Annotated in this window: 49 protein-coding genes and 1 tRNA gene (1 of these 50 running past the window's edge); 12 read left to right on the forward strand and 38 right to left on the reverse strand. The window is 67.7% G+C overall.

Going from position 1 to position 57,671, the window contains the following annotated elements; all coding sequences use genetic code 11:
• Nucleotides 1–133 precede the first annotated feature (133 nt).
• A complete protein-coding gene (locus AZH51_RS08755; protein ID WP_291523319.1) occupies nt 134–814 on the reverse strand; it encodes a response regulator in 681 nt (226 codons plus the stop codon).
• The gene (locus AZH51_RS08760; RefSeq protein ID WP_291523321.1) at nt 811–2,451 is read right to left on the reverse strand and encodes a sensor histidine kinase; all 1,641 of its coding nucleotides are present in this window, start codon (nt 2,449–2,451) and stop codon (nt 811–813) included. The genes AZH51_RS08755 and AZH51_RS08760 overlap by 4 nt, the downstream gene beginning before the upstream one ends.
• A gap of 101 nt (nt 2,452–2,552) precedes the next feature.
• Here AZH51_RS08760 and AZH51_RS08765 point away from each other — a divergent pair, with 101 nt between their 5' ends.
• Nucleotides 2,553–3,938, forward strand: a complete 1,386-nt coding sequence (locus tag AZH51_RS08765) for a cation:dicarboxylase symporter family transporter (protein ID WP_291523322.1) — start codon at nt 2,553–2,555, stop codon at nt 3,936–3,938.
• Nucleotides 3,939–4,003: 65 nt separating this feature from the next.
• Here AZH51_RS08765 and AZH51_RS08770 read toward each other — a convergent pair whose 3' ends face one another.
• From AZH51_RS08770 to AZH51_RS08785, 4 genes are read right to left on the reverse strand one after another with little or no spacing between them, the layout of a single operon-like run.
• A complete protein-coding gene (locus tag AZH51_RS08770; protein WP_291523323.1) occupies nt 4,004–5,533 on the reverse strand; it encodes a carboxylesterase/lipase family protein in 1,530 nt (509 codons plus the stop codon).
• Between the two features lie 35 nt (nt 5,534–5,568).
• A complete protein-coding gene (locus AZH51_RS08775) occupies nt 5,569–6,252 on the reverse strand; it encodes a GAP family protein (protein WP_291523324.1) in 684 nt (227 codons plus the stop codon).
• A 49-nt stretch (nt 6,253–6,301) separates the two neighbouring features.
• Nucleotides 6,302–7,990, reverse strand: a complete 1,689-nt coding sequence (locus AZH51_RS08780) for a hypothetical protein (protein ID WP_291523326.1) — start codon at nt 7,988–7,990, stop codon at nt 6,302–6,304.
• The gene (locus AZH51_RS08785; RefSeq protein ID WP_291523328.1) at nt 7,987–8,631 is read right to left on the reverse strand and encodes a response regulator; all 645 of its coding nucleotides are present in this window, start codon (nt 8,629–8,631) and stop codon (nt 7,987–7,989) included. The genes AZH51_RS08780 and AZH51_RS08785 overlap by 4 nt, the downstream gene beginning before the upstream one ends.
• Nucleotides 8,632–8,735: 104 nt before the next feature.
• Between AZH51_RS08785 and AZH51_RS08790 the strand changes: the two genes are divergently transcribed.
• The 3 genes from AZH51_RS08790 (at nt 8,736) to AZH51_RS08800 (ending at nt 12,825) form a co-directional block, all read left to right on the forward strand.
• On the forward strand, nt 8,736–10,454 hold the full coding sequence (locus tag AZH51_RS08790; protein ID WP_291523330.1) for an amidohydrolase: 1,719 nt from the start codon (nt 8,736–8,738) through the stop codon (nt 10,452–10,454).
• Nucleotides 10,455–10,538: 84 nt separating this feature from the next.
• Nucleotides 10,539–11,303 (forward strand): class I SAM-dependent methyltransferase, encoded by a 765-nt coding sequence (locus AZH51_RS08795; protein WP_291523332.1) that lies wholly within the window; start codon nt 10,539–10,541, stop codon nt 11,301–11,303.
• Between the two features lie 160 nt (nt 11,304–11,463).
• Nucleotides 11,464–12,825, forward strand: a complete 1,362-nt coding sequence (locus AZH51_RS08800; RefSeq protein ID WP_291523333.1) for a lipase family protein — start codon at nt 11,464–11,466, stop codon at nt 12,823–12,825.
• A gap of 61 nt (nt 12,826–12,886) precedes the next feature.
• On the opposite strand, the gene AZH51_RS08805 is transcribed toward AZH51_RS08800, so the two are convergent.
• From AZH51_RS08805 to AZH51_RS08815, 3 genes are all read right to left on the reverse strand, one after another.
• On the reverse strand, nt 12,887–13,387 hold the full coding sequence (locus AZH51_RS08805; RefSeq protein WP_291523334.1) for a DUF2505 domain-containing protein: 501 nt from the start codon (nt 13,385–13,387) through the stop codon (nt 12,887–12,889).
• A 123-nt stretch (nt 13,388–13,510) separates the two neighbouring features.
• Complete coding sequence (locus AZH51_RS08810) at nt 13,511–15,355, reverse strand: phosphoenolpyruvate carboxykinase (GTP) (protein ID WP_291523337.1); 1,845 nt, start codon at nt 15,353–15,355, stop codon at nt 13,511–13,513.
• A 226-nt stretch (nt 15,356–15,581) separates the two neighbouring features.
• A complete protein-coding gene (locus tag AZH51_RS08815) occupies nt 15,582–16,559 on the reverse strand; it encodes a trypsin-like peptidase domain-containing protein (RefSeq protein ID WP_291523338.1) in 978 nt (325 codons plus the stop codon).
• Between the two features lie 117 nt (nt 16,560–16,676).
• On the opposite strand from AZH51_RS08815, the gene AZH51_RS08820 reads away from it, so the two are divergent.
• The gene (locus AZH51_RS08820; protein WP_291523340.1) at nt 16,677–18,317 is read left to right on the forward strand and encodes a DHA2 family efflux MFS transporter permease subunit; all 1,641 of its coding nucleotides are present in this window, start codon (nt 16,677–16,679) and stop codon (nt 18,315–18,317) included.
• A 3-nt stretch (nt 18,318–18,320) separates the two neighbouring features.
• On the opposite strand, the gene AZH51_RS08825 is transcribed toward AZH51_RS08820, so the two are convergent.
• Together AZH51_RS08825 and AZH51_RS08830 are read right to left on the reverse strand one after the other, a co-directional pair.
• Nucleotides 18,321–18,962: a cyclopropane-fatty-acyl-phospholipid synthase family protein gene (locus tag AZH51_RS08825; RefSeq protein WP_291523342.1), complete on the reverse strand. Its 642-nt coding sequence runs from the start codon at nt 18,960–18,962 to the stop codon at nt 18,321–18,323.
• Between the two features lie 49 nt (nt 18,963–19,011).
• Nucleotides 19,012–19,731, reverse strand: a complete 720-nt coding sequence (locus AZH51_RS08830) for an alpha/beta hydrolase (protein ID WP_291523344.1) — start codon at nt 19,729–19,731, stop codon at nt 19,012–19,014.
• Nucleotides 19,732–19,800: 69 nt separating this feature from the next.
• Between AZH51_RS08830 and AZH51_RS08835 the strand changes: the two genes are divergently transcribed.
• Entirely contained in the window at nt 19,801–20,685 is an 885-nt protein-coding gene (locus tag AZH51_RS08835; RefSeq protein WP_291523345.1) for an aldo/keto reductase, read from the forward strand.
• Between the two features lie 380 nt (nt 20,686–21,065).
• Nucleotides 21,066–21,785 carry a hypothetical protein gene (locus tag AZH51_RS08840; RefSeq protein ID WP_291523347.1) on the forward strand — a complete coding sequence of 240 codons (720 nt, stop codon included), beginning with the start codon at nt 21,066–21,068 and terminating at the stop codon, nt 21,783–21,785.
• 122 nt (nt 21,786–21,907) lie between these two features.
• Here AZH51_RS08840 and AZH51_RS08845 read toward each other — a convergent pair.
• A tRNA-Pro gene (locus tag AZH51_RS08845) sits at nt 21,908–21,981 on the reverse strand.
• A gap of 96 nt (nt 21,982–22,077) precedes the next feature.
• Here AZH51_RS08845 and AZH51_RS08850 point away from each other — a divergent pair.
• Nucleotides 22,078–23,088, forward strand: a complete 1,011-nt coding sequence (locus AZH51_RS08850) for an FUSC family protein (RefSeq protein WP_291523349.1) — start codon at nt 22,078–22,080, stop codon at nt 23,086–23,088.
• Here AZH51_RS08850 and der read toward each other — a convergent pair.
• The 8 genes from der to xerD form a co-directional block, all read right to left on the reverse strand.
• Nucleotides 23,085–24,551, reverse strand: a complete 1,467-nt coding sequence (gene der / locus AZH51_RS08855) for a ribosome biogenesis GTPase Der (RefSeq protein ID WP_367188037.1) — start codon at nt 24,549–24,551, stop codon at nt 23,085–23,087. The genes AZH51_RS08850 and der overlap by 4 nt on opposite strands.
• 31 nt (nt 24,552–24,582) lie before the next feature.
• Complete coding sequence (gene cmk / locus AZH51_RS08860; RefSeq protein WP_291523353.1) at nt 24,583–25,272, reverse strand: (d)CMP kinase; 690 nt, start codon at nt 25,270–25,272, stop codon at nt 24,583–24,585.
• A complete protein-coding gene (locus AZH51_RS08865; protein WP_291523355.1) occupies nt 25,265–26,329 on the reverse strand; it encodes a prephenate dehydrogenase in 1,065 nt (354 codons plus the stop codon). The genes cmk and AZH51_RS08865 overlap by 8 nt, the downstream gene beginning before the upstream one ends.
• A gap of 8 nt (nt 26,330–26,337) precedes the next feature.
• Nucleotides 26,338–27,219 (reverse strand): pseudouridine synthase, encoded by an 882-nt coding sequence (locus AZH51_RS08870; protein WP_291523357.1) that lies wholly within the window; start codon nt 27,217–27,219, stop codon nt 26,338–26,340.
• Entirely contained in the window at nt 27,216–27,812 is a 597-nt protein-coding gene (gene scpB / locus AZH51_RS08875) for an SMC-Scp complex subunit ScpB (protein ID WP_291523359.1), read from the reverse strand. Before scpB ends, AZH51_RS08870 begins: the two co-directional genes overlap by 4 nt.
• A complete protein-coding gene (locus tag AZH51_RS08880; RefSeq protein WP_291523438.1) occupies nt 27,805–28,728 on the reverse strand; it encodes a ScpA family protein in 924 nt (307 codons plus the stop codon). Before AZH51_RS08880 ends, scpB begins: the two co-directional genes overlap by 8 nt.
• 14 nt (nt 28,729–28,742) lie before the next feature.
• Nucleotides 28,743–29,597 (reverse strand): ParA family protein, encoded by an 855-nt coding sequence (locus tag AZH51_RS08885; protein ID WP_367188038.1) that lies wholly within the window; start codon nt 29,595–29,597, stop codon nt 28,743–28,745.
• Between the two features lie 69 nt (nt 29,598–29,666).
• On the reverse strand, nt 29,667–30,587 hold the full coding sequence (gene xerD / locus AZH51_RS08890; protein WP_291523441.1) for a site-specific tyrosine recombinase XerD: 921 nt from the start codon (nt 30,585–30,587) through the stop codon (nt 29,667–29,669).
• 85 nt (nt 30,588–30,672) lie between these two features.
• Between xerD and AZH51_RS08895 the strand changes: the two genes are divergently transcribed.
• A complete protein-coding gene (locus tag AZH51_RS08895; protein ID WP_291523361.1) occupies nt 30,673–31,296 on the forward strand; it encodes a hypothetical protein in 624 nt (207 codons plus the stop codon).
• On the opposite strand, the gene hisS is transcribed toward AZH51_RS08895, so the two are convergent.
• Together hisS and AZH51_RS08905 are read right to left on the reverse strand one after the other, a co-directional pair.
• Nucleotides 31,285–32,628: a histidine--tRNA ligase gene (gene hisS / locus AZH51_RS08900; protein WP_291523363.1), complete on the reverse strand. Its 1,344-nt coding sequence runs from the start codon at nt 32,626–32,628 to the stop codon at nt 31,285–31,287. The genes AZH51_RS08895 and hisS overlap by 12 nt on opposite strands.
• Before the next feature lie 13 nt (nt 32,629–32,641).
• Nucleotides 32,642–33,334, reverse strand: a complete 693-nt coding sequence (locus tag AZH51_RS08905) for an MBL fold metallo-hydrolase (RefSeq protein ID WP_291523366.1) — start codon at nt 33,332–33,334, stop codon at nt 32,642–32,644.
• Nucleotides 33,335–33,455: 121 nt separating this feature from the next.
• Between AZH51_RS08905 and AZH51_RS08910 the strand changes: the two genes are divergently transcribed.
• Together AZH51_RS08910 and AZH51_RS08915 are read left to right on the forward strand one after the other, a co-directional pair.
• Nucleotides 33,456–34,826, forward strand: coding sequence for a DUF349 domain-containing protein (locus tag AZH51_RS08910; protein WP_291523368.1), 1,371 nt, complete (start codon nt 33,456–33,458; stop codon nt 34,824–34,826).
• 2 nt (nt 34,827–34,828) lie between these two features.
• Complete coding sequence (locus AZH51_RS08915) at nt 34,829–36,100, forward strand: M18 family aminopeptidase (RefSeq protein ID WP_291523370.1); 1,272 nt, start codon at nt 34,829–34,831, stop codon at nt 36,098–36,100.
• Here AZH51_RS08915 and AZH51_RS08920 read toward each other — a convergent pair.
• The 14 genes from AZH51_RS08920 to nirB all read right to left on the reverse strand — a co-directional run bounded on the left by AZH51_RS08920 (nt 36,097) and on the right by nirB (nt 54,401).
• The gene (locus tag AZH51_RS08920) at nt 36,097–36,345 is read right to left on the reverse strand and encodes a hypothetical protein (protein WP_291523371.1); all 249 of its coding nucleotides are present in this window, start codon (nt 36,343–36,345) and stop codon (nt 36,097–36,099) included. The genes AZH51_RS08915 and AZH51_RS08920 overlap by 4 nt on opposite strands.
• Before the next feature lie 161 nt (nt 36,346–36,506).
• The gene (locus AZH51_RS08925) at nt 36,507–38,903 is read right to left on the reverse strand and encodes a bifunctional (p)ppGpp synthetase/guanosine-3',5'-bis(diphosphate) 3'-pyrophosphohydrolase (protein WP_291523372.1); all 2,397 of its coding nucleotides are present in this window, start codon (nt 38,901–38,903) and stop codon (nt 36,507–36,509) included.
• Nucleotides 38,904–38,951: 48 nt separating this feature from the next.
• On the reverse strand, nt 38,952–39,470 hold the full coding sequence (locus tag AZH51_RS08930; protein ID WP_291523374.1) for an adenine phosphoribosyltransferase: 519 nt from the start codon (nt 39,468–39,470) through the stop codon (nt 38,952–38,954).
• Between the two features lie 6 nt (nt 39,471–39,476).
• Nucleotides 39,477–40,628, reverse strand: a complete 1,152-nt coding sequence (gene secF / locus AZH51_RS08935) for a protein translocase subunit SecF (protein WP_291523376.1) — start codon at nt 40,626–40,628, stop codon at nt 39,477–39,479.
• Entirely contained in the window at nt 40,628–42,592 is a 1,965-nt protein-coding gene (gene secD, locus AZH51_RS08940; RefSeq protein ID WP_291523378.1) for a protein translocase subunit SecD, read from the reverse strand. Before secD ends, secF begins: the two co-directional genes overlap by 1 nt.
• Nucleotides 42,593–42,595: 3 nt before the next feature.
• The gene (gene yajC, locus AZH51_RS08945) at nt 42,596–43,051 is read right to left on the reverse strand and encodes a preprotein translocase subunit YajC (protein ID WP_291523380.1); all 456 of its coding nucleotides are present in this window, start codon (nt 43,049–43,051) and stop codon (nt 42,596–42,598) included.
• A gap of 132 nt (nt 43,052–43,183) precedes the next feature.
• A complete protein-coding gene (ruvB, locus tag AZH51_RS08950; RefSeq protein WP_291523382.1) occupies nt 43,184–44,290 on the reverse strand; it encodes a Holliday junction branch migration DNA helicase RuvB in 1,107 nt (368 codons plus the stop codon).
• Nucleotides 44,291–44,887 carry a Holliday junction branch migration protein RuvA gene (gene ruvA, locus AZH51_RS08955; protein ID WP_291523384.1) on the reverse strand — a complete coding sequence of 199 codons (597 nt, stop codon included), beginning with the start codon at nt 44,885–44,887 and terminating at the stop codon, nt 44,291–44,293.
• Nucleotides 44,884–45,405 (reverse strand): crossover junction endodeoxyribonuclease RuvC, encoded by a 522-nt coding sequence (gene ruvC, locus AZH51_RS08960; protein WP_291523386.1) that lies wholly within the window; start codon nt 45,403–45,405, stop codon nt 44,884–44,886. The genes ruvA and ruvC overlap by 4 nt, the downstream gene beginning before the upstream one ends.
• 172 nt (nt 45,406–45,577) lie before the next feature.
• Nucleotides 45,578–46,333 carry a YebC/PmpR family DNA-binding transcriptional regulator gene (locus AZH51_RS08965; protein WP_291523388.1) on the reverse strand — a complete coding sequence of 252 codons (756 nt, stop codon included), beginning with the start codon at nt 46,331–46,333 and terminating at the stop codon, nt 45,578–45,580.
• 97 nt (nt 46,334–46,430) lie between these two features.
• Entirely contained in the window at nt 46,431–50,258 is a 3,828-nt protein-coding gene (locus tag AZH51_RS08970; RefSeq protein WP_291523390.1) for a bifunctional nitrate reductase/sulfite reductase flavoprotein subunit alpha, read from the reverse strand.
• Entirely contained in the window at nt 50,255–51,376 is a 1,122-nt protein-coding gene (locus AZH51_RS08975; protein WP_291523392.1) for a uroporphyrinogen-III synthase, read from the reverse strand. The genes AZH51_RS08970 and AZH51_RS08975 overlap by 4 nt, the downstream gene beginning before the upstream one ends.
• Nucleotides 51,373–51,750, reverse strand: coding sequence for a nitrite reductase small subunit NirD (gene nirD, locus AZH51_RS08980; RefSeq protein ID WP_291523394.1), 378 nt, complete (start codon nt 51,748–51,750; stop codon nt 51,373–51,375). The genes AZH51_RS08975 and nirD overlap by 4 nt, the downstream gene beginning before the upstream one ends.
• Entirely contained in the window at nt 51,747–54,401 is a 2,655-nt protein-coding gene (gene nirB, locus AZH51_RS08985; RefSeq protein WP_291523396.1) for a nitrite reductase large subunit NirB, read from the reverse strand. Before nirB ends, nirD begins: the two co-directional genes overlap by 4 nt.
• A 301-nt stretch (nt 54,402–54,702) precedes the next feature.
• On the opposite strand from nirB, the gene AZH51_RS08990 reads away from it, so the two are divergent.
• Nucleotides 54,703–56,052: an MFS transporter gene (locus AZH51_RS08990; protein ID WP_291523398.1), complete on the forward strand. Its 1,350-nt coding sequence runs from the start codon at nt 54,703–54,705 to the stop codon at nt 56,050–56,052.
• Here AZH51_RS08990 and pdxT read toward each other — a convergent pair.
• Together pdxT and AZH51_RS09000 are read right to left on the reverse strand one after the other, a co-directional pair.
• A complete protein-coding gene (gene pdxT / locus AZH51_RS08995) occupies nt 56,049–56,660 on the reverse strand; it encodes a pyridoxal 5'-phosphate synthase glutaminase subunit PdxT (protein ID WP_291523399.1) in 612 nt (203 codons plus the stop codon). The two genes, AZH51_RS08990 and pdxT, sit on opposite strands and share 4 nt — an antisense overlap.
• Before the next feature lie 115 nt (nt 56,661–56,775).
• A protein-coding gene (locus AZH51_RS09000) for a VWA domain-containing protein (RefSeq protein WP_291523401.1) crosses the window boundary here: on the reverse strand, nt 56,776–57,671 show its final stretch. It continues 1,066 nt past the right edge of the window; 896 of the gene's 1,962 nt are visible here — the last part of the coding sequence; the start codon falls outside the window, past its right edge; the stop codon is at nt 56,776–56,778.

Genomic DNA, 57,671 nt, shown 5'->3' on the forward strand with positions numbered 1-57,671 from the left:
CACCGTCTCCTTGCCCTCGGCGATCTGCCGCCAAAATCGGCGCTGGTCACCACGCAACGGTCCAAGCCGGGACATCCACATCACCCATTTCAAATCAGGGTGTTGCGCTGACCCTTTGAAGCTGCCGCAGGTCCTAGCCTGCTGACCACCGATACTCGACCTCCGGTCGACCTGGTCCGCTGTAGCGCTGGCCACGGGCGGCCTGCCGGATGCTGACCAGGTGCTCGGCGTACCGACGGGCGGTGACCCGACTGACGCCGAGTTGGTCGGCGAGTTCCCCTGCGGACCAGGATTGATCGCCGGCGCTCAACGTCCGGATCACCCGGCCAAGAAGTTCTGCCGACATGCCCTTGGGCAACGGCACGTCGCCGTGCGCGCGTACGCCGGCCAATAGGTCGTCGACGTCGGACTGGGTCGCCAGGTCAGCTCCGCCGGCAAGGCTCTGGCGGTATTGCCGGTAGGCAATGAGACGGTCGCGCAAGGTAGCGAACACGAAGGGTTTCAGCACGTGCTGCACGACGCCGAGCGAGACCGCGCTACGTACGACCTCCAGATCGCGGGCTGCGCTGATCGCGATGACGTCGGCGGGATGCCCGGCTGCGCGCATCGAACGGACCACATCGAGACCGTGCCGGTCGGGCAGGTTCATATCCAGCAGCACGACGTCGATCTGCTGCTCCTGGAGGGCACGAAGCGCCTCACGGCTGGTCCCGGCGACCGCGACGCACCGGAAGCCGTCGACGCGGTCGACGTAGGCCGAATGTGCCCGCGCCGCAATGACTTCGTCCTCCACGACGAGCACCGACAGGGTCATGGCGCCGTCACTTCCGCCGGCGTCGTCACAGGCCGGACCGCGCCGGGGAGAGTGACGGTGAACCGGGCTCCGGGCGGTCCGTCCACCTCCAGCGTGCCACCCAGGCGCGTCACGGTCTGCGAGACCAGGGCGAGACCGATGCCGCGCCTGCCCGCGCTGCCCTCATCCTTGGTCGACCAGCCGCGTTCGAAGACTCGCTGTTCGGCGCCCTCCGGCAGGCCAGGACCGTTGTCCCACACCTCAAGGACCACCGCGTCACCGTCCACCTCGGCATCGAAACCGACGATCCGCTCGCCCGTGTGTTCGGCTGAGCCCACCGCGTCGAGCGCGTTGTCGATCAGATTCCCGACGATCGTGACCAGGTCCCGCGCCGACGCGATGTCTCTGGGCACGAAGACATTCTCACCTACCTGCAGGGTGATCCCGCGTTCGTTGGCCTCGGCCGCCTTGCCCAGCAGCAGAGCGCTGAGTGCGGGTTCGTGCACCCCTGCCACCACCGAGTCGGTCAGTCGCTGGGATACCTGCAGCTCCTCGGTCGCGAACGTCAGGGCCTGATCGGTCTCTCCCAGCTCGATCAGGCTGACGATGGTGTGCAACCGGTTGGCCGACTCGTGGGCTTGCGATCGCAGTGCCTCGGTCAGTCCGCGGGCCGAATCCAGTTCTCCCGTCAGGGATTCCAGATCGGTGCGGTCCCGCAGTGTGGCCACATAACCCAGGGTGCGCCCGTTCCACCGGGCGGGTGCGCTGGACAGGACCACGACCCTGGCCGCCGTCACGAAGAGCTCATCCTCGCGAGTCCCTTCGCCGCTCAGCGCTTCGGCGAGGGGCGCGGGTAGTCCCAGTCGCCGTACGTCCCGATCTCGCGCAGCGGCAGGCAGGTCAAGCAGCTGCGCCGCCTGGTCGTTGTAGATCCGGACGCGGTGATCCAGGTCGGTGATCAGCAGTCCCTCGCTGATCGCGTGCAGGACCGCGTCGTAGTACTCGTACATCTCGCGCAACTGCCGCTCACCCAGACCGTGGGTCTGGCGCCGCAGCCGACGGGTCAGCCAGCCCACCACCAACCCGCACACCAACGTCATCCCCAGCCCGGCCAGCAGGATCGCCGGCAGCTGCTCACGCACCCGCTCCCCCGCCGCCGCCCGGCCGATGCCGACTGCGACCAGCGCCCGCACCTGGCCGTCGACCTTGACCGGTACGACGGCGCGCACCGACGGCCCGAGGGTGCCGCTGTAGTCCTCCAGCACCACACCGCCCTGCGCCGCAGCCTCGATGTGACCAAGGAACGGTTTGCCGATGCGGGTGGGGTCGGGGTGGGTGTAACGGATTCCGGTGGGGCTCATGATCACCACGAAGTCGGTGTCGCTGCTGCGCCGCACGTCCTCGGCGTAGGGCTGCAGGGTGGCGCGGGGGTCATCCCCGACGACGGCCTGCTGCACCGCGGGTGTCGCCGCGATGGTCCGCGCCACCGCCAGTGCCCGCGCGGACGCTTCGTGCTCGGCGTCCCGTGACGCGAGGAGGTAGGCCCCTGCAAGCCCAGCGGCCAGCACGAGCGCAGCGAAAAGCGCTGTGACCGTGAAGACCTGCGCGGCCACACTCCACTCGCGCGGGCGGCGCCACACTCCCGGCGTGCCGCTCATCAGCGACCCGCGAACTCAATGTTCACAAACGTGACCCTAGTCACTGCGTGGCCCAACCTGGCATACACACCGGCCATGAGGCCCAGATCACAGGAGGCACCGTGAGCAGCACCGCCGACACCGAGGTCGCGCCGCCTACGCGCAAGCGCGACAAGACTCACTATCTCTACATCGCGGTCATCGTCGCGATGATCGCCGGCATCGTCGTCGGTGCCGTCTTCCCCGACTTCGGCAAGGAACTGAAGCCGCTGGGCACGGGGTTCGTGAACCTCATCAAGATGATGATCGTCCCGATCATCTTCTGCACCATTGTGATCGGCGTCGGCTCGGTCCGGAAGGCCGCGCAGGTCGGCAAGGTGGGTGGTCTGGCCCTTGGCTACTTCCTGACCATGTCGACGGTCGCCCTGGCCATCGGACTCATCGTCGGCAACATCATCCATCCCGGGGCCACGCTGCACCTGGACGCCGCGACGGCCAAGGCCGGCCAATCACAGGCGAGCGGTGGTGCGGAAAGCACCGTGGACTTCCTGCTCGGTCTGATCCCGGACACCATGGTGTCCGCCCTCACTGCGGGGTCGGTGCTGCAGGCGCTGTTCATCGCGCTCCTGGTCGGATTCGCCCTTCAGGGAATGGGCACATCCGGGGAGCGGATCCTGGGCGGTATCAAGCTCATGGAGAAACTGGTCTTCAAGGTGATGGCCATGATCATGTGGCTGGCCCCGATCGGTGCCTTCGGCGCGATGGCGGCCGTGGTCGGCGCCACCGGACTGGGCGCCCTGAAGAGCATGGCCATCCTGATGGTCGCGTTCTACCTGACCTGCTTCATCTTCGTCTTCGGTGTGTTGGGCACGCTGCTGAAGGTGGTCACTGGGTTCAACGTCTTCAAGTTGTTGAAGTACCTGGCCCGGGAGTTCCTGCTGATCTTGTCGACGTCCTCCTCGGAATCCGCCCTCCCCCGGCTGATCGCCAAGATGGAGCACCTCGGTGTCGACCGCTCGACGGTCGGAATCACTGTGCCAGTGGGCTATTCGTTCAACCTGGACGGCACCGCGATCTACCTGACCATGTCCAGCCTGTTCATCGCCGAGGCTCTGAACCAGCCGTTCACCATCGGTCAGCAGGTCTCGCTGCTGGTCTTCATGATGATCGCCAGCAAGGGCGCCGCCGGCGTGACCGGTGCGGGTCTGGCGACCCTCGCCGGTGGCCTGCAGGCGCACCGTCCCGACCTGGTCGACGGCGTCGGGTTCATCGTCGGCATCGACCGGATGATGAGTGAGGCCCGCGCGCTGACCAACTTCGCGGGCAACGCGATCGCGACGGTGCTGATCGGCACCTGGACCAACACCATCGACAAGCCCCGGGTGGCGGCGGTGCTCGATGGCCACATTCCGTTCGATGAATCCCAGATGATCGACGACGATGCCGACTCCGCGCCCGCGACGGCCCTGCCGGAGCGAACCAGTCCGGAACTGGTCGGCGCGCGTTAGGTTCGCGTCCACGCAACGAGGTGCCGGTGACCGTTCGCGGCCACCGGCACCTCGTTGCGGGGAGTTCAGTGGAAACTGATGACCTGCTCACCCCAGGCAGATCGGATGTCGGCGTCCAGATCGTCGACCAGGGTGTCCCCGGCGTCGATCACTAGAGTTGCCCGCCGGTCATGGTCGTAGCTGGTCCAGTCCGGTCCGCCAGCACAGTTGGGCTCCTCCCCTTTTACGAAGGCCGTCCAGCGTTCCTGCATCCGGCGCGAGAGCCCCTCGCCCTTGCGTCGACCACCGAACAAGAACGTCGGGTCCTTCGGTCCGCTGCTGAGATTGCCCCATAGATAAGGCAATTCAGTGGCGTGAGTGGCGCCGAGCTTGATCAGGCGGAAGAACGGGGTGGCGTAGTCGAAGCGGTAGAGGTAGGTCGGCGCGATCGCGCTGTGGCCGTCGGCAGCCCACACCGTCGGCATCCGGAAGCCGAGGTCGCGCGCGATACCCATGCCGAGCACCTTGTAGCGAACGTTCTCGTACGCGCCCAGGACCTGCTCCTTGCTCGGCAACTCCATCCCCGGATTGTCCTGGTGCATGTCCGCGTACATCGTGTCCAGGCCAGCCTGGCTGATGGGAACCAGCGGCGACTTCATGAACTTGAACAGGGCCGCCTCGTCCTTGTTCGTCCCGATCAGGAGAGGTACGACGAGGCCGCGCCCTTCGCGCAGAACGACGTCGGGCGACTCCGGCAGCAGGTCACCGTCAATGACCGGGGTGAACGGGAGCACGCCCGGATCGGACGCGGGTACCGCCGTGTAGATCTCCATGGCCGCACTGACGATCTGCTCTGCGGGGACCGCACGAAGCGTCGCCGAGTCCACCTGCGCCACACCGAGTTGCTTGACGAACAAGTCTGCGACCGAATGCGATCGGTCTGGTCCGTAGACGCTCGACGCGGGCGCCGACTGCGCGATAGCGCGCTGGAACAGCCCTTGCGCCGACGGCGTTGCGAGCAGCGTCGTGACCAGTCCGCCGCCAGCGGACTCACCGGCCACCGTGACACGACCGGTGTCGCCACCGAAGGCGGCGATGTTGTCCTGCACCCAACGCAGTGCCAGCAGGACATCACGCAGGGCGAGGTTGTTGTCCGCGTCGGGCAGGACGCCGGTCAGGTCGACAAAGCCGAAACCGCCCAGACGGTAGTTGATCGTGACCACGATGATCCCGCCGGTCTTCACCAGGGAGGTCGCGTCGTACAACGGTTGGCTGGAGGCGCCGAAGGTGTAGGCGCCGCCGTGGACCCACACCATCACCGGCAGCGGTTCGCAGCGCTCCTTCGGTGCCCAGACGTTCAGCGACAGGCAGTCTTCATCGAAGACGGCGCCCACTGGCATCGGGACCGCAGCAGCCTTCTTCTGGGGGCACACCGGCCCGAATTCCGTTGCGTACACGTCTTTTTCGACGCGTGGCGCAGCAACGGGTGCACGCCAGCGCCGGTCACCGGCGGGTGCCAGTGCATAGCGAATGCCGCGCCACGATGTCACGCCGTCGTCGGTGCGGCCGGTGAAGTTGCCGGCCGGAGCCTGCGCGGTCAGGGAGGTCTGGGTCATGGTGGTGCCTTTCAGGGATCAGTGGGTGAGGAAGGTCAGTGGGTGAGGGCCTGGACGGTGTGGGCGAGCTCGGTAGCCGCCAGCAGCCCGAAGAGGGCCGCCATGATGAAGGCGCTGTGCGCGATCAGGTCGGTCTTGAGGTTCTCCATCCACTCCCGGACCTTCGGGGAGCTGCTGCCGGCCATGAGGATCAGGACGATCATGGCCAGCGATCCCGCCGCGGCGAACAGCGTCGACATGAGCAGGATGAACAACGGATTGTGATTGTCGGAGGCGATGATCGTTCCGCCCTTGATCAGTGCCGGGAAGTTCTTGCTCTGGGTCAGGCCCATCACCACTCCGAGACCGGCGGCGCCTCCGATGGAGATGACCTCGGTCTTCGCCAGCCAACCCGGCGTCCTGGCCGGCGACCCGGGCGGCTTGGGCCGTTGCCGCCAGTTCACGATCGCCAGGGCCAGGAAGGCCAGGCCGATCACCGCACTGGCGATCACGCTCGCCGTGCTGTCCTTCGCGCCGGTCGCCTTGACCGCGGCGTGGGTTCCGAAAGCAGTAATACCGGTGACCGCGAGGCCACACAGGGTGTAGGCCGCCGTGAAACTCACGGCCGCGGACCGGCCGCGTTCGCTCAGCGCCATCGCCACCACGGCGATGATCGGCAACGGCGAGAGGATCATGCCGGCGGCCAGCGGGATGAGTTGGGTGAGAGAAGGTGAGGACACGCCGTGAACGTACGACGAGGCGGTGCGCGGCCCCGGCGGAATGTTCGGCCTATACGACAACCGGAGCGTGCTTGTCCTGCAGCGGGATCATCGCTTCGAGTACGACGCCCTCGGGCTCCTCGTGTAACCACGCCCCCGCGCGGGCCGCGGCGGAGTCCTGCCGGAGAGCGGCTGCTCCGGAGCGGGCACCAACACTGATCACCTGCACCAGCAGCGACGACCCGGCACCGGTATCCACCCGCCGGGCGTTGACACTGATCGGAGCCGCGGGGGCGTGCTTCACCGCGTTGAGCAGGCCCTCCGCAACCACCTCGTACGCGTCGGCTGCAGCCCGGGGATGACGTTCGATGGCGGTTCTCGCCGCGGCGCCGAAACCACCGTCATCGATCGGCACGACACGGCCCCAGGTGCGCAGGAGCGAGGTGAACGCGGACCACCCCGGGCCCGCTTGCGGGGTGTCGAACACTGCGGCGACCTCGTCGATGACCGTCCGGGCCTCCTCGAGGCGGGCGGTGTCCGTCGGATCGTGGGCCAGCAGGACGCAAGCGGCCTGCAGATCACGGTGCAGCAGCCCGCTCGCGGTGAGCAGCGCCGTACGTGCATCGGCGGTACTCAGTCGTGCGCTCCGGCTGGCTTGCGCCACAGCGGTATTCAGTCGGCGCTCGGCGACCCGGCGCGAATTCATCAACCCGTAACAGAGGCTCGCCGCCAGCGCGAAGGTCGGGTAGGCGATCACCGGGAACAGGACCGTAACGCCACCTCGGTGACCCATGAGCACGGAGTTCAGAGTGAGTGCCGCGCCCACCACAACAGCCAGCGCGAGGAACAGAGCGGGGCGACGCCGGGGAAGGTAGCGATGCGGCAGGCGGCGTGGCAGCAGATCCGCCAACCACCCGCAGACCGCCAGCACCACCAGCGAGCTGAGAACCTCACGCGCGGACAGCTGCGCAATCCCGTAGGGCAGGAAGACCAGGAGATAGATCACGCTCACCAGGCCCACGGGCGGCAACCGGAGCCTGGGCCGGCGCTGGTCGACGAGTCCGCCCGGTACGGTGGCGGCCGCTGGTGGCAGCGGGTTGTGGGCCTCATCAGCCAGCGCGTGACTGCTCGACCGGACCTTCTCGGACGCGGCCGCCGCGAGAGTGGGGTCTACCCGCCCGTGTGCGGCCCACGTCGCGAACTCATCACCCAACTCTTGTGCACACCTGCTGACCGACTCCCGGGCGGCACGGTCGAACTCGGCCGCCCGTTGGCCAGTGGTCTGCAACTGTGAGAGCGCCTGCCGCAGAAGACGATTCACCTGACGTCGGTTTCGTTCAGCGTCGGCGGCGACAGCGATCACCGAGATCACCACGGTCCACACGATCACGTTGGTGATCACCCGAACACCGCGTTGGTCCGCCTCCGGCGGGTAGGCCCCCCAGGCAGTCATCAGCCAGTCCTGCACGAACGGCCGGGCGACGCTGGCGATCCCGATGGCGGACAGCACGCACACCGCGCGTAGTCGCCGCGACGACAGGGTCCGCTCGAGCAGGGCCGCCAGCACCAGGATGGCAGCGAACACCGCCCACGCCGCCACCGAGGCACCGGCGGCCGGCAGCGGGTCCTCCTTCGCGGGTAGCGTCACCAAGGGACCCATCGCGGTCACCGCCAGGGCACCTGTGACGGGGAATACCGGCCAGGTGATGAAGTGCCCGGAGCCGACCACCCGGCGCCACGAATGCGCGAGGTTGATCATCGTCCGGGTCCGAAGGCGGCGATGTATCTGGCCGCTGCCACCACCCGCGGATTGATCGTTGGGTCCCCGGTGAGCTCCATGCGTTGGAAGATGCGGCTGATTGATCGTTCGACTGCCCGCACCGTCGATTGGGTGCTGTCGGCTATCTGCTCGTTGGACGCACCCCGGGCCAGCAGGGCAAGGATCTCCAATTGGTGGCGGGTGAGTCTGCCCAGACCGTCCCGGTCCTGGGCGGCAGCGGACGACTGGGCACCCGGAGTTGCCGACATCGCTGCCTCCAGAGCAGCCACCAGATCCTCCGGGGAGGTGATCTCGTCCTTACCGATGAACACCGCACCGGGCACGCCCATTGCCGTCGCGCCGGCAGCCGCCCGGGGGAAGCTGGAGACAAAGACGATGCCGAGGTGCGGCGCCAGGCCGTGCAGCATCATCGCGAGTTCGGCGCCGTCGGGCCGACTGCCGAGATCGATGTCGGTCAGCAACGCATCGGGATCGAATTCGGCGAACTCTTTCAGAGCTTCCTCAGCATCGGCGGCGCCCTTCACCTCCCAGTTGTGCCGTTGCAACGTGTCGCACATCAGGGCGCGCAGCGCGGATTGGTCCTCAACGACCAGCACCCTTCGCACCCACTTGGTGTCCACAGGGTCAATGCTAGGCAAGCCGACCGGTGAGTTCGTGGTCGTCGCTGTCGTAGCGACCGACCACTTTTACTCCAGGCCCTTGTGCGCATGGATAGCTTGGCGTCATGGACCGCATTCTGACCGCTGCCGCGGTGATCACCATGGAGCCCACGCATCCGCGCGCTGAGGCTGTCGCCGTGTCCGATGAGCGCATCGTCGCCGTCGGCACACTCGCCGAATGCCAGGCCGCCCTGCCGCAGGCCGCGGTCGTCGACACCGGCGCGGCCGCCCTGATGCCCGGATTCATCGACGCCCACTCCCACCCGGTGGTGACCGGTCCAGGGGTGATGCCGCCCAGCTACTGGATCGCGCCGTGGTTCGCGCCGACCTGGGACGACGTGCTGAAGATGTTCCAGAAGGCGATCGACGAGACGCCGGCGGGCAGTCCGCTGGCGTTCTCCGGCTTCGATGCCTTGTTGCACGGCCACGACGCCCCGGACGCCGCGTCACTCGATGCGATCTTCGGGGACCGCCTGGTCTTCGTGCTGGACAACTCGGGGCACGCTGGCTACGTCACCACCGCCGTGCTGAAGAAGCTCGACTATGTCGACCACCCACCCGCCGATCCGGTCGGTGGGTCCTTCGAACACAACGCGGACGGCAGCCTGAACGGCCGGGCCCACGAGGTGCCGGCAATCATGACCTTCGCCCAGCCCGTCGCGGAAGTTTTGTTGTCGCAGGGAAACCCCCTGCAGGGTGCCGTCGAGTACTACCTCTACCTATCTGCCGCCGGCATCACCTCCACCACCGAACACACCTACCGCACGTCGGTGAAGGCTGCCTACGAAGCCCTGGCGAAGATGCCCTCCTGCCCGCTTCGGATCTCGCTCTACCACATGTCGACGGAGTCCGACGCGAACGAACCGTTCACCTCCGACGTGCCCGAAAACATGCTCCGCAAGATCGGCGTGAAGCTGTGGGCGGACGGCTCACCGTGGGTGGGCAACATCGCGATGAGCGCGCCGTACCTGGACACGCCGACGACCCACGCTGCCGGAATCAAGGCGGGCCTGCACGGCGAGGAAGAGATGAATTACTCACGCGCACAACTGGACTCATTGCTCGACCAGTTCGCGCCGAACGGTTGGCAGATGTCTGTCCACGCCAATGGTGACGTGGCCATCGACATCGTGCTGGATGCGTTCAGTCGTGCGCTCCAGGCGCACGGCTTGCACGACACCGATCACCGCTGGCGGGTAGAGCACATCGGGGGTGCTCGCGCGGACCACTTCCCCCGGATGGCCCAGACCGGGATCGTCCCCTCGCTCGGCCCGTTCCAGTTCTCCTACTGGGGGGATCTGCTCGACGGCAAGATGTTCGATCCCGAGGTGGGTTCGCAGTGGCAGCGCGCCCGGGATGCGTTCGACGCCGGGCTCAAAGTGTCCTTCCACAACGACGGGAGTGTCAGCCCGCCCTGGCCGTTGCGCAGCGCGCAATCCATGGTGACCCGCCGGACGGTCAGCGGGCAGCTGCATGGCGCCAACCAGGCGATCAGTGTTGATGAGGCGATGCGGGCGATCACGGTCAACGCGGCGTACTCGTTGCATCACGAGGACCAGGTCGGTTCGATCGAGGTGGGCAAACTCGCCGACTTCGTTCTCCTGGGTGCCGATCCGTACGCGGTGCCGATCGACGAGATCGAGAAGATCAAGATCCTTGGAACGTGGGTCGGCGGCTCACCGATCGACCTGGACGAATTCGCTTCTGCCGGCGATGGTCTGCCCCAGAGCAACGTCGACCACATGATCGCGCTGGGTGTGCCGCTGCACCGGCAGCAGGGATGACTGCGGCTCGATCCCTTGTGCCCCGGCTGGTGTCAGGAGCAGCCTGAAGACCAGCGATTCATAGTCGGCGGCCGCGGAGCAGTCATGAGTTTTGAAGTGAGCAGGGACGCCTACGGGCGGTTCATGGGCCGATTCTCCGAGCCGCTGGCCATTCAATTCACCGACTGGGTGGCCCCGCAGCCGGGTCAGCGCGCGCTCGACGTTGGGTGTGGTCCGGGTGCGCTGACCGCGGTGCTGGCTGACCGGCTCGGATCCGACGCGGTGGTGGCTGTCGACCCGTCCGAGACCTTCGTCCGGGCGGTCCGTGGGCGGCTGCCCGGGGTCGACGCACGGGTCACGACGGCCGACCGCCTGCCCTTCGATGAGGACACCTTCGACCTTGCGCTGGCCCAACTGGTCGTGCACTTCATGCCCGATCCCGTGGCGGGGCTGCGTGAGATGGCCCGGGTGACCCGGGCCGGTGGCATCGTCGCCGCCAACGTCTGGGACCTCGCTACCGGGCGGGCACCGATCAGCCTCTTCTGGCGTGCCGTCCGGGAGCTCGATCCCACGCACCCCGGGGAGAGCGGGCTGCCTGGTGTCGGCGCGGGCAGCCTGACGGAGCTGTTCGAGCAGGCGGGTTTGGACGACGTGGCCGCCATCGAACAGACGGTGCAGTCCGAATTCGGCTCGTTCGATGAATGGTGGGAGAGCTACACCCTGGGCATCGGCCCGCCCGGGGTATTTCTTGCCTCTTTGGACCAGGCGCACCGCGATGCCGTGCGGGACAGGTGCCGAGCAATCCTGCCGCCCGCGCCATTCACTGTCCCGGGCACCGCCTGGAGCGTACGCGGTCGCGTCCGCCCCTGACCTCGGATACCGAAACTGGCACTGCGCCAGGGATGTTCGGGCAACACGACACCCAGCTGGGACGTCCGCAACCGTTCCGCAGACTGCTGTTCACAGCCGACTCATTGTCCAGCCCTGGACAATACACACCTCGTCGCTGTCGAACACGGAAGGCGTTTGCATGTCCTACTCCCACCGTCCCAAAGCATCACGGATCGGCCCGGCGCGCATGCGGAAGGCCGCCATCGCTGCTACCGCAATGACCTTCGCTACGGCCGGACTGACCCTGAGTCAGCTGCCGGAAGCGACGGCAACGCCGAGCCCGTCGCCGGCACCGACCACGACCGTGCTGCTCCCCGACGAGGATCCCTTCTACACGCCCGACGTCGCGTTGGCACCGCTCAAGCCGGGTACGCCGATCAAGACCCGCAACGTGCGGGTGGTCGTCAGCGCGAAGTACAAGATCAACGGCGTCGCGACGCAGATCCTTTACCGCACGACCAACCAGGCCAATCAGCCGGCTGCGGCAGTCACGACGATCCTCGAGCCCCTGGTCAAGGGGCCGCGCAAGCTGATCTCCTACCACGCGCCGTACGACACCCTGGGCTCCCAGTGCGATCCCTCCTACACCCTGCAGGGCGGCGCCAACGGCGATCAGCCGCAGACGCTGGACCTGGTCGCGGCGGGACCCCTTGTCGCACAGGGCTACACCGTGGCGATCCCCGACTACGAGGGACTGCAGGAGCACTGGACCATCGGAAAGGAATCGGCGTACGCCGCGCTGGACAGTGTGCGCGCGAGCGAGCAGGTCCTGAACATGCCGAAGTCGACTCCCGTTGGCCTGATGGGGTATTCGGGCGGTTCGGTGCCGACCGGCTTCGCGGCCGACCTGGCGCCGACCTACGCACCGGAACTACGGATCGTGGGCGCGGCCGCCGGAGGTGTCCTGGTGGATCCGGCGCACAACCTGGGATACATCAACGGCTCCACATTGTGGTCCAGCGTGATTCCGGCGCTGATGTACTCCTACAACGAGACCTATAACCTCAACATCGGCCAGTACTTATCGCCGCAGGGAGTCACTGACGTGGGCCAGGTCGCCGGTCAGTGCCTCACCGAGTTCCTCGGGACCCCCGCCAATCTCGAAGACAGCCAGCTGCTCCAACCGCAATGGCCGTCGCTGCTGAGCATCCCGGCTCTTATCGACCCGCTCAACGAGAACATCATGGGCGCCAGCGGCGTCCCCCGCACCCCCGTGTTCCTCGGGGTCGGAAACACCGACCCGGAGTCTGGTAACCCGCCGCGGGCCGGTGACGGAATCATGCTGGTCGACGACGTGGCGGGCCTGGCCACCCAGTACTGCAAGGAACACGTCCAGACCCAGTTCAAGATCTACCCCAAGCTCAACCACTTCCAGGCGTTCGTTCCGTGGACCGTGGACGCGAATGCGTTCATCAACGCACGGTTCGCCGGCAGGTCCGCGGTCTACTGCAAGGGCATTCCGCAGGGCGTCCCGTTGACGCCGCTGCCTGCGATCAAGTAGCCCTCTGAACACTTCAGCGCCGCCGGCCCATGGGGTCGGCGGCGCTGAATTGCGTTATAGATCAACCGTGTCGGCGGGCGTCCCACTCGTGGGCGGTGGCCTCTTCGGCCTTGATCGCCTTGATGATCTCCGGTGAGCCCATCTTCTCGATCTTGCCGCCGATGACCGGGATCTTGGCCTTGAGATCGGCGTCGATGCCGACGGTGCTGCCGCTGCCGTTGGGCTTGATGTAGGTGAAGCCTTTCATCGAGATCGGCTGGCCCTTCATGTGCACGGTGAGGTCACCGCGGCGGCTGCCGTCGGCCTGCTTGGGACCCCAGGCGATGGTCTCCAGGACGTCGACCTTGTCGCCGACGACCTTCTTGACCAGTTCCGGGACGTCGCCCGAGGGCATCAGCCGCTGCACTGTGCTGGTGTGCGCCTGGCCGTTCTCCGCCACCTTGCTGGAGTAGGTGATCGCCCCGGCCGCCTTGCATTTGTCGTCCTGGTAGTCCGGGTTGATCGCGTCTTCGTAGACCTCGTCAGGGGTCGAGGTCAGGTCCCAACTCAGTTCAATCTTCATGCCGACAACTTACTGCAAAGTAACCCCGAATGTGACCCGTACCACTATGGCAATCCGGGCCACAAACCGAGCGGCCGGTACGCCGAGTGGTCACCACTCGGCGTACCGGCCGCCTGATCAGGCTCAGACCTCGTCGTCGAGCGCCTTGGCCACGCGGTGGTGGGCATCCCAGATCTCCTGCGGCAGTCCCCGGAACTGCTTCAGGTGCGCCTCACGCAACTCGATCTCCTGCTTCCAACGGTCGACGTCGATCGCGAGCAACTGGTCGATCGTTTCGTCGTCGATGTCGAGGCCGTCCAGGTTCAACTCCTCCTTGGTCGGGACGACACCCACCGGGGTCTGGGTGCCGGTCGCCCGGCCCTCGCGGTAGTCCATCATCCACAGCAGGGCGCGCAGGTTCTCGCTGTAGCCCGGCCACAGGTAACCACCGTCGGCGTCCCGCTGGAACCAGTTGACGTGCGCGAAGAGCGGCTTGTCGGTGAGCTGGTCCAGGATGTTCAGGAAGTGCTGCGCGTAGCGGCCCTCCGGCAGCGCCAGGAACGGACGCATCGACATCGGGTCGTAACGCAACTGTCCCGCAACGCCTTCCGCCGCAGCGGTGGCTTCGGCGCCCAGCGTCAGGCCGTCGTACACACCCTCGGCCGGGTCCGTGATCGCCCGGATCAGCGGCTCACGGTCACGGGTGCGACCGCCGTAGATGATGCCGTCGATCGGCACGCCTGCAGGGTCGTTGTAGTCCGGCGACTCGTTCGGGACGTTGGACATCGTCGAGGTGAAGCGGCAGTTCGGGTGCGCCCACACGAACTCCTTGTTGCGCTGCTCGGCTTCGGGGCGCTCGGAGATCAGACCGCCCTTCCAGTCCCGCCAACCGGTCACATCGGTCGGGTAGTCGGGGGTCTTGCCCTCCCACCAGGTCTCGTGGGTGTTCACGTTGTAGGCGGTGTTGGTGAAGATCGCACCGGTCTTGGGCTGCACGGCGGCCAACGCGTTCGGGTTGGTCTTCTCGTTGGTGTCGATCGCGACACCGAAGACACCGAACTCCGGGTTCATCCCGTAGAGCTTGCCGTCGTCGCCGACCCACATCCACGCGATGTCGTCGCCGAAGAACTCGACGTAGTAACGGTCGCCCAGGGCGTCCGGCGGAACCATCATCGCCAGGTTGGTCTTGCCCGAGGCGCTCGGGAAGCCACCGGCGATGTGGTACTTCTTGCCGGTCTGCTTGTCGTGGATCGCGATCAGCATGTACTGCTCGCCCAGGAACTTGCCCGACGCGCCACCGTCCCAGTTGGCCTGACGCAGACCGTGCGCGATCTTGCCCAGCAGCGCGTTGCCGCCGTAGGACGAACCGAAGTGCAGAATGGTCCGCTCGTCGGCGACCGTGACGAAGTAGCGCTTGTCCTCGGGGGTGCCCTGGCCCAGGTTCTCCAGGTCACCGGTCACGTGCACCGCGCGCACGAAGCTGTCCGGGTCGGCCAGCGCGTTGAAGGTCTCGACACCGACGCGGGCCATCCGGATCATCTGCAGGACGACGCTGCGGTTGTCGGTCAGTTCGATACCGGCGGCGAATTCCTCCAGCGGGGAGCCGGGGGCCGACATCAGGTACGGGATGACGTACATCGTCTTGCCCTCGGAGGCACCGGTCATGTTGCCGATGACGATGGGCTTGATCTCGTCGCTGTGCCGCCAGTTGTTGTAGACACCCTTGTCCTCGGGGTCACTGGTGGCAACGATCGTGCGCTCCTCCGAGCGCGCCGTGTCCTTCCAGTAGCTCTGGGAGTAGTAGAGACCCTCGCCGGCCGGCTCGAGCTCGCCGGCGTCCAGCGCCTCCTGCAGCAACCGCGCGTCGTCGCTGGCGCTGACGACCTCGATCCGCGCGGGGCGGGTCACATCCGCCCATTCCTGCACGTACTCGATGACGGCAGGATTGGTCAGGCCCGCTGCGTTCAACACCTGTGCGACGTCAACCATCGTTTCGGGTCACCTTCTGTTGTTGTTACTGGGTGGTAGTCCCTCCAATCTACCGGCCCAGGGGGTGAAACCATCACGATCCGAACGCCTTCCAAGGCGATAGTTGTGCGTTTGTGTTGGATTTACCGATGGGTACGCCGTGTGCCGGCCAAGCAACCCACACGAACCACCCTGGCCCCGCAGGTTCGCCCATTGCGGGGGCGTGTGGGCTGAATCACATTGCGCCTCAAGCGGCCAGGGCCAGCGAGCCGCCCGCCTCGGCCACGATCTGCTTGGCGACGGTGAGCGCCGTCGTGATCGGGATCGCGAAGCCGACGGACCGGCCGGTGGCGCTGGCCGCGGTGTCCATCCCGACGACCTCGCCCTCATCGTCGAGCAGCGGCCCCCCGGAGTCCCCGGACTGGATATCGGCATCGGTCTCGATGAGTCCGGACAGCGACTCTGAGGGTGTGCCCCGCTCCGCCTGGGTGGTCACCTGCTGGTCCAGTGCGGTGACGGTGCCGGACGCAGCCACCAGGGAGCCCGTGCCGCCGGCGTTGCCGACTCCGGTCACCGTGTCGCCCGTCGTCAGGTCGTGATCGTCATCGAGGGTGACCGTGGTCAACCCCGACGCGCCGGCGAGTTTGAGTACGGCGACGTCCCGGCTCGCGCTGGTGCCGACCACCGTGGCGCTGTAGGTGCGGCCGGTCGAGGGAATGGTCACCCGGATCTCGGAACTGTCCTCCACGACGTGGTTGTTCGTCAGGACCAGACCGCCGGAGGTCAGCACCATCCCGGTGCCCGCGGCGACGCCGTTGACGTCGGCCAGTTGTGCCTCCACGACGACCACACCGGCTGACTGCTGCACGGTCGCTGCGGTGCTCTCCCCCTGTGACAACGTTTCTTGCGACTGCGAATTGTCCTGGGAGGAGCCCGGCCACTGCTGGCTGTCGCCGAATTGGTCACTGTCCCAGCTGTTCTGGTCGCTGCTATCGCCCTGGCTGCCCTCCTGGCTCTGCGCCGAGCCGTTGTCGGACTGCTGCGTGTTGTTGCTGGCGTCCAGTTGCTGGGTGATGACCTGCTGCAACCCTTCGATCCCGCCGGAGCCGCGGATCAGGGCACCACCGACGGTGCCCGCGGCGACCAGCAACACCGCAGCGAACGCGGCCACCAGCCACGAGAGGAGTCCGGCTCGACGGCGCGGCCGGTGCGAAGGATTAGCCATGCTGGCATCTGATGCCGGTAGACCTGCCGTCGGCTACCAAGAACCTTTGCGACGGCTGTGAACACCGCCCCCTTCAATCGCCCCAGGCCGAACGCAGCAACGTGGTTGAGTTACGACATGAGCCTGCCGGGTCAAGCAATCACCGACGACGCGGAGGCCATCGCACCGACGCGGCGCGAATGGGTGGGTCTGGCGGTCCTGTCCATCGGTCTCGGACTCATCGTGCTGGATGGGACCATCGTCGGCGTTGCGCTGCCGGTGATCATCGAGGACCTGCATCTGGACCTCACCGACGCGCAGTGGGTCAACAGTCTGTACGCCGTGCTGCTGGCCGCGTTGCTGTTGTCCACCGGCAACCTTGCGGACCGCCTGGGCCGCAAGCGGTTGTTCCTGGCCGGTCTGGTCGTCTTCGCCGTCGGCAGTCTGCTCGCAGCGGCGGCATCGAGCGTCGCAGCGCTGATCACCGCGCGGGCCGTCCAAGCCGTCGGCGCGGCGTTCATCATGCCCTCGACCCTGTCCACCGTGAACGCCGTGTTCCGGGGCAAGTACCGCGCCGCGGCATTCGGCGTCTGGGGTGCGGTGATCTCGGGGGCCGCGGCCATCGGTCCGCTCGCGGGCGGTGCGCTGACCCAATGGGCCTCATGGCACTGGATCTTCCTGGTCAACCTCCCGCTCGCGGCCCTGGTGTTCGTTGCCGCGATCTTCACGGTCCCGGAGACCCGGGGTCGCAAGACCCGTCCCGGCATCGACATCGACGGGGCCATCCTCAGCGCCATCGGTTTCGGCGCTCTGGTCTTCGCGGTCATCGAAGGGCCGCAGGTGGGTTGGTGGAAACCCACCAACCACCTGCACATTTTCGGCTGGACGTGGTCCCAGAATGCTGCGATCTCGGCGGTTCCCGTGGCCTTCGGGATCGCCGCTGTTGCCCTCACCCTGTTCGTCATCTGGGAACGTCACCGCGAGAAGGCCAAGCGAGCGGCGCTGCTGGACCTCACCTTGTTCTCGTTCTCCACCTTCTCCTGGGGCAACCTGACCGCGGCGATGGTCGCCGTCGGTGAGTTCGCAATCATCTTCGTGCTGCCGCTGTACTTGGTGAACGCCCGCGGTCTGGATGTCATGGGCACTGGCCTGGTGCTTGCCGCGATGGCCATCGGCGCCTTCTTCTCCGGCGCCGCCGCCCGGCACATCGCCGCCACGTTCGGCTCCCCGGGCACCGTGCTGATCGGCCTCGGCCTCGAAGTGTTGGGCATCCTTGTGCTGGCACTCCTGCTCGGTCCCACGAGTTCGATCTGGCTGATCGTGATTCCGCTGACCGTGTACGGCCTCGGCCTCGGACTCGCCTCAGCCCAGCTGACCGGCACGGTGTTGCGGGACGTTCCGGTCGAGATCTCCGGCCAGGGGTCCGCCACGCAAAGCACTGTCCGCCAGATCGGTTCGGCCCTGGGTACGGCGATCGCGGGCGCTGCGCTGTCGGTGTCGTTGGCGCACACGCTGCCCGCCGCGCTCACGAACGCCGGGGTCACCGGCCCCGGTGCCGACACGCTCGCGAACGCCACCCGTCAGTCAGCAGGCACCACGATCTCGCAGATGCGTGCCCAAGGCGTCACCGGCGACCAGGCGTCAAAGACCATGGACGCCTTGACCAGCGGCTTCACCGACGCGACGCGTTGGGCGCTGTTGATCGCCACCGTGTTTCTCGCGCTCGGCTTCATCGACGCGGTTCGTCTCCAGAAAGCTGCGCGCCGGACTCCAGCCTGAGGGCTACGAACCCGGACTGACCCGGCGCATCAGGACGACCGAGTCGTCGATCGTTGCCGGGTTGCCGTCGGGGTCGGTCACCTCCCGCTGTCGCAGGTCAGCGACCTCGACCGACCAGACCGCCGGATCCAGGTCGAGTTGCTCGACCTCCTCGTGCGGACCGATGAAATGCGCTGCGTGCTGGTGCATTTCAGGGCTCGCCCACGGCGGCGGGGTGGCGTGACCCAGGACGAAGAGGTGGCCGCCGGGGTTCACCGCCTCGGCGAACCGGCGCAGGATCTGCGTACGCGGGATCTCGACGGTGGAGTGCAGGAAACTCGCCGCTACCAGATCCACCGTGCCGTCGATGGGTGCGTCGGCCAGGTCACCGACGACCGTGGTGATCCGATCGGCGACGTTGCGCCCCGCGGCAGTCTGTTCCAGCCGCGAGAGCGCTGTGGTCGATATGTCGTACGCCGTGACCCGCCACCCGCGCTCAGCCAGCCACAGCGCGTCGCCGCCCTCCCCCGCGCCCAGGTCGATCGCCGTACCTGCTGGTAGGTGTTCCAACACGCTCACCAGGGATGCGTTCGGCGCCCCGGACCAGATCCGGTCCTTCTCGCCGTAGCGGGCTTCCCAGTGCTGCGCCAGTTCGTTGTCGCTCACGTCTCTATTGTCCGTACGCCGAGCGCCGGGTGGCGAGCGACCCGCTGGGTCATCGCATGGTATGCAGAATCTCAGTGACCTGCGCGGCGACGAGGTCGGGCTGCGACAGGAAGGGGTGGTGGCCGGTCGCGAGGTCGATGCTGCGGGTGGCGCGGGCGGCGTGGTGGCGTTGCAGCGCAACCGAGGTGCTCTGGTCGTCGGTGCAGACCAGGTAGGTGGAGTCCTTGCCCTGCCAGGCGGCGTTCGTGGTCGGGGTGATGAACGCGGACGCGGCCTGATCAGTGACCCGGCCCCAGGCTCCGGCTCGAACCCACTCGTCCGTCACGTCCTGCAGGAAACGGGTGGCGAACAAGTCCTCGTCATAACCATCGAGGTGCAGGGTGCCGTCCTCGCCGGGGGCGATGGCCACGGGGTCGGTCTCGTTGCTCATGATGTCGGCCTGCGACGTGCCCACCTCGGGGAGGTAGGAGGTGATGTAGAGCAGCCGCTTTGCCGCAGGGTGGTCGGCGCCGTCGGCGATCACGGTGCCGCCATAGGAATGGCCGACGACAAGGGCGTCGCCCTCGATGGCGTCGAGTTCGCGGCGGAGAGCCGCGGCATCCACCGCGAGGCCGCTGCTCCCGTCCGCTGCGGTGCCCTCGCCGCAGGAGGGCAGAGCGATCGCCCTGCTGCGCACACCGGTGGTCGTCTCGACGAGATCGGCGACTGGCTGCCACCACCACGCCCCGTCGCGAACGAGTGCACCATGGACAAAGAGGATCTCGGTCATGGTTGATTCTCGCGTGCGCCTGCGCACTAGCGGAGGGTCACCGTCAGGGACGCTCTCTATGGTCGACGGATGCGAACTCGCACCATTGGAAATGAATCCGTCGGTCGCGTCGAGGTCGGCGCCATCGGCATCGGGCTGATGACGTTCGATCAGAGCGGACCCCAGCCCCGCCAACAGCTCCTAGACACGGTGACGGCTGCACTGGAGGCAGGAGTCACCCTCTTCGACACGGCCGACGCTTACGGCCCCGGCGATGAGAAGGGCGCCGACGCGCAGGGTGAGAACGAACTGCTGATCGCCTCCCTGCTGGATGAGTTGGGGGTGCGCGACCGGGTGTTCCTGGCCACCAAGGGCGGCCACGTCCGCACCGACGGCGGCGGCTGGGACGTTGACAGCTCGGCGGACCACCTCAAGCAGGCAGTGGACGACTCCCGACGCCGCCTGGGCGTCGATGTCATCGACCTGTGGCAGCACCACCGTCCTGACCCGGATGTGCCCTATGACCAGGTCATCGGCACGCTGGCCGAGATCGCGGCCAGCGGCAAGGTCCGGATGATCGGACTGTCCAACGCCAACTCCGAGCAGATCCGCTTGGCCCAGCAAGAGCTGGGGTCAGCGCTGGTGAGCGTGCAGAACCAGTTCTCACCGGGGTACCGCAGCAGTCGTCCTGAGATCGACGTCTGCGAGGAGCTGGGGCTGGCGTTCCTGCCCTGGAGCCCGTTGGGAGGGCTGTCGAAGGCCAAGGGCTTAGCGGAGAGCGCACCGGCGTTCGCCAGGGTCGCCGACGACCGCGGGGTGTCCGTGCAGCAGGTCGCTTTGGCCTGGGAACTGGCGCAGTCCCCTGTCGTGATACCCATTCCGGGCGCCAAACGGCCGGAATCGATCACCGACTCGGCGAAGGCTGCCGACCTGGACCTGACTGGGGACGAGTTGGCGGCTCTCGACGCCGGCTGATCTGCGCTTCGCGCACGACTCATGGCGGTCTCGTCACTTATCGCGGTGTTCCAGGCCGGGAACCCAACGACTAGCGCCGGTTTCGTCGATTGTCGACGAATAGACCCCAGCCGCGACTGCCAACCCACCGGCAATCCACCAGGCCCCACCCCCAAAAACAAATAGGTCGGACCTGAAACTGCGGGTCCGACCTATTCCGATGCCCGGAGACATCACCGACCTCCGGCTGACACTGTTGGGCTTTCGGACATCGGTATGGGTGTCTCACGTTCTCTGAATAGCGTGTCTCAGGTGATCGGCATGGAGCACGTTCAATCGACCTCCGTCGAGTAGAACCGCAATTAGATACATTCACTCAAACAAAACGGTGGGAGACAGCTGTGAGTACACGGGAGCACAAAGCGCTGAAGGCCGAGTATGCGGCGCAGGAGAAGCTCGACGCCGAGCAGATCAAGAACCGTCGGAAGGAGGCCAAACAGGAGCCGGCCAAGGTCAACTGGGCGGAGAGCCCCGAAAAGAAGAATAGGGTCTATAAGATCGTGGCCGGCGTGATCATGATCTTTGCTCTTGTGTCTGCCTGTGGCGAGGACGGCGATAAGGCCACGACCGCGTCTCCGTCGGCCTCAACTCCGGAGGTTGGAAAGGCTACGGCCACGTCTCCCTCAGCCTCAACTCCGGAGGTTGGAAAGGCTACGACCGCGTCTCCGTCAGCCTCAACTTCGGAGTTTGGAAAGGCTACGAGCAAGCCCGTGACGCCACGCGCCGATCCGACGAACGCTCAGGTGGTCAAGGCCTTCCAAAGCTATGTGGATGAACGTGCGACGTCGGGCGTGTTGTTGGCAAAGTCGGTCACAGGGGTGAAGTTCGACGGTGGGACGGTGACGGTAACCGCCGACCCGTCACCAACGGTCCTGGAGCTGAGCCCGTACAAGATGCCCCGTGGCCTCGCTGAACTATTCGGTACGCCGATCGCGTTCGATAATGAAGAGGGGGTGTGGCTCCGTCGGGTCGTCAAACGAGTCAAGGTAGTTAGTCCCATTGGGACTAATCTCGGATCGGCCACCGCCGAAGAGATTCACCACATGGGGACAGGTAAGTAGAGACGCTGCAAAGCGGGAGGCCCACACGCGACTACTAACCACGCAAACCACACCCAAGAGACGACTAACGGACCCACGTTTGCGTGGGTCCGTTGTTGTCGATGTCCCGAGACATCACACGGTCGGGCTGACAGGATTTGAACCTGCGACCCCCTGACCCCCAGTCAGGTGCGCTACCAAACTGCGCTACAGCCCGTCTGCACCGGTATCCCGGCACGAGCAGACACTCTACCGTCCCGCGGGCAGTGCTCCGGACACGGTCCGGTGAGCGGGCGCCGTACGATCGATCAACGTGACCCAACCCGGCCGGTTGCTGCGCGACGCAGCCCAGATCGCACCCTCGGACGGCACCTGGCGCGCGGTCGTCCGGGTGGCCGTCTCCGTGGGCGTGCCGCTGCTGGTGTGCTGGGCGACGGGGCACATCGAGTGGGGCCTCTATGCCAGTTTCGGTGCGTTCACGTCGCTCTACGGACGCTTCGAGGGGTACGTCGAGCGCATCGTCATGCAGGTGCAGGCGGCGGTGACGCTGTTGTCGGCCATGCTGATCGGTACGACGCTCAGCGTGCTGGGCGCACCGGTCTGGTTGCGCATCGTGGCGGTCGCGGTCATGGCGACGATCGGAGCCGCGCTGGCGGGCCGGTTGCGGTGGCACCCGCCCGGCGCGCTGTTCGTGGTCTTCGCCGGCGGGGCGACCGCCAGCATCCCGGCGGGTGCGAGCGCCTATGGGCACCTCGCCATCGCGGGCGGTGGCTCCGCCCTCTTCAGCCTGCTGGTCACCACCGTCCTTGCCGCGCTGCGCGGAGGTCTGCGCGAACGCTACGAACCCGCGGATCCGATGTCGGCCAGGAGAGCGATCAACCAGGCGTGGCTCGCGGGAGCGACGGCACTCGCGGGTGGCGCAGTCACCGCAGCGCTGGGCAACGGCCGTTGGTACTGGGGAGCAGTCGCCGGTGTCGCCGTCGCCGGCGGTTCGCACATGGAGGTCCGGCTACGACGTGGCCTGCAACGGTTCGTCGGCACGCTCGGCGGCGTGGTCATCGCCGCTTTCCTGCTGTGGCTACACCCGTCGCCACTGGTGGCGATCCTGATCGCGATCGCCGGCCAGGTCGGCGCCGAACTGTTCGTCACCCGCAACTACGCCATCGCGATGCTCTTCATCACGCCGTTGGCGTTGCTGATGGTCGAACTGGCCGCACCCACTGATCCGCGCTCGTTACTCACCGAGCGCGCCGTGGACACCGCGCTCGGCGTGATCGCTGCGGCAGTGGTCGTGGTGATCTACGACCGGAGGCAACGGGCCTAGCGGCGACGCTTCTCGCGCACGCGCACAGACACCTCGATCGGGGTGCCCTCGAAGCCGAACTCCTCACGCAACCGGCGCTCCAGGAAGCGGCGGTAGCCGGCCTCGATGAAACCGGAGGCGAACAGCACGAACCGCGGCGGCCGGGTCGATGCCTGCGTCGCGAACAGGATCCGCGGCTGCTTGCCGCTGCGCACCGGATGTGGCTGTGCCGCAACGATTTCGCCGAGGAAGGCGTTCAGCCGACCGGTCGGGATGCGGGTGTCCCAGGAGTCCAGAGCCAGTTCAAGGGCAGGGACCAGACGGTCCACGTGACGGCCGGTCTTGGCCGACAGGTTCACCCGCGGCGCCCAGGACAACTGGACCAACTCGCGCTCGATCTCGCGCTCCAGGTAGTAGCGCCGCTCCTCGTCCATCAGGTCCCACTTGTTGTAGCCGATGACCAGGGCGCGTCCCGCGTCCACGACCTGCTGCAGCACGCGGATGTCCTGCTCGGTGATCTGCTCCTCGATGTCGATCAGGACGACCGCTACTTCGGCCTTCTCGATCGCCGCCTGGGTGCGCAGCGAGGCGTAGAAGTCGGCGCCCCGGGTCTGGTGCACCCGCCGACGGATACCGGCGGTGTCGACGAATCGCCACTGTTTGCCGCCCAACTCGATCAACTCGTCAACCGGGTCACGCGTCGTACCGGCCACGTTGTCCACGACGACCCGGTCCTCCCCCGCCAGCTTGTTCAGCAACGAGGACTTGCCGACGTTGGGTCGGCCGACCAGGGCGACCCGCCGGGGGCCGCCACGCGGATAGGCACCGCTGACCGCGGACTTCTCCGGCAGCACCTCCAGGAGCGCGTCCAGCGCGTCGTTCATCCCGCGACCGTGGATCGCCGAGATCGGGTACGGCTCGCCCAGCCCCAGTGACCACAGCATCGCGGCGTCGGCCTCGGTGCGCTGGTCGTCAACCTTGTTCGCCAGCAGGATGACCGGCTTCTTGGCGCGGCGCAGCAGCTTCACGACGGCTTCGTCAGTGTCGGTGGCGCCGACGGTGGCATCCACCACAAAGAGCACCGCGTCGGCAAGTTCGATGGCGACCTCCGCCTGTTCGGCGACGCGCAGGTGGATGCCCGAGGCGTCGACCTCCCAACCACCGGTGTCGACCAGGGTGAAGTCGTGCCCGGACCACTCGGCGTCGTACGCCACGCGGTCCCTGGTGACTCCCGGGACGTCCTCGACCACGGCTTCGCGCCGGCCCAGGATCCGGTTGACCAGGGTGGACTTGCCGACATTGGGCCGACCGATCACGGCCACGACAGGACGGGCGTAGCCACCGTCGTCGGAGGCCGGGGCGGACCCGTCAGCGTTGAGCAGCGCACGGTCCTCATCGGACAGTTCGAAGTCGTCCAGCCCGACCCGCAGGGCCTGGCCGATGGCATCTTCGTCGATGGGCGGCTGATCAGTCATACCGCCCATCCTCCCAGGCCCGGGGCGGGCCCCGAAATCGTCAGCGCCCGGCGATCGCGGAGGTACTGGCCTCGATCGCGCCGAGCACGGCCTCGACCGACTGCTCGAAGTCCAGGTCGCTGGTGTCGACGGTGACGACCCCGTCTGCGGCCGTGAGGAACTGGGCGACCGTCGAGTCCTTGGCGTCGCGTTCGACGATCTGCGCCCGGGTGGCTTCGGAGTCGATCGCCAGTTCCTTGGACCGGCGACCCATCCGGACCTCCTCACTGGCCGTCATCAGGATCCGCGCGTCGGCGAACGGTGCGACGACGGTGGTGATGTCGCGCCCCTCGGCCACCACTCCCCCGGTCGCCTCGGCGATCTGGTTGATGAGTTGCCGCTGCTGCTTCTTCATCGTCGCGCGCACGGCCAGGTTGGTCGCCACCGCCGAAACGACCTCCGAGATCTCACTGGTGCGGATCTGCTGGTCGATCGCGATGCCGTCAACGCTCACGCGCGGGTCGTCGGGATGGGTGCCCATCACCAGCGGAATCGTCTCGGCGGCGCGGGCGACCGCTGCCTGGTCGCCCAGGTCGATGCCCTGGTGTTGGCACCACCAGGCAACCGCGCGGTACATCGCTCCGGTGTCCAGGTACCCCACCTCGAGGCGGCGCGCGACCTCCTTGGAAACACTGGATTTGCCTGTGCCCGAGGGCCCGTCGATGGCCACGATCAGCCGGCCCTCAGTCATGGACCCGCCACCCCTTCTCTTCCAGTACGCCGCGCAGCCGGTCGGCGACCGCCGGCAGCACCATGACTTCCGCGAGTCCGATCTTCGCGCCCACCCCGTGCTCCAGGCGCAGGTCCTCCAGGTTGATCCCCGCGTCGCCCATGTCGTTGAAAAGCCTTGCCAGACTGCCGGGTTCGTCCGGAACGATGACGGTCAGGATGGCATACGTCGTGGGCGCACTTCCGTGCTTCCCGGGGATCCGGGCCTGCCCGAGTTGACCGTCGGCGATGGCCCGTGCGAGTACGCCGCGCGCCCCACTTCCGTCGTCATCGGAAAGGAGCGTGCGCAGCGCCTGCGCGACGCGGGACAGGTCGTCAGCCAGGTCGTCGATGACCGGCGCGATCGCCGCCGCGTTACCCGACAGGATCTGGGTCCACAGCAGCGGATCACTGGCCGCGATCCTCGTGACGTCACGAATCCCCTGGCCGGACAACGCAATTGCACCGTCCGGCAGTTCGCGCAGACGAGCAGCCACCAGGCTCGCGGCCAGTTGCGGCACGTGCGACACGGCAGCCACCGCAGCGTCGTGCTCGTCGGCCGGCATCTGCACGACCGCAGCACCGGTAGAGGCGGCCAGCCGTGCGACCAGGTCGACAGAGGAGACAGCAGAGTGCGGCGCGGGGCACACCACCCAGGTACGGCCTTCGAAGAGATCGGCCTGGGCAGCGACTGCACCGGAACGCTCCTTGCCCGCCATGGGGTGGGAGCCGACGTACCGGGTCAGGTCGGCCTCGCCGTACGCCAACAGATCGGACAGGATCGCGCCCTTCACCGACGCGACGTCGGTGACCACGGCCAACGGCCAGGTGAGCAACGCGAGTTCGACGACCTTCGCAGCGACGTCCGGCGGCGCCGCCACCACGACCACGTCAGGGTGCTCGGGACGGGCAACGGTGCCGGCGCCCAGGTCGGCCGCCAGCGCGGCGGCGGTGGGCGAGGGGTCTTCGAGCGTGACCTCGTCCCCGATCCGGGTCAGGGCCAGCGCGATGGAGGTGCCGATCAGACCGGTCCCGATCACGTGGACCTTCACAGGCCCGCCGCCCGGTAGAGCGAGGCCACCTCGGCCTTCGTCAGGGGGCGCAGTTTGCCGGGTCGCAGCTCGCCCAGGCGGACCTCGCCGACCTGGGTGCGCACCAGCGACTCGACGGGGAAGCCGACGGTCTCCAGCATCCGGCGCACGATGTGTTTGCGGCCCTCGTGCAGGACCACCTCGACCATGCTCCAGCCCGGCGTCGAGTCGACCACCTTGAAGGAGTCGACTTTGACGACACCGTCCTCGAGCTCCACGCCCTCGCGCAGCCGTTTGCCCATGTCCCGGGGCGCCTGTCCGCGGAACGTTGCGAGGTAGACCTTCGGCACGCCGTACGACGGGTGTTGCAGTCGGTTGGCCAGCTCACCGTCGTTGGTGAGCAGCAGCAGTCCTTCGGTATCGGCATCGAGCCGGCCCACGTGGAAGAGGCGCTCCTTGCGCTGGTCGACGAACTGGCCCACGGAGTCGCGGCCCATGTCGTCGCTCATCGTCGACACCACACCGAGCGGTTTGTTGAAGGCCAGGTAGACCCGGGAGGCATCCAGTTGGATCCGGTCGCCGTCGACGTGCACGACCTGCTTGTCGGGGTCAACGCGCACACCCAGCTCGGTGACGACCTGGTCATCGACCATCACGCGGCCGGCCACGATCAACTCCTCGCAGGCGCGGCGGCTGCCGACACCGGCGGCCGCGAGCAGCTTCTGCAAGCGCACGCCCTCCGGGTCGTGGACATCCTTGGCGACCTGCTGTGACTTCTTGGGCGTCGCCGCGGGTTTACCGGAGGGCTTGCCAGTGGGTTTGCCGCCGCGGTGGGGCGCCGAGGAACGCCCGGTGGGTTTGCCCCGGCCGCCGGGTGCTTTCTTCTTGGGGGGCGTCATCCGTGTCCTTGCTCGATCAGTTCGTCAATCACGTGGGCTGGCGGCAGATACGGCGCCAGCGGCGGGAGTTCGTCCAGCGAGGACAGACCCATGCGTTGCAGGAAGAAGGTGGTCGTGCCGTACAGCGTCGCACCGCCCTCACCGTCCTCACCGACCTCGGTGATCAGGCCGCGGGTGAGCAACGTGCGCACAACACCGTCGACGTTGACCCCGCGGACCGCGCTGATCCGGGCCCGTGAGACCGGCTGCCGGTAGGCGATGACCGCGAGGGTCTCCAGCGAGGCCTGGGTGAGTTTGGCCTGTTGTCCGTCCAGCAGGAACTTCTCCACGACCGGTGCGAGGTCGCCGCGGCTGTAGATGCGCCAGCCACCGTTGATGCTGCGCAATGCGAAACCCCGGTCAGCCTCGGCGTACTCCGCCGCGAGGGCTTCCAGGTCGGCGGCTACCTCGGCCGCGTCCAGATCGAGCGCCTCGGCGAGTTCGGCCGCGCTGATCGGCTGGTCGATGACCATGAGCACCGCTTCCAACGCGGCACGGCGCCCACCGGGCAGGGCCGCCAGGTCCAGGACCTCGTCGGGCGCCACCTCACTCATGGCTGCCATTGTCCTGCGCCGACGCCGGATCTGCCGAATCGTCGGCCGCGTCGGGGGACTCATCGAACTCGTCGCTCACCGTCACGGCGCCTTCGTGGCCGGTCCAGCGGACGGTCAACTCCCCCAGTGACTCCTCCTGGTCGAAGGCGATCGCGGCCTCCTTGAACAGTTCGAGCAGCGCCAGGAATCGCGCGACGATCACCAGCGTGCTGTCGGCGTCGCGCACCAGATCCCGGAAGGACGCCGTACCGGCCACGCGCAGCCGGTCCACCACGATCGCCGCCTGCTCGCGCACCGACACCTGGGCAGCGTGCAGATGCTCCAACCCCACCACCGGCACCGGTTTGGGGGTGAGCGCCCGCGCGGCGATCCTGGCCAGCTGCTCTGGCGTGATCGTGATGATCAACTCCGGCAGCAGCGAGGCGAACTGCTCTTCCAGCCCGGCCTGCCGGGCGGTCATCCGGCCGTGCACCTGAGAGCGCTCCTGCAGGAAGGTGGCGACCTCCTTGAACGCGCGGTACTGCAACAGGCGCGCGAAGAGCAGGTCCCGCGCCTCGATCAACGCCAGGTCCTCGTCGTCGAGGTCGCCACTGCCCGGCAGCAACGAGGCCGCCTTGATATCCAGCAGCGTCGCCGCGATCAGCAGGAATTCCGAGGCCTGGTCCAGATCCCACGCCGAGTTCTCCCGCTCGGCACGGATGTGCGCGATGAACTCATCGGTGACCCGGGAGATCGCGACCTCGGTGACGTCGAGTTTGTGTTTGGAGATCAGTCCCAGCAGCAACTCGAACGGTCCGGAGAAGACGTCCAGGTGCACCTCGAACGGCGCTGCCCCGCGCCGGGTGATGACCCCACCGGGCGTCGCGGCGCCGGGAGCGCCCGAAGCCTCGGAGGTGTCCGGGGCCACCGTCGGCACCCCGGCGGTCTCGGTCACGCCGCTGCGCCGCGCGCGATCAGCTCGCGGGCCAGCTGCCGGTAGGCCTCCGCCGACCCGTGCGATGAGGCGTACGCCGTGATCGGTTGCGCGGCCAGCGTCGCGTCGGGGAACTTCACCGTGCGACCGATGACGGTGTGAAACACCTTGTCCCCGAAGTGATCTACCACCGAGGCCAGCACGTCGCGGCTGTGCAGGGTGCGCCCGTCGTACATCGTGGCGATGATCCCATCGATCTCCAGGCGCGGGTTGAGCCGGTCGGTGACCTTGTCGATGGTGTCGATGAGCAGCGCGACGCCACGCATCGCGAAGAACTCGCACTCCAACGGGATCAGCACGCCGTGGGCAGCGGTCAGCGCGTTCACCGTCAACAGGCCTAGCGAGGGCTGGCAGTCGATGAGGATCACGTCGTACTCGTCGGTGACCGGACGCAGGACCCGCGCCAGCACCATCTCCCGGGCGACCTCGTTGACCAGTTGCACCTCGGCAGCGGACAGGTCGATGTTGGCGGGAAGGACGTCCAGGCCGGGGGTGTTGGTCGGTTGGATGACGTCGTGGATGTCGTGGCCGCGCTCGACCAGCAGGTTGTAGACGGTGGTGTCGAGCTGGTGGATCGGCACCCCGAGTCCGACGGACAACGCGCCCTGCGGGTCGAAGTCCACCAACAGCACCTTGCGCCCGTACTCGGCCAGCGCCGCGCCGAGGTTGATGGTGCTGGTGGTCTTGCCGACGCCGCCCTTCTGGTTGCACATCGCGATGACCCGCGCCGGGCCGTGCTGCGCCAGCGGCTGCGGAATCGGGAAGGACGGTAAGGGGCGGCCGGTCGGGCCGAGCTTCTCCTTCTTGGACACCAACACTCCCGGGTCGTGATCGTTCGGCGTCGCGCCGATCGTGCCAACCTTAGTGCAGGAAGGAGCGCGTCACCGGGCCCGGGGATGAGCCGCCGCGAACACTTCCCGCAGGTGGGTGGCGCTGACCATCGTGTAGATCTGCGTCGTGGTGACCGAGGCGTGGCCCAGTAACTCCTGGACCACGCGCACGTCGGCACCACCGTCCAGCAGGTGGGTCGCGAAGGAGTGCCGCAGTGTGTGCGGGCTCAGGTGCGCCCTCAGGTCGGCGCGCCGGCCGCACGCCTGGATGATGTTCCACACCGACTGCCGGGACAGCCGCCCGCCACGCTGGTTCACGAAAAGCGCCGGGGTGCCCTTTCCCGCCGCCACCAGCACCGGCCGCGCACGCACCAGGTAGGCGATCAGGGCCTCCTTGGCGTACTGCCCCAACGGGATCAGCCGTTCCTTGCCACCTTTGCCGAAGACCCGCACCAGGTCCTGCTCCAGATCCACGTCGTCGACGTCCAGCCCGGTCGCCTCACTGACCCGGGCGCCGACCCCGTAGAGCAACTCCAGCAGGGCCCGGTCGCGCAGGGCGGCTGGTGTGTCGCCGGTGCTGGCCGCAGAGAGCAACCGTTCCACCTCATCGATACTGATTGCCTTGGGCAGCCGGGCCGGCGGACGAGGGGGTTGTACGGCGGCCGCGACGTTCTGCTGTGCGTCGCCTTCCAGCGCCAGGAATTTGTGGAACCCGCGGACGGCGACCAGTGTCCGGGCGGCGCTGCTGGCCGCCAGGGGTGGGTGGTCGGCGTCCCCTTCGCGCAGCGCCGCCAGGAAGTCGCTGATGTCGCGTTCGGCGACCGCTGCCGGGTCGTTCACCCCACGGGTGGTGAGGTACTCGGCGTACCGGCCCAGATCCCGCCGGTAGGCACGCAGGGTGTGCACGGACACGCCCCGCTCGACACGCAGATGATCCAGCCATCCGTTCGCCGCGCGTTCGAGGAGGGTCACCACGCAGCACATTGTCCGTCGACGTTGCTGCGCTAGGTTCGCAGCACAACTCATCCGGCGTGTCCGGAGCCCGTAGGAGGTTGTCGTGACGCTGTACTCCAATACCCCGACCCGGCGAACGCTCCAGATCGTCACCGACGTCGCGCTGATCATCTGGACGGTCGCGTTGTGCTGGCTGGCCTGGGTCATCGGGGCTCGGATGCGTGACCTCGGCGAAGCCGGCCGGCAACTGCGGGACGGCGGGTCGACCTTCGATGAGCAGATGAGCACGCTGGCGCAGAAGGCGGGCGACATCCCGCTGGTGGGCACCAGCCTGCAGGAACCGTTCCACGCCGCGGCCGGGGCAGGCGTCAGCGTCCGGGAGGCCGGCGAGACGTTCGCGACCAACATCGATCGCCTCGGCTGGTTGCTGGCCGCGACCATCGCGCTGAGTTCGCTGTTCGTGGCCGTCATGCTGTGGCTCGGCCTACGGCTGCCGTGGGTGCGCCGGGCGTCGGTTGCTTCGCGGCGCCTGCAGATGCCCGGCGGGGATGCCCTCCTGGCCTGGGACGCGCTGGAGGCTTCGAAACCAGCCTCGTTGCTGGCCGTGCACCCCGACCCGGTGACTGCGTGGCGTATGGGCGACCCGGCAGCCACCCGCGGACTGGCCGATCTGCGCCTGGCCCAGTTGGGTCTGCGGCGCCCCGTTGCCGGGGTATCAGCCGATTGAGTCCGGACTGTTCAGCGTGGGGTGCAGGTCCTCCGGCGCCGGCGCCCAGGACAACGCGTCGGCGTCGCGTTGTTCACCGCTGCGGATGTCCTTGACCTGGTCCTGCCCGGCCTCGCCGGCGCCCGGGAACCACACGAACGGGATCCCGCGTCGATCGGCGAACTGGATCTGCTTGCCGAACCTCGCCGCCTTGGGCGCCACGAGGGTATTGATCCCCCGCGCCCGCAATGCCGCCGCGATCCGCATCGAATCGGTCCGCTGCTCCTCGTCGTTCACGGCGACGAGTACTGCGACCGGCGTCTCCCGGGAGGCGGTCAGGCCCTCCTCCCCGATCAACAGACCGAGCAGCCGCGAGACACCGATCGAGATCCCGACCCCCGGATAGGTGCGCTTGCCGTCAGAGGCCAGGGCGTCGTACCGACCCCCGGAGCAGATCGAGCCGTACTCGGGCTGGCGCAGCAACAACGTCTCGTAGACGGTGCCGGTGTAGTAGTCCAGTCCGCGGGCGATCTTCAGATCCGCTCGCAGTACGCCGGGTGCCAGCTCCCCGGCGACAGCCATGATCGCCGTGAGTTGCTCGAGGCCTTCGTCCAGCAGCGGGTGGCTGACCCCCAGCGCCCGGACCTCCTCCGCGAACGAGGTGTCGGTGCTGGAGATCTCAGCCAACGCCAGGCACTGGCGGATCTGCTCCTCCCTCAGGCCCTGTTGCGCGAGCACCTTCGCCACCCCGTCGGCGCCGATCTTGTCCAGCTTGTCGATCGTGCGCAGGGTCTGCACGACGTCCTCGATCCCCAGGCCGAGGTAGAACCCTTCACAGATTTTGCGGTTGTTGACCAGGATCACGTACTCCCCGACCGGCAACCGGCCGAAGACGTCGGCGATGACCAGCGGCAACTCGACCTCGTAGTGGAACGGCAACTCGCCCGTATCCACGATGTCGATGTCGGCCTGGATGAACTCGCGGTACCGGCCGCGCTGCGGGCGCTCACCGCGCCACGCGGGCTGGATCTGGTAGCGGCGGAAGGGGAAGGTCAACTTCCCGGCGTTCTCCACGACGTACCGGCTGAACGGCACGGTCAGGTCGAAGTGCAGGCCCAGCTCGGTGGGCTCACCCGCTTCGGCGGCCAATCGACGTACGCCGTAGATCTCCTTGTCCGCGTCCTCACCCTGGCCGGCTAGCCGCTCGACCGGCTCGACGGCGCGGGTGTTGATCGAGGCGAAGCCGTGCAGTTCGAAGACCGAACGGATGGTGTCGAGCACGTACTGCTCGGCGATGCGCTGGGCGGGCAACCATTCCTGGAAGCCGCTGATGGGGGTCACCTTGGTGGCCATGCGATGAAAGTCCTTACAGATCTTGCAGATACGGGTTGGTGGCGCGTTCGTTCGCCATGGTCGTTGCGCCGCCGTGACCGGGCAGGACGAGGGTCTCGTCCGCCAGCGGGAGCACGACGGTGCGCAGCGACTCGAGCATCGCGGGATGGGAGCCGCCCGGTAGATCGGTGCGGCCGATGGACCCCGCGAACAGGACGTCCCCGGACAGGGCGGTGTGGGCCAGACCGGAGTCGGCGACCTGGTCCGGGACGGCGCCCAGCCCGAAGATCACGCTGCCCTCGGTGTGGCCCGGCGCATGTCGTACGTCGAAGCTCAGGCCCGCGAGCTCCAGCGTCTGACCGTCCCCGATCTCCCGTACGTCGTCCGGCTGCGTCCACGTCGCGCACTGGCCGAACTGCTGCTCCAGTCCCATCAACAACTGCGGGCCGACCTCGGACAGCGGGTCGACTAGGCGGTAGCGGTCATCGGAGTGGATGTAGGCACCGATCGTGCCCCCGCACACCGGGGTCACGCTGTAGGTGTGGTCCAGGTGGCCGTGCGTCAACAACACGGCTGTGGGCTTCAGCTTCTGCTCGCGCAGCAGGTCCATCAGCGGCTCGTAGACCCCGATCCCCGGGTCGACGACGACGCATTCCTGCCCGACGCCGGTCCCCAGGACATAGCAGTTGGTCCCGAAGACGGGGGCAGGGATCGCGTACACCAGCACGGAGCCCGAGCCTAGTGCAGTGCCTAACCCGGGTGAGCGGGGCCACGCCCGGCCTAGACTGGCTGGCGGCGGGGAAGCGAGTACCCCGCAGGCGCTATTTCACCGACACAAAGGTCACCCGATGTCTCCCGACGTTCCCAAGCCCACGCCACCTGCCGCCCGGCCGTCCCCGGCGAACCTCGCCCCGGTCGCAGCCGCAGTGCCGACCGTCACGGCGGCTCCCGCCAGCGACGCGGCATCGTTCGGTCGGGTGACCGATGAGGGTGTGGTGATGGTGCGCACCCCGGACGGTGAGCGCGAGGTGGGCACCTACCCGGATGCGACGCCGGACGAGGCCATCGCCTTCTTTGCCCGCAAGTACGACGAGTTGGCCGGGTCGGCGCGATTGCTGCTCCAGCGCGTCACCCAGACGGATCTGTCCACTGCCAGCGGGCAGCAACAACTGGCCGCGCTACGCACCCAGGTTGCCGATGCGCACGTCGTGGGCGACCTCGCGGCCCTGGACGGCATGGTTGAGCAGATCGCCACCGCCCTTGCCGTTAAAGGTCAGGTCGAGGGTGAGGCCCGTGCGGCCGCCAAGGCACAGGCCGCGGAGGACCGGGAGAAGTTGGTGGTGGAGGCCGAGGCGCTCGCCAACACCGCGCCCGAACGGATGCAATGGAAGTCGGCGACGAGCCGGATGCGCGAACTGCTCGATGAGTGGAAGACCGCCCAGCGCAGCGGTGCCCGGCTCGACAAGGACGTCGAAAGCGCCTTGTGGACCCGGTTCAGCCACGCCCGCAACGGTTTTGACAAGACGCGGCGTAACTTCTTCGCCAAACTCGACCAGGAGCACGGCACGGCCAAGGCCGCGAAGACGAAGTTGGTCGCCGAAGCCCAGCAACTGTCCACGTCCACGGACTGGAACGCCACGGCCGGTGCGTTCAAGCGGCTGATGGGCGAGTGGAAGAAGGCCGGACGCGCCTCACGCTCCGAGGACGACGCCCTGTGGGCCCAGTTCAAGGCCGCCCAGGACGCCTTCTTCAACGCCAAGGACGCAGTGGTCGCCGCCGAGAACGAAGAGTTCGAGGCCAACCTGAAGGTCAAGGAGGACCTGCTGGCCAAGGCGCAGAAGATCGTGCCCGCCGACGGCAAGGTCAAGGACGTCGATGCCGCCAAGGCGGCGTTGCGCCCGATCCAGGACGCCTGGGACGCGGCCGGCAAGGTGCCCCGCAAGGACATGGACCGCATCGAGCGCGGGATGCGCCGCATCGAGCAGGCCGTCCGCGACGCCGAGCAGAGCAAGTGGAAGCGCACCGACCCGGAGATCACTGCCCGCGCCCGCTCGATGGTCGAGCAGTTGGAGAAGGGCCTGGCCGACGTACAAAAGCAGTTGGACAAGGCGGTCGCCGCGGGCAACGACAAGAAGGTCAAGGAACTCCAGGACGCCCTCGAAGCGCGCAGCGCCTGGTTGGAGCAGGTGCGGGCCAGCGCCGGCGACCTGGACTCCTGAGGATGTCGACACAAGGCCTGCTGGACTACCTGCGAGACTCACCGTCGCCGTTCCACGCGGCCCGCTCGAGTGCACGACTGCTCGAAGCGGCCGGTTTCCAGGAACTGATGGAAATCGCGCCGTGGGAGCGCGAACGCGGCCGGTACTTCATCCGCCGGGGCGGCTCGCTGATCGCCTGGTCCACCGAGCAGGCGGTCATGGCCTCCGACGGTTTCCTGATCGTTGGGGCGCACACCGACTCCCCCAACCTGCGGATCAAGCCGCGGCCCGATTTCTCCCGAGCGGGCCATCAGTTGTTGGGCGTGGAGGTCTACGGCGGCCCGATCATCAACAGTTGGCTGGACCGCGACCTGGGTCTGTCCGGGCGGGTCGTGGTCAACGATGGTTACCTTCGACGCGACGAGCGCTTGTTCCAGGTCGATGAGCCGATCATGCGGGTGTCCCGGCTGGCGATCCACCTGGATCGGTCGGTCAAGGAGGGTGAGCAGTTCAACGCCCAGCAGCACCTGGCCCCGCACTGGGGTCTGGGTACGACGCCCGGCGACTTCGCGGCGTACCTCGCCTCATTGGTTGGTGTGGATCCGGGCGATGTGCTGGCGTGGGACGCGATGACCCACGACGCACAACCGCCGGCCCTGATCGGTCGCGACCAGGAACTGCTGGCCAGCGGCCGGCTGGACAACCTGGCCACGGCGTACGCCGCCACGGAAGCGCTCATCGCGGCGGTCGAGCAGCCGATGGGCCACCCGGGAACCCGGTTGATCGCGCTGTTCGACCATGAGGAGATCGGCTCGATGTCCGAGCGCGGCGCCTTCTCCAGCCTGTTGATGACGGTGCTCGAGCGCATCGTGCTGACACTCGGTGGAGGCAGGGAGGATCTGCATGTGGCCCTGGCCGGGTCGATCGTCGCCTCGGGCGACATGGCCCATGCGACCCACCCGAACTACGCCGACCGGCACGAGCCGCAACACCAGATCGCGATCGACGGCGGTCCGGTCCTGAAGATCAACACCAACCTGCGCTACGCGACCGACGCAGTCGGTGCGGCGGCGTTCAAGGACGCCTGCGCACGCGCCGGCGTTCCGTGCCAGGAGTTCGTCGTGCGTTCTGATCTGCCGTGCGGTTCGACGGTGGGTCCGATGACCGCGGCGCTGACCGGAGTCACCACCGTCGACTTCGGAGCGGCGATGCTGTCGATGCACTCCGTGCGAGAGGTGACCGGTGTGGCCGACCAGGAGATGTACGCCGCCGCACTGACCGCCTTTTTGTCCTAGCCCTCTGCCTCCAGCAGGCGGCGCACCGCAGATCTGGCAAACATCAGCACCAGGATCAGCCCGGTCACGGCGAAGAACCCACCCAGCTTGACGTGACCGGCGAACACCAGGGCGACCAGTTCCAGGACGACGAACTTGCTGCCGAACAGCAACGCCCACAAGCCAAGTGCCGCAACGACTTTCCCCGCGGGGGACGTTGCGGCTTTGAACCGGGCCTTCACCCGGTTCTTGAGAGCAACGACCACTTCCAGGACGAGCTTGAGCAGGATCGCCGTCAGCAGCGACAGGGTGAACGACTCGGAAACGACCTGCGGGAAATACTCGATCGCCAGGTTCAGGACGACGACGTAGACAAAGACATCGACGACGTCGGCGGCACTGACCCGGCGCAGGGGCTGATTATTGCTCAGCGGTCCACCGGTTCACCCGCGACCGTCGGTCGGTTCGCCTCGTCGGCCGGCTGACCCGTGACGTGATCGACCTCGTCGCCATCAGCCGGGCGGTGCACACCACCGGTGATCCGGTAGACGTCGAAGACTCCGTCGATCTTGCGCACGGCCTTGATGACGTGATCAAGGTGGCTGGGGTCACCCATCTCGAAAGTGAAGCGGGACATGGCAACCCGGTTACGGCTGGTAGCCACACTGGCCGACAGGATGTTGACGTGCTGGTCCGACAGCACCCGCGTCACATCGGACAGCAACCGGTTGCGGTCCAGCGCTTCGACCTGCAACTGCACCAGGAAGACACTGGCGGACGACGGCGCCCATTCGACGGGGATGATCCGGTCGGGCTGCTTGAGCAGTTGCTGGGCGTTGACGCAGTCGCGGCGGTGCACCGACACCCCGTTACCCGTCGTGACGAACCCGATGATGTCGTCACCGGGCACGGGTGTGCAGCACCGGGCGAGCTTGACCCACACGTCGTCGGCGCCCACGACGGTGACGCCGGGGTCGCTGCCGCGGGTGCGGATCGAGCGCGGAGCGGTGGGTGTGGTGGCCTCGGCCAGATCCTCGGTGGTCGCGTCCTCTCCCCCGAGTGCGGCGACGAGTTGGCTGACGACGTGCTCGGCAGAGACGTGGCCGTCACCGACCGCGGCGTACAGGCCGTCGATATCGGCGTAGTGCAGTTGGTCGGCGACCAGGCGCATCGAATCCGGGGACATCAGCCGTTGGATGCCCAGGCCCTGTTTGCGCAGCGTTTTGGCCAGCCCGTCCTTACCGCGTTCGATGGCCTCCTCGCGACGCTCCTTGGAGAACCACTGCCGGATCTTGTTGCGCGCCCGGGGGCTGCGCACGAAGGACAGCCAGTCCCTGCTCGGTCCGGCGTTGTCCGCCTTGGAGGTGAGGATCTCGACCGAGTCACCGATCTCCAGCGGGGACTCCAGCGGCACGAGGCGGCCGTTGACCCGTGCCCCGATGGTGTGGTGCCCGACTTCGGTGTGCACGGCGTACGCGAAGTCCACGGGAGTCGACCCGGCGGGAAGTCCGATGATCGCGCCCTTGGGCGTGAAGACGTAGACCTCGCGGGAGCCCACGTCGAAGCGCAGCGAATCCAGGAACTCCCCCGGATCGGCGGTCTCCCGCTGCCACTCCATCAGCTGGCGCAACCAGGCCATCTCGTTCAGGGACCCGGACTTGTTGTCGCTGCTGTCGATGCCGGCGGCCGCGTTGCGCGCGTCGTCCTTGTACTTCCAGTGGGCCGCCACGCCGTACTCCGCACGGCGGTGCATCTGGTACGTGCGGATCTGGATCTCCACCGGTTTGCCCTCGGGACCCACGACCGTCGTGTGCAACGACTGGTACATGTTGAACTTCGGCATCGCGATGTAGTCCTTGAACCGCCCGGGCAAGGGACTCCATCGGGTGTGCAAGGTGCCCAGCACCGCGTAGCAGTCGCGCACCGACTCCACCAGGACACGCACGGCCACCAGGTCGTAGATCTCCTCGAAGTCACGGCCCCGCACGATCATCTTCTGGTAGACGGAGTAGTAGTGCTTCGGCCGGCCGGTGACGGTTGCCTTGATCTTCGCAGCGCGCAGGTCCGCGGTCACCTGCTCACGCACGCTGCGCAGGTACTCCTCCCGAGCGGGGGCGCGCTCGGCGACCAGGCGGGCGATCTCGTCGTACACCTTCGGATAGAGCGTCGCGAACGAGAGGTCCTCCAACTCCCACTTGATGGTGTTCATGCCCAGGCGGTGGGCCAGCGGGGCGTAGATCTCCAGGGTCTCGGTCGCCTTGCGCTGCGCGGAGGCCTGGGAGACATACCGCCAGGTGCGCGCGTTGTGCAGCCGGTCGGCCAGCTTGATGACCAGGACCCGGATGTCCTTGGCCATCGCGATGACCATCTTGCGGACGGTCTCGGCCTGCGCGGCATCTCCGTAGCTGACCTTGTCCAGCTTCGTGACCCCGTCGACCATGCCGGCGATCTCGTCGCCGAAGTCGGCACGCAGTCGTTCCAACGAGTAGTCGGTGTCCTCCACGGTGTCGTGCAACAAGGCAGCGGCGAGCGTGGGTGGAGTCATGCCCAGCTCAGCCAGGATGGTGCATACCGCAAGAGGGTGGGTGATGTAGGGATCGCCGCTCTTGCGCATCTGTCCGCGGTGCGCCCGCTCGGCGACCTCGTAGGCGCGCTCGATGACCGACAGGTCCTCTTTGGGGTGCGTCGCGCGCACTGTGCGCAACAGGGGTTCGAGGACCCGATTGGTGCTGGTGCGGGGCTGACCCAGACGCACGAGGCGGTTACGCACGCGGGCGGCGGCCGGCGTACCTTGTCCGCGGTCGGCGCGTCCCGCATCTGTCATGACAAGAGTCTAGTTGCCCGCTCAACCAGCCCGTGACCGAACAGTGCCCTACACCGACACGATGGCGTTGACGTCGTAGCCGGCCAGCTTGGCCCGGCCGTCCAGGAAGCCCAACTCCATCAGCATCTCGATGGATGCGACACACGCGCCGGTGCGCTCGATCAGGCTCGCCGCGGCCGCGGCCGTGCCGCCGGTGGCCAGCACATCGTCCAGGAGCAGCACCCGTTGACCGGCGAGCAGCGCGTCCGAGTGGACCTCGATGGTCGCGGTGCCGTACTCCAGCGAATACTCCTGCCGCAGCGTGGGACCCGGGAGTTTGCCCGCCTTGCGTACGGGCACGAACGGCAGGTCCATCTCCATCGCCACCGGTGCCGCGAGGATGAAGCCCCGCGCCTCGATACCGACGACGACATCGACCCGGTCGGCATATCGCGAGCCGATGTCGGCCACGACCGATCGGAAGGCGTCGGGCGATGCGAACAGCGGCGTGAGGTCTTTGAACTGAACCCCCGGCTCAGGGAAGTCGGCGACGTCCCGGGTGTGCTGCAGGATGAGCTCCTTGACCATTGCCGGTCAGTCCTCCCGCTTGGCCCGGGGGTGGATGTCGCGTCGGGTGCGGGCGCGGGACTGCGCGCTCGCGACCGCCTTCTCCTGTTCGGGCTCGATGACACCGGAGATCGACTCGGCACTGCGGTGCTCACCACCCACCTCGTCCAACGCCTTGGACTGGGCCGCCTGGTAGGCCAGTGCCCGGCGGTCCTGCTCCTTGATCGCGGGCTCGCGGCTGCGCAAGGACGCCAGCACCGGGGTCGCCACGAAGATCGAGGAGTAGGTGCCCACGGCGATACCGATGAACAACGCCAGCGACAGGTCCAGCAGCGTGCCGGGGCCGATGAAGAAGTAGCCGACGACCAGCAGTGCCGCGATCGGCAACAGGGCGACCACCGAGGTGTTGATCGAGCGGACCAAGGTCTGGTTGACCGCGTAGTTGGCCGCCTGGGCGTACGTACGGCGTCCGGTCCGGGCCGCGTCCTGGGTGTTCTCGCGGACCTTGTCGAACACCACCACGGTGTCATACATCGAGTAACCCAGGATCGTCAGGAACCCGATCATGGTGGCCGGTGAGACCTCCAGGCCGGTCAACGCATAGATACCGACGGTGATGATCAGGTCGTGCAACAGGGCGATCACCGCGGCGGCCGCCATCGTCCAGGTACGGAAGTAGATCGCCAGAACCGCCGAGACCAGCACCAGGAAGACGATCAACGCGATGATCGCCTTGCGGGTCACGGTCTCCCCCCACGAGGGGCCGATGAACTGAGTGGTCACTGAACTCTCAGGGACCTGGAACTGTTTGGACAGTGCTAACCGCACCTGTTCGGTCGCAGCGGCCGAGCCGTTGCCCAGCTTCTCGGACTGCACCCGCACGGTGTTGTCACCCAGTTTGGTGATGATCAGGTTGTCGTCAGAGCCGGTAGCTTCTCGCACGGTGTCCCGGGCCCGCTGGTCGTAGTCGGCCATCTGTGCCGAGCTCACCGAGGCCACCCGGACCTCGGAACCACCGGTGAACTCCAGCGAGAAGTTCAGTCCGCGGCCGAAGATGCCGATCAGTGCCAGGGCGATCAGCACGAGGCTGACGAGGTACCAACGGCGGCGTTTGCCGATGAAGTCGATCTGCCGGCGACCGGTGAACAGGTCGTTACCGAACTTCGCGAAACTGGCCATCAGGCGTTCCCTCCTGCCGGAGCGACCGCATCCGCATCGCTGTCAGCGTCCCCGGCGCCGGCGCGCTCGGCGGCCTTACGGTCCGCGATCGTCACCCGGCCGCGACCGGCGTAGGTCACCGTGCGCGCCCCGAGTCGCTCGGGGTCGAAGCCACTCCACTTGTGACCGCCACCGAAGAACTCGGTGCGCGACAGCAGCGTCAACACCGGGTGGGTGAACATCGTGACGACGATCAGGTCGATGATCGTGGTCAGGCCGAGGGTGAAGGCGAATGCCTTCACGTTGCTCTCGGACAGGATGTAGAGCACCGCTGCGGCCAGGAAGTTCACCGCGTCGGAAATGATGATCGTACGGCGCGCCCGGGCCCATCCGGTCTGGACCGCCGCCCGGAGGGGCCGGCCGATACGCACTTCATCGCGGACTCGTTCGAAGTAGACGATGAAGCTGTCCGCGGTGACACCGATCGCCACGATCAGACCGGTCACACCAGCCATCGTGAGGCGGAAATTGTTCGCCCAGCCCAGGAAGGTCACCGCCCCGTAGGACAGCAGCGCGGCGACAGCCAGGGAGGCGACGGTGACCAGACCAAGCGCGCGGTACTGGAACAGCGAGTAGATGACCACGAGCACCAGGCCGATCAGACCGGCGATCAGACCCCACTTGAGCTGGTCGGAACCCAGCTGCGGGCTGATCTGCTCGGAGGACACCTGACTGAAGGAGAACGGCAACGCACCGAACTTCAACTGGTCGGCCAGGGTCTTGGCACTGTCCTGGGTGAACGACCCGCTGATCTGGGCCTGACCGTTGGTGATCGGTTCGTTGGCGGTGGGGGCCGAGATGACCTGGCCGTCAACGGTGATCGCGAACTGGTTCTGCGGCGACTGCAAGGACACCAGGCGGGTCGTGACGTCCCCGAACGCCTTGGCGCCGGCGCTGTTGAAGGACAGGTTGACCACCACTTCACCGGTTGCCTGGCCGGCGGAGTTGGTCTTCTGGCCGTACGTCGCGTCGGAGATCTGTGCTCCGTTCACCTCCGAGGGGCCCATGAGGTATTTGTTCCCCGCGTCGCAGCCCACACTCGGCTGGTCCAGCGGGGCGGAGGCCGCGGCTTCCCGCCACTGGGTGGCCGTCGGGCCGACCGAGGGGTTGGTGTTGGTGCAGGAGAACGTGGTGAACAACTGGTTGTAGGTCTGCCCCTTGGTGACGTAACCCGTGTCGATCCAGTACTGCGCGACCGGCTGGCTCTCCCAGGCGGTGTCACTGGCGTTCTTGGGTTTGGTGCTGTCAGCAGCCGTCCCGGAGGTGGCTGTGCCCGACGCGGTGGGCGTGGCCGCCGGAGTGCTCGTTGCGGCCGGGGTCGTCGTCGGGGTGGGCGTGCTGGTGGCGGCGGGATAAGCCTGCGGGAGCGCGGCGTTGGCCGAACTGGTCGGTGCCTCGGCGCCACCGCTCTGCCCGGCGGTCGCACCCGCGGTGGGACTGGCCGAGGGAGTGGCCGTTCCGGTAGGCGTCGGCGTGTAGGGGGTCGGCAGCGTGGGCGTGATCTGCTCGTTGGTGATCTGGGTGGTGGCGATGACCGCCCGGAACGCCAACTGGGAGGACTGGGCCAGCGAGTTCAGGATGTCTTCGGAGGGGTCGCCCGGGATGGACACGACGATGCTGTCCGATCCCAGGGTGGTCACCTCGGCCTCGGCGACACCGGTCGCATCGACCCGCTTGCGGATGATGTCGACCGCCTGCTGCATCTGCCCGGAGTTGACCGACTGACCCTTGCCGACCTGCGGCTGCAGGATGATCTGCCGACCGCCTTCGAGGTCCAGACCGAGCTTGGGGGTCCACTGACCCTGCGGGTTGCCCCAGGCGACGGTCGCACCGATGCCCAGGAAGAGCACTGCTGCCAGTGCCAGCAGGCTCAGCAGCGTGCGTTTGGGATGCCCCAGCATGGAGCGCCGGGCGTTACTTGCCACTGATCAGTCCTTGTCCTGCGACTGTCCCGGCTGGTCGGTCTGGTCGACCGCCTGGCCGTACGTCGTGCCCTGCTCGGGCGCTTGCACCGGGGCCGCGGGGGCACCGGCCGGCAGTTCGCCGTACCGGCCCGCGGGGATCTGGGGAACCACACCGGCCCGCGGACGCCCGCCCAGGGCGGCCCGGGGCAGGATCGCGCGGCGATCGACGTGCAGGGTCAGCCCGGGCGCGACCTCCAGGGAGATCACCGGGTCCTGGACGGCGGTCACGGTGCCGTAGATGCCCGAGGTGGTCACGGCCTCACTGCCCACGGTGATCTCAGCCTGCTGCTCCTGGGTGGCCCGTTGCCGCTTGCGCTGGGTCCAGAAGAGGTAGCCCAGGAGCACCAAAGGGAGCAACAGGATCAGGTAGCTGCCGTATCCGCCTCCGGAGGAGGAGCCGGCGGTCGCCAAGAAAGGCATGAAGTCCAAGTCCTTACGTCGTGGTCGTGCCGGGCGCGACACCCGCGCCAACCGGTCCGGTTGATGCAGGGGCACCGACGCCCGAGTCTAGGTGAGCAACGTGACCCACCCAACTTCGGTTCCCGCACCGGTTCAGCCGAAGCGGCCCTCGTCGGTTCCGAACGGCAACGTCGGGGTGCCCGCGGAGGTCGGCAACGTGGGCTCGGGAGGGGTCAGACCCAGATGCTCCCACGCCTTGTCAGACGCGGCCCGGCCCCGCGGCGTACGCACCAGATAACCCTCGCGCACCAGGTAGGGCTCCACGACAGTCTCGACCGTGTCCGGCTCCTCACCGACGGCGATGGCCAGGGTGGTCAGACCGACCGGGCCACCGGCAAACCGCTTGCACAACGCCTCCAGGACGCCCCGGTCCAGGCGGTCCAGACCGCTGACGTCGACGTCGAACAGCGCGAGGGCGGTACGGGCGGCATCCAGGTCGACCACCCCGTTGCCGTGCACCTGCGCGTAGTCGCGCACCCGGCGCAGCAACCGGTTGGCGATGCGGGGGGTGCCGCGGGAGCGGGAGGCAATCTCACTGATGCCGTCCGGTGTGGCGTCCACGCCGAGCAGGGCGGCGCTGCGGTGCAGGATCGTGGCCAGATCCGCGCCGGAGTAGTAGTCCAGATGCCCGGTGAAACCGAACCGGTCGCGCAACGGCGCCGGCAGCAGACCGGACCGGGTCGTGGCCCCGACCACCGTGAACGGCGGCAGCTGCAACGGAATGGCGGTGGCGCCGGGCCCCTTGCCGACGATGATGTCGACCCGGAAGTCCTCCATCGCCAGGTAGAGCATCTCCTCGGCCGGGCGCGCCATCCGGTGGATCTCATCCAGGAACAGCACCTCGCCCTCGGCCAGAGAGGACAGGATCGCCGCAAGGTCACCGGCGTGCTGGATCGCCGGGCCGCTGGTGATCCGGATCGGCTGCTCCAGCTCGGCGGCGATGATCATGGCCAGGCTGGTCTTGCCCAGCCCGGGCGGTCCGGACAACAGCACGTGGTCCGGCGGGGCGCCCCTGCGCCGCGCAGCCTCCAGGACGAGCGCGAGTTGGGAGCTGACCCGGGGCTGACCGGGGAAATCGGCCAGCCGCTTGGGTCGCAGAGCCGCCTCGACCCGGCGCTCGTCGTCGTTGCCGCCGGGATCGACGACCCGGGCGGTCGCGTCGATCGAGCCGTCCTGGAAGGAGTCGTCGTACTCGTCCATCTATCGCCCCAGCCGGCGCAGCGCCGCCCGCAGTGTCTCGGCGACGTCCAGTCCGTCGGTCTCCGCGGTGACCGCTGCGACCGCGTCACCGGCCTGCTTGGCGTTCCACCCCAACCCGACGAGGGCCTCGACGACCTGGTCCTGATCGGTGGTGAGGGCAGGAGCAACGGAGGGTACGGCGCCCGCCTGGCCCGCGGGCGCGCCGACTTTGTCCTTGAGTTCCAGGACGATCCGCTCGGCACCCTTCTTGCCGATGCCGGGGACCTTGGTCAGGGTGGTGACGTCGCTGCCGGCGATGGCCAACCGCAACGGGTCCGGTGCGTGCACCGCAAGCATGGCCAGCGCCAGGCGGGGTCCGACCCCGGAGACCGTCTGCACCAGCTCGAACAGGTCGCGCTCGGCAGCGGTCTCGAAGCCGAACAGGGTGAGCGAGTCCTCCCGCACGACCAGTGAGGTGGACAACCGCACCGAGGCGCCGGCACGCGTCGACGACGCCGCCGCGGGAGTGGTGTGAACCAGCAGTCCGACTCCCCCGACCTCCACCACGACATGGTCCAGTCCTGCGGACAGCACCGTGCCGGACAGGGATGCGATCATCGCGCGGCCCGCTGCATGGCGACGGCCTGGGCGATCCGGTCCTGCGCAGCGCCCCGCCACAGGTGACAGATGGCCAGGGCAATGGCATCGGCCGCGTCCGCCGGTTTGGGCGCGACCTGCAGCCGCAGGATGCGCGTGACCATCGCCGTGACCTGGTTCTTGTCGGCCCGGCCGTTACCGGTCACGGCCGCTTTGACCTCCGATGGCGTGTGCATCGCCAACGGCAGACCGCGCCGGGCCGCCGCCAGCATCGGGACGGCCGACGCCTGCGCGGTGCCCATGATTCCTTTGATGTTGGCCTTGGCGAAGACCCGCTCGACCGCGACCGCGTCCGGGCGGAGCCGCTCCAGCCAGTCGTCGATCTCGGTCTGCAGCGTCAGCAGCCGCAGCGCCGGCTCCTGGTCGATCGGCGTACGCACCACACCCACCTCGACCAACCGAAGTGGCGTCCCGAGCCCGCCCTCGACCACGCCCAGCCCACATCGGGTCAGACCCGGGTCGACCCCGAGAACTCGCACGCGCCACTCCCATCGATACGAACAGGTGTTCGCTTCACGCTACCTGGGCAGGCGGCCCACACGGGTCAGCGACGCGCCGACTCAGTCGTGCCCAATTGGACCGACTCCTTGTGCTCGCTCTCCGGCCGCGTGCTCGCAAGCTCGCCCACAACCTCCGGCTCACCCAGCGTCGTCAGTCCTCTTCAAGCTCCGCCAGGACCTCATCCGACACATCACCGTTGGCGTAAACGTTCTGCACGTCGTCGCTGTCCTCGAGAGCCTCGATGACGCGGAACATCTTCTTCGCGCCGTCGACGTCCAGCGGGACCTCCATCGTGGGCAGCCAGGATGCCTCGGCGGAGTCGTAGTCAACGTCCGCCGCCTGCAGCGCCTCGCGGACGCCCACGAAATCGGTTGCCTCCGAGACGATTTCGAAGGACTCCCCCAGGTCGTTGACTTCCTCGGCGCCTGCGTCGAGGACGATCTCCAGGATGTCGTCCTCGCTCTTGCCCTCCTTGGGCACCAGGACGACGCCCTTGCGGTGGAAGAGGTAGGCGACCGAGCCGCTGTCGGCCATCGAGCCGCCGTTCTTCTGCAGGGCAGTGCGCACCTCGGCCACGGCGCGGTTCTTGTTGTCGGTGAGGCACTCGATCAGCAGGGCCACCCCGCCGGGCGCGTAGCCCTCGTAGGTCAGCGCGAGGTATTCAGCGCCGCCGGCCTCTGCACCGGAGCCACGTTTGACCGCGCGGTCGATGTTGTCGTTGGGGACCGAGGATTTCTTGGCCTTCTGGATGGCGTCGTACAGCGTCGGGTTGCCCGCCGGGTCGCCGCCGCCGGAGCGGGCCGCGACCTCGATGTTCTTGATCAGCTTGGCGAACAACTTGCCGCGCTTGGCGTCGATCGCCGCCTTCTTGTGCTTGGTTGTCGCCCACTTGGAGTGACCACTCATGTCCCTGACACCGCTTCCTCGTGATCGCGCGCCGGCCGATCCGCGCCGGAGCGTGGCTCAGTCTAAAGGGAACGGCGGGGCGGGACCGCGTCAGCACTCAGTAGACGTCACGCGCGTAGCGCCGCTGGTTGGACAACTCGCGCAACCAGTCCTGGGCCTGGTGGGCACCCATCCGGCCGTGTTCGACCGCCACCGAGCACAGCGCTGCCTCGACGTCGGGAGCCATCCGGGACTTGTCACCGCAGATGTAGACGTGCGCGCCCTGCTCCAGCCATTGCCACATGGTTTCGCCGTGCTGGCGGATCCGGTCCTGCACGTAGATCTTGCGACTGGTGTCGCGGGAGAACGCGGTGTCCAACCTGGTCAGCGTGCCGTCCGCGAGCAACTCCCCCCATTCGTCCCGGTAGTAGAAGTCGGTGGCCTCGTGCTGCTCGCCGAAGAGCAACCAGTTGCTCCCGTCGTGCCCGGCCGCCCGGCGCTCGCGCAGGAAACCACGGAACGGTGCCACACCGGTGCCGGGACCGATCATGATCGCCGGGGCGGACCGGTCCGCGGGCGGGCGGAAGTGCCGTTGCCGCTGGACGTAGATGCTCACCGATTCGTCGGCGCGATCGGCCAGGTACGTCGAGCACACCCCGCCACGGCGCGATCTCGCCCCCTGGAAGCGCACCACCGAGCAGGTGATCTCCACCCGCCGCGGATCCTCCTGGGCGCTGGAGGAGATGGAGTACTGCCGGGCGGTCAGGCCGTCGAGAACCTCCAACCATTCCGCGCCGGTCGCGCGGACGGGGTGCTCGTGCAGGAGGTCGACCAGTTGCCGACCCCACCGCCACCGGGTGAAGGCCTCGCTGTCCAACCGGCTGGCGCTCTGCAGTTCCTCGTCCCCGCGGCGTTCGGCGATGAACGCCACCACCTGCGGAGTGATCGAACAGATCTCCAGGCGCGTCGCCAGCGCGTCGGCCAGTAGGAGGCCGGCGCCGTTCACGCTCACGTGCTCGTCGCCGTTCAGGCCGCACACGGTCAGGAACTCCTCGACGTACGCCGGGTTGTTGTGCGGCAGCACCGCGAGAGCGTCGCCTGCCTCGTAGCTGAGGGTGCCGGCGGGCAGGTCGAACGCCACGCGGCGTACTTCCTTGGCTGAACCCTCCTGCCCCAGAACGGGATTGGCCAGTAGCCGGGCCTCCAGCGGGTTCTTCCTCCCGTACGCCGGTCGCTGGCTCCCGCTCGCCGCTGCCCCTTCCGCGGTGCGCTCGTGGGCGGTTGCTGCCCCACCGTGCGGCACCCGGCCGGATGCTCGCAGTGCTCCCACGACGGTCGTCACCCAGGCCTGCGCGGCCGCGTCGTAGTCCGGCGGGCACTCCCCGCGCTGCGTCAACCGAGTCCCGCCGACCTCGCCCAGCCGCTCGTCGAGAGCCCGCCCGAACCCGCAGAACGACCGGTAGGCGGGATCACCGAAGGCCAACACGGCGTACTGCAACGTGCCGAGGGTCGGGTGGTCCGCGCTGCGCAGGAAGTCCACGAAATCCCTTGCGTCATCGGGCGGTTCGGCATCGCCGGTGGTGCTGGTGACGAAGAGGACGGTCCCGGCCAGGTGAGCAGTCGTCAGGGCGGCCATGTTGACGGGAACCGCCCGCACGCCGCTATCTGCCAACTGCTGCACCAACTCCGGCACGTAGTCCTCGACGGTGCCGGTCTGGGAGGCCCACGCGATCTGGACCGCGCCCTTGTCCACCGGCGCCGCGTCGACCGCGGGCGCTGGTGCCGCGATGGCGGACGGCACCAGGGAGGGTTCGAGCCGCACGCTGCACACCTTGAACTCCGGTTGCAGTGACAGCGGATCCGTGGCGTCGTTGGTCAACGCGTTGATCGAGAGCAGATCGCCGTACTCGTCGCCCCAGTGCATCGGAACGAAGCACGAGCCCTCCCGGACCCGGTCACTGCTCAACGCCGGGAGCACCGCTTCACCCCGGCGGGTCGTCAGGCGGACCGGCGATCCGTCGGCCAGTTGCAACCGGGCGGCGTCGCTGGGATGGATCTCCACGAACGGAGCCGGGTTCAGCCGGTTGAGGGTCGGAACCTTGCCGGTCTTGGTCATGGTGTGCCACTGGTGGGCCAACCGGCCGGTGTTGAGGACCATGGGGAACTCGTCGTCGGGCAACTCCGCCGGCGGCAGGTGCGGACGGGCCAGGAAGGCGGCCCGGCCGTCGGGGCGTGGGAAGGCGACGGCCGGGATCGAGCCGTCCGAACGGGCCAACAGGGTCTGGCTGCGACCATCGTTGAGGTAGCGGATCGGATGGCGCTGCTGCGTGTCCGCCGGCGGGCTGGGCCACTGGATCGGCTGCTCGCGCAACCGGTCGTAGGTGATGCCCCGCAGGTCGTATCCCGTTGCGGGATTGTGGAATTCGCGTAGCTCGTCGAAAATCTGCTCGGCGGTGGTGTAGTCGAAACCGGGGTAGCCCATGCGTTGGGCCACTTGCGCGATCAACCACCAGTCGGGGCGGGCGTCGCCCGGAGCCTCGGCGAAGGGTTGGCCCAGGTTGAGCGTGCGTTCGGAGTTGACCAGCACGCCCTCCGATTCAGCCCACAGGGACGCTGGGAGCGTGATATCGGCGTACCTGATGGTCTCGTTGCGCTCATAAGCGTCTTGGACGATCACCAGCTCGCAGCGCTCGAGCGCTTCGATGACGGTGGCCCGGTTGGCCACGGAGTGCACCGGGTTGGTGCAGATCACCCAGGCGGCCTTGATCTGGCCGGCGGCCATGTCCCGGAACATCTCGATGGTGCCGCGGCCGATCTCGGTGCGGATTGTGCCGTCGGACAACCCCCACTCGCGCTCGCAGTAGGAGCGGTCGTCCGCGTCGAGTACCGATCGCTGACCGGGCAGGCCCGGTCCCATGTAACCCATCTCCCGGCCACCCATCGCGTTGGGCTGGCCGGTCAGGGAGAACGGTCCGCTGCCGGGACGCAGGATCGCACCGGTCGCCAGATGCAGGTTGCAGATGACGTTGGTGCTCCAGGTGCCGTGCGTCGACTGGTTCAGGCCCATCGTCCAGCAGGTCATCCAGTCGGCCGACTCGCCGATCCAGGTAGCGGCGGTGCGCAGGTCATCGACCGCCAGGCCGGTCAGGTCCGCAACGCGCTCGACGGGATAGTCGGCGAGCAGGTCCACCACCTCCGGCCAGCCGGTGGTGTGCTCGGCGATGAACTGGTGGTCGACGGCGTCGGCGTCGACCAGCAACCGCAGCAGGCCGTTGAGCAGCGCCAGGTCGGTGCCCGGTGCGATCTGCAGGTGCAGGTTCGCCGCCTCGGCGGTGCGGGTACGTCGTGGGTCGACGACGATCAGCCGGGCACCTGCCGCCACCCGCTGCATCATCCGCAGGAAGAGGATCGGATGCGCGTCGGCCATGTTGGAGCCGATGACCAGGAACAGGTCGGCGTGGTCGAAGTCGTCGTAGGAGCCGGGCGGCCCGTCGGCGCCGAGGGACTGTTTGTAACCGGTTCCGGCGCTGGCCATGCACAACCGGGAGTTGGACTCCAGGTTGGTGGTGCGCACGAACCCCTTGGCCAATTTCGTTGCCAGGTATTGCGATTCGAGGGACATCTGCCCCGACACGTAGATTCCGACGGCGTCCGGACCGTGCTCGTCGATGGCCGCGCGCAGACCCGCCGCAGCAGCATCCAGGGCGTCGTCGAGACCGACTGAGGCCCGTTGCGCTGTGCGATCCGGCCGCCGACTCGCGCTGGCCATCCGGCCACCGCCACGCATCAGTTCCAGCGTCGTGGTGCCTTTGGTGCACAGCCGTCCGGCGTTGGCCGGATGGTCCGGTCGGCCGGCCAACGTCGGTGCCGCGTCACCGTCCCGGCGGACCGTCAGCCCGCAGCCGACACCGCAGTAGCCGCAGACACTGTGGACCTCGGTGCTCACGAGGACTCCTGCACCACATCGAGGCGGTAGCCGCGCTTGACCACGGTCTTCACGACCCGCAGGTTGCCCAGGCTCTCCCGCAGCCGTGCGACGGCCACTTCGGCGGCATGGGGGTCGGCCGAGTCACCGGGCAACACCTCCAGCAGGTCTTCGCGGGAGGCGACGGCACCCGGTCGGGAGGCCAGGAGTCGCAAGACCTCCAGCCCGCTCGGGGAGATCGGCAGAACCACGTGGTCCAGGGTCGCGGCCGAGGCGCGTACCCGCAGCTGCCCGTCGACCACCTCGGTCGCGTGGTCCTCGTCGCTGTAGAACAGGACGACGGCCCGGATGAGGGCTCCCAGCCGGCCCCGATCAGGCACCAGCGGCGACAATTTGGCCGCCACCAGTGGTGCCGCGGTGATCGGTCCGACCGTTGCCACCAGCAGCCGGTCGGCCGCTACGAGGGCCTGGACGTCCCCCAGGACACCGCAGTCCTGCGCTTCCTGGATCCAGGCGGCTGCCGCCGGCGCCGAGGTGAAGGTAACGCAATCGAACTGTCCCGCAGCGGTTTCCAGGATCGAGCGGCGCAGAGCGTCCGGATCCGGAGGCGGTCCCCAGCGATAGATGACCAGGGTCGTCACCGTTGCTCCGGCATCGGTCAGCGTGCCGGTCAGACCGTCGTCACCGGCCCCGTGTTGTTGGATGAAGATGCGTTGGTCCTCGACCCCCTCGGCGACCAGGAACTCCCCCATCTCGGCAGACGTCTCCGACTCGGCGACCCAGTCCGGGCTGAGCCCGGCGGCCTGGATAGCGCCGCGCGCCTTCGGGCCACGGGCGACGATCCGCGCCTGGCGCAGCGCCTTCTCCAGTTGCGGTAGCAGACCCGCCGTCTCAGCAGTCTCCAGCCAGCTGCTGAAGCCGACGCCGGTGGTAACCACCACGATGTCGGCGGGGTTCTTAATCAGCGCCCGGCTGCGCGCGATGAGGGAGGGCTCGTCGATGTGCGACTCCACGCCCAGCGCAGGTGCTACCTCGACCTGGGCACCGCGACGCTGCAGCGCGCTGGCCAGATCGGCCGAACGCCGTTGTGCCGTCACCAGAATGCGGGTGCCGGCGAGCACTGGCGGGTGGGAGTTCATCCGGCGTCGGACGGTGCGAGCACCCAGACTTGGTTATCGCGGATCTGGACCGGCCATACCGGCAACGCCTGCGTCGGGTCGTCGAGGCACTCACCGGTCTGCAGGCTGAACGTCTGCTTGTGCAGCGGGGAGGCCACGGTCGGCACCCCTGCCCTGCTGCCGACCAGCCCGCGGGCCATCACGTTGGCCCCGGTGAACGGGTCGCGGTGCCCGACGGCGTAGACCGCGTCGTCGCTGCATCGGAACAGCGCTACCTGCTGTCCGCCGACCAGCGCGGCCGACCCTCGATCGATCCACAGATCATCGACGGCACAGACCTGCGTCCATGTGCCGGCCGTCTGGGTGTCCGTTGCCGCAGTATCCACGGTGGTCACGACTGCTCCTCCCGGTTGAGTGCGAGAGTCGCGCCGTTGCGACGTGCGGATGTAGAGCCATTCTGCCCGGCTTCAGCGCTCGGTGGGGCGTCCGACGCAGGTTCGGATCGACGTACGGGGATGGTTCCCTCCGCGATCAGCACCGGTCCGGCGGGCCGCTTCTGGCCGCGCTCGGGCACATAGGCCAGATCCGGATCCGGGGTCTGGGGTGCGTTGATGAACGAGGTGAACCGGCTCACCTTCTCCGGGTCGGCCAACGCCTCCGCCCATTCATCGCGGTACGCCGCGACGTGGCTGGCCATGGCCGCGTCCAGTTCCGCGCCGATCCCCAGGGAGTCGTGCAGGACGACGTCCTGCACGTGCGCCATACCGCCCTCGATGGACTCGATCCACGGTGCGGTGCGCTGGAGCCGGTCGGCGGTGCGCACGTAGTACAGCAGGAACCGGTCGATGGCCTGGATCAGCGCATCGTCGTCGAGGTCCTCGGCGAACAGCTGGGCGTGCCGCGGGGTGAATCCACCGTTACCGCCGACGTACAGGTTCCAGCCGTTCTCGGTGGCGATGACGCCGACGTCCTTACCGCGGGCCTCGGCGCACTCACGGGCGCAGCCGGAGACGCCCAGCTTGATCTTGTGCGGCGAGCGCAGACCCCGGTAGCGCAGTTCCAGCAGGATCGCCATGCTGACCGAGTCCTGCACGCCGTAGCGGCACCAGGACTGTCCCACACAGGATTTCACCGTCCGCAGGCTCTTGCCGTAGGCGTGTCCTGACTCGAAGCCGGCGTCGATCAGCCGCTGCCAGATCACCGGCAACTGCTCGATCCGGGCGCCGAAGAGGTCGATCCGCTGACCACCGGTGATCTTGGTGTAGAGATCGAAGTCCTTGGCGATCTGGCCGATCACGATCAAGCCCTCGGGGGTGATCTCCCCGCCCGGGATGCGCGGGACGACCGAATAGGTGCCGTCCTTCTGCAGGTTGGCCATCACGTGGTCATTGGTGTCCTGCAGGGCCGAGGTCGCCGGGTCGAGCACGTGCGCACCGGGCCGGCTGGCCAGGATCGAGGCGGCCACGGGTCGGCAGATGTCGCAGCCGTTGCCGCGCCCGTGCTTGGCCAGCAACTCGCTGAAGGTCGTGATACCGCTCAGCTGCACGATCTCGAACAGTTCGGCGCGGCTGACGTCGAAGTGCTCGCACAGGGCGTTGCTGACCTGGACACCGGCCGCGGTGAGCTCGGCATCCATGAGTTTCTTCACCAGCGGGACACAGGAGCCGCAGCTGGTTCCGGCCTTGGTGCAGCCCTTGACGCCGCCGAGGTCGGTGCACCCGCCCTCGGAGACGGCGCAGCGGATGGTGCCGGCGGAGACGTTGTTACACGAGCAGACGATCGCCTCGTCGGGCAGCGCCGCCGAAGAGGCCGGCGCGGCACCCTCCGGGAGCAGCCACGCCGACGGGTCGCCGCCCAGATCCGCGCCGACCATGGGACGAAGCGAGGTGTACGCCGTGGCGTCGCCGACCAGGATGCCGCCCAGCAGGGTGCGGGCGTCATCACTCATGACCAGCTTCTTGTAGACCCCGGCCACCGGATCGGCGTACGCCACCTCCAAGCAGCCCGGGGTCGTGGCGAAGGCGTCGCCGAAGCTGGCGACGTCCACCCCCATCAACTTCAACTTGGTCGACAGATCGGCGCCGGTGAAGGTCGCCTCGCCGCCCAGGATGCGGTCAGTGGTTACTTCCGCCATCGTGTAGCCGGGCCCGACCAGACCCCACACGCGGTCCGCGATGCACGCGACTTCGCCGATGGCGTAGATGTTCTCGTCGCTGGTGCGGCAGGCCTCGTCGGCCATCACGCCACCGCGCGGGTGCACCTCCAGCCCGCTTTCGCGCGCCAGTTCGTCACGGGGCCGCACGCCGGTCGCGAAGACCACGACGTCGACCGGCAACCGCTCGCCATCAGCGAAGGTGACACCGGAGACCTGACCGTGCCGGTTGGCCTTGACCGCACTGGAGGCGGTGCTGGTCCGGACCTGGACGCCCAGGTGCTCGATCAGCCGGCGCAGGCCCTCGCCGCCGGCCGCGTCGACCTGCAGCGGCATGAGGCGGTCGGCGAACTCCACGACCGTGCACTCGGCACCCAGTTCGCGCAGCGCTCCGGCGGCTTCGAGGCCGAGCAGGCCGCCACCGACGACCACACCGCGTACGTCGCGGCGTAGCGACTTGCCGCGCTGCTGCACGTAGGCGCGCAACTCGGCGACATCGTCGACGGTGCGGTAGACGAAACAACCGGTCAAGTCGTTGCCCGGGATGGGCGGCTTGGTCGCGTAGGACCCGGTGGCCAGGACCAACGTGTCGTAGGGGTAGCGCACCCCACCAGCGGTGACGCACTGCTCCACGCGATCGATCTCGGTGACCCGCAGGTTGCGGCGCAGGCGCACGCCGGGGCGCGACCAGAGCTCCTGGTCGCCCAGCAGCAGCGCATCGGGGTCGTAATGGGTGAAGAACGATGTCAGTGCCACCCGGTCGTACGGCGGGCGGGACTCCTCGCCGAACACGTCAATGTCGTACTCCTCGGTGGCGCCGCGCTCGACCAGTGCTTCCACTGCCCGGCGGGCGACCATCCCGGCGCCGACCACGATCAACTTCTTGCGTTCCATGCCATCAACGGTGGCGTTGTCGTGTTTCGCCGGGATGCGCCTGCAGGTAACCGTGATGAAACAACTGCCTCACACGCGCTGGTCGCGCGGTGTGAGGACTCACAGCGCGAGCCCTATTGCAGTGAGGAGAACGTTGCGCGTCGGTTACGGAACGCGTCTATCGGCGAAACCAGCGACTTCTAGTTTTTCGGTCATCACCTTCCGAGCAACGTCGCCGGATATTCGTATCACACCCATGAATCACATTGCGCTGCAGGCACTTTCGCATCAGCCGGCGCAGTTCATCTCGGAAAGGACCCTCATGACCACCACCTCATCCTCTGTGGAGGACACATCACAGCTCCCTGACGCGTCCGGCCTGCACCTGCGGCCCGGGCGCTGGATCGACGGCTGGGACCCGGAGAACACCGCCCAATGGGAGTCGGTCGGCCGACCCATCGCGCGCCGTAACCTGATCGGCTCCGTCTTCGCCGAGTTCCTCGGCTTCGTCACCCTCGGTATCTGGAGCATCGTGGTGCCCAAGCTCGGGGCGGCCGGTTTCCACCTGACCAACAACCAGCTGTACTGGCTGATCGCGCTGCCGGGTCTGCTGGGTGCCGCCCTGCGGATTCTCTACACCTTCATGCCGCCGATCTTCGGTGGTCGCAACTGGACCGTGGTGTCGGCGTTGCTCCTGCTGATCCCGCTCACCGGGCTCACCTGGGTCGTGCAGCATCCGGACACGCCCTACGGGGTCCTGCTCCTGGTGGCCAGCCTGGCCGGCCTTGGCGGCGGCAACTTCGCATCGTCGATGGTCAACATCTCCTTCTTCTACCCGCAGCGCGAACGCGGCCGGGCACTCGGCATCAACGCCGCGGGCGGCAACATCGGCTCGGGGATCGTGGTGCTGGTCGTGCCCTTCGTCATCGCGACCGGTGGCGCCGGGATCGCGTTGTACCGCGCGGGGCTGATCTGGATCCCGCTCGTCCTCGGGGCAGCGGTCCTCGCGTACTTCACCATGAACAATCTCTCCAGTGCGCACGCCGACCTCGGCACCTTCGCCATGGCCGCGCGCTACCGCCACAACTGGATCCTCTCGCTGATCTACCTGGGCACCTTCGGCTCGTTCCTGGGCCTGTCCTTCACCTTCCCCAAGCTGACGTCCGACCTCTACCCGCACATCCCGTTGCAGATCGTCTTCATCGGTGCCGTCGTGGGTGCCCTGGTCCGGCCGGTGGGCGGCATGCTGGCCGACCGGTTCGGTGGTCGCTGGATCACCATCGGCGCGTTCGCGGTCATGGCTGCCGGCTCCATCGCCCTGGTCGCGAGCCTGGGCAAGGTGCCGTTCGCGGTCTTCCTGGCGCTCTTCCTGGTCCTGTTCGCCGCTTCGGGGATCGGCAACGGCAGCGTCTACCGGATGATCCCGGCGGTCTACCACGTCGGCGACCACGACGCAGCGAGCCATGCCCGGGCGCGCCGGTTGTCCGCGGGCACCATCGGTATCGCCGGAGCTGTGGGCGCGCTGGGCTCGTTCCTGATCCCCCGCAACTTCGCCATCTTCGGGTTGCACCAGGGCCTGATCAACCTGACGATCGTCTACCTGGTGCTGATGACGCTGACCTGGGCGGTCTACGCCCGCCGCGGGTCGGCCATGGCGCCCGAGCGGATCTAGGCCGCGTCGTTCGAGGCGGCGCGCACCATCCGGGCGAACAGCGCGTGCACCCGATGGTCGCCGGTCACCTCAGGATGGAACGAGGTGGCCAAGGCGTGGCCCTGACGTACGGCGACCGGATGGGTTGCGCCATCCGGTCCCGTCACGCTGGCAAGGACCTCGACTCCTGCACCGACGGACTCCACCCACGGTGCCCTGATGAAGACCGCCCGCATCGGGTCGCCGCCCACCCCGGTCACCGCCAGGTCGGCTTCGAAGGAGTCGACCTGGCGACCGAAGGCGTTGCGGCGGACCGTCATGTCGATCGCGGCCAGTGGTTCCTGATCGGGACGTCCGTCCAGGATTGAGGCCGCCAGCAGGATCATCCCCGCACACGAACCATAGACCGGCATCCCGTCAGCAATCCTCTGCCGCAACGGTTCTCGCAGTTCGAAGGTCGTGATGAGTTTGTCGATGGTCGTCGACTCACCGCCGGGGATGACCAGGCCGTCGATCGCCGCCAACTCAGCCGGTCGACGTACCGCGGGGGCGTCGGCACCAGCCTCCTGCAGCGCGCGCTGGTGCTCTCGCACATCGCCCTGCAACGCCAGCACCCCGATCGAAGTCACGAGCGCAGACTAGCCCGGCCCCGGACCGGCCTGCCCACCAGCTGCGCGGGGTACCGACAGACGCGCGGGTTATCAGCCGAGCAGGTGTCGATAACCCGCGCGTCTGCTGCACACGCTATCGGCGACGTTGCGAGGAGCGGTTGGACAGGTAGCCATCCACCACAGCAACCCCGAGGTCGTCCAGTTCCGGTGCGACGACCGTGCCACCGACACGGTCCGCGAGCTGCTTCAAGAACCGCTCCAGGGAGGGGTCCTCCCCCAGCCGGTAGATCGTCGTATGCGCGCCCAGACGAGTCACAGCGTCCAACTCCCGCACGCTGTAGGCGACGGTCAGCGGGTGCGGCGGATAGGCGAAGGCCACCTCACCGTCGGGTTCGATGTGCGCGGTCGGCTCGCCATCAGTGACGATCAGCAACACCGGCTGTGACGCGGGGTGCTTGCGGAAGAACTGCTGCGCCAGTAACAGCGCATGGTGCAGGTTGGTGCCCTTATCCCACTCGGGCGCAAGGGAAGTCAGGGTGTCAATGGGCATCCGCTCTGCGTGCCGGGCGAACGCGATCAACTCCAGTTGGTCGCCGCGGAAGCGGGTCTGGATCAGGTGATGCAACGCGACGGCGGTGCGTTTCATCGGCAGCCAGCGCCCGTCCATGGCCATCGAGAACGACGTGTCGACCAGCAGGGCGACGGCGGCATGGGTGCGTTCCTGGGTCTCCTGCACCTCGACGTCGTCCATGACCAGCATCGGCCCGCCGTCAACGGCACGTCGCACCGCGGCGTTGGTCATCGTGCGGGACACATCCCACGGTTCGGTGTCACCGAAGGCCCACGGTTTGCTCGCGCCGGTCGCCTCCCCCGCGAGGCCGGCCCGCATCGCCTGGCGCGAACCGTCCCGGCCGGACAACGACCGGGTGATGTCGCGCAGCAACGTCTTGCCGAGTTCGCGCATCGCCCGTGGCGACAGGCGCAGGTCGCCTTCGCTGTCCTTGTTGAGCATGTCCCGTTGGCGCATCC

The organism is Branchiibius sp. NY16-3462-2 (genome assembly GCF_001594145.1).
In the GTDB taxonomy this organism is placed as follows: domain Bacteria; phylum Actinomycetota; class Actinomycetes; order Actinomycetales; family Dermatophilaceae; genus Branchiibius.

What these genes read in the sequence shown, in the direction of transcription:
- scpB (WP_291523359.1), bottom strand. Translation starts at nt 27,812, where the DNA reads ATGAGTGAGGTGGCGCCCGACGAGGTCCTGGACCTGGCGGCCCTGCCC.
- AZH51_RS08810 (WP_291523337.1), bottom strand. Translation starts at nt 15,355, where the DNA reads ATGGTTGACGTCGCACAGGTGTTGAACGCAGCGGGCCTGACCAATCCT.
- AZH51_RS08975 (WP_291523392.1), bottom strand. Translation starts at nt 51,376, where the DNA reads ATGAACTCCCACCCGCCAGTGCTCGCCGGCACCCGCATTCTGGTGACG.
- AZH51_RS08760 (WP_291523321.1), bottom strand. Translation starts at nt 2,451, where the DNA reads ATGAGCGGCACGCCGGGAGTGTGGCGCCGCCCGCGCGAGTGGAGTGTG.
- nirB (WP_291523396.1), bottom strand. Translation starts at nt 54,401, where the DNA reads ATGGAACGCAAGAAGTTGATCGTGGTCGGCGCCGGGATGGTCGCCCGC.
- AZH51_RS08755 (WP_291523319.1), bottom strand. Translation starts at nt 814, where the DNA reads ATGACCCTGTCGGTGCTCGTCGTGGAGGACGAAGTCATTGCGGCGCGG.
- AZH51_RS08990 (WP_291523398.1), top strand. Translation starts at nt 54,703, where the DNA reads ATGACCACCACCTCATCCTCTGTGGAGGACACATCACAGCTCCCTGAC.
- AZH51_RS08790 (WP_291523330.1), top strand. Translation starts at nt 8,736, where the DNA reads ATGGACCGCATTCTGACCGCTGCCGCGGTGATCACCATGGAGCCCACG.
- AZH51_RS08925 (WP_291523372.1), bottom strand. Translation starts at nt 38,903, where the DNA reads ATGACAGATGCGGGACGCGCCGACCGCGGACAAGGTACGCCGGCCGCC.
- secF (WP_291523376.1), bottom strand. Translation starts at nt 40,628, where the DNA reads ATGGCCAGTTTCGCGAAGTTCGGTAACGACCTGTTCACCGGTCGCCGG.
- hisS (WP_291523363.1), bottom strand. Translation starts at nt 32,628, where the DNA reads ATGGCCACCAAGGTGACCCCCATCAGCGGCTTCCAGGAATGGTTGCCC.
- AZH51_RS08805 (WP_291523334.1), bottom strand. Translation starts at nt 13,387, where the DNA reads ATGAAGATTGAACTGAGTTGGGACCTGACCTCGACCCCTGACGAGGTC.
- AZH51_RS08800 (WP_291523333.1), top strand. Translation starts at nt 11,464, where the DNA reads ATGTCCTACTCCCACCGTCCCAAAGCATCACGGATCGGCCCGGCGCGC.
- ruvB (WP_291523382.1), bottom strand. Translation starts at nt 44,290, where the DNA reads ATGGACGAGTACGACGACTCCTTCCAGGACGGCTCGATCGACGCGACC.
- AZH51_RS08830 (WP_291523344.1), bottom strand. Translation starts at nt 19,731, where the DNA reads ATGACCGAGATCCTCTTTGTCCATGGTGCACTCGTTCGCGACGGGGCG.
- AZH51_RS08815 (WP_291523338.1), bottom strand. Translation starts at nt 16,559, where the DNA reads ATGGCTAATCCTTCGCACCGGCCGCGCCGTCGAGCCGGACTCCTCTCG.
- AZH51_RS08780 (WP_291523326.1), bottom strand. Translation starts at nt 7,990, where the DNA reads ATGATCAACCTCGCGCATTCGTGGCGCCGGGTGGTCGGCTCCGGGCAC.
- yajC (WP_291523380.1), bottom strand. Translation starts at nt 43,051, where the DNA reads ATGCCTTTCTTGGCGACCGCCGGCTCCTCCTCCGGAGGCGGATACGGC.
- AZH51_RS08910 (WP_291523368.1), top strand. Translation starts at nt 33,456, where the DNA reads ATGTCTCCCGACGTTCCCAAGCCCACGCCACCTGCCGCCCGGCCGTCC.
- ruvA (WP_291523384.1), bottom strand. Translation starts at nt 44,887, where the DNA reads ATGATCGCATCCCTGTCCGGCACGGTGCTGTCCGCAGGACTGGACCAT.
- AZH51_RS08835 (WP_291523345.1), top strand. Translation starts at nt 19,801, where the DNA reads ATGCGAACTCGCACCATTGGAAATGAATCCGTCGGTCGCGTCGAGGTC.
- AZH51_RS08965 (WP_291523388.1), bottom strand. Translation starts at nt 46,333, where the DNA reads ATGAGTGGTCACTCCAAGTGGGCGACAACCAAGCACAAGAAGGCGGCG.
- AZH51_RS08915 (WP_291523370.1), top strand. Translation starts at nt 34,829, where the DNA reads ATGTCGACACAAGGCCTGCTGGACTACCTGCGAGACTCACCGTCGCCG.
- AZH51_RS08870 (WP_291523357.1), bottom strand. Translation starts at nt 27,219, where the DNA reads ATGACGCCCCCCAAGAAGAAAGCACCCGGCGGCCGGGGCAAACCCACC.
- der (WP_367188037.1), bottom strand. Translation starts at nt 24,551, where the DNA reads ATGGGCGGTATGACTGATCAGCCGCCCATCGACGAAGATGCCATCGGC.
- AZH51_RS08930 (WP_291523374.1), bottom strand. Translation starts at nt 39,470, where the DNA reads ATGGTCAAGGAGCTCATCCTGCAGCACACCCGGGACGTCGCCGACTTC.
- AZH51_RS08820 (WP_291523340.1), top strand. Translation starts at nt 16,677, where the DNA reads ATGAGCCTGCCGGGTCAAGCAATCACCGACGACGCGGAGGCCATCGCA.
- AZH51_RS08770 (WP_291523323.1), bottom strand. Translation starts at nt 5,533, where the DNA reads ATGACCCAGACCTCCCTGACCGCGCAGGCTCCGGCCGGCAACTTCACC.
- cmk (WP_291523353.1), bottom strand. Translation starts at nt 25,272, where the DNA reads ATGACTGAGGGCCGGCTGATCGTGGCCATCGACGGGCCCTCGGGCACA.
- AZH51_RS08795 (WP_291523332.1), top strand. Translation starts at nt 10,539, where the DNA reads ATGAGTTTTGAAGTGAGCAGGGACGCCTACGGGCGGTTCATGGGCCGA.